Source organism: Sulfurimonas sp., from assembly GCF_026988655.1.
Classification (GTDB): Bacteria; Campylobacterota; Campylobacteria; order Campylobacterales; family Sulfurimonadaceae; genus Sulfurimonas.
Genome location: NZ_JALSKT010000055.1, coordinates 1 through 56,644 on the forward strand (window position 1 = coordinate 1; position 56,644 = coordinate 56,644).

The following is a 56,644-nucleotide window of genomic DNA, read 5'->3' on the forward strand; positions in this document are numbered from 1 at the left end:
TAATTATGGACAATTATTGCATAAATTATATAAATATAGCTATAATTGCACAAAACACCTTACTAATAATTTAATTTAATACTCATATAAGGAGTCAACTATGCAGCACCCAGAACCAACTGAGCATGAAATAAAGCTCAACACCAAAAGATATATAGTCTCCAAAACAAATCCTAAGGGATAATTGAATACGGTAATGACTATTTTGTTGAAATCTCAGGCTACAGCGAAGCTGAACTTATAGGTGAACCACACAGTATTATTCGGCATCCCGATATGCCAAAAATTGCATTTAAAATGATGTGGGACAGAATCAATCAAGCACAAAACTTTATTGCTGTGGTGAAAAATCTTGCCAAAGATGGAAGTTATTACTGGGTTGTAACAGAATTTGAACCAAAAGTTGACCCCATCACAAACGAGATTATTTCGCATACTGCGTTTAGAAAAGCTGCACCACAAAAAGCCATAGATATTATTGAGCCAATTTATAAAAAAATGTTAACGATTGAAGAGCATGGCGGGATGGAAGCTAGTGAAAAATATTTACGTGGTTTTTTAGAAGACAATAACACAACATATGATGAGTTTATCAATAAAACTGTGGGTAATTCTGGGCTTTTTAAGATATTTTTTACAGCTATGAAAAAGCTTTTTTCATAAAATAAGTCAAATTTAGATAAAATACCTTTTTTAAAAGGATATTTTATTGAACTTAAAAGAGACGCTCATTGCTGATGAGTTAGACTTACCAGACGATTTTTTCAAAAACATACAAAAATACAAAGAACATCTTTTTAAATGGAATAAAATCCATAACCTCACAGGTGCAAAAAATGAAGCTATGGTTGATGAGTTCATCCATGATGCTGTTTATCCTGTCTCTTTTTTACCAAAAGTAAACTCTTTGATGGACATAGGAACAGGCGCAGGTTTTCCGGGGATGATTTTAGCTTTGGCACTCCCGGATACTCAGGTGACTCTTGTTGAACCCCTTATGAAAAGAGCCAGTTTTTTACAATTTATCAAAGCAGATTTAGGTCTTGACAATGTTCGAGTTGTAAAAAAAAGAGTTCAAGATATGGAAGATGAAAACTTTGATCTTATCACATCACGGGCAGTTACTGATACTAAAATACTTTTGGATTTAAGCAAAAACTTTCGAGATGAACACTCTAAACTTCTTTTTTATAAAGGTGAAAAAGTTTTTGAAGAGCTTGAAGATGATGTTACTATGAACTATAAAATTATTGAGACACAAAACAGACACTACTTACTTCTAGGAGAAGACTTATGATACTAAAATTTTTACTTATTGCGGCGGTCATTGCTATCGTTTATTTTGTATTTTTTAAAGCAAAACCATCGCTTAACAGTGCAAATAAAAAAAATGATAAAAAACCTGAAGTCAATGATATGGTCGAGTGTGAAGTCTGCGGTGTCTACACAGAAATTCATGAAGCAATTTTGAGCAATGGCAAATATTATTGTTCTAGTGAGTGCTTAAAAAAGGGTAAATAATGCTATTTTTTGGACATAGATTTATCCCAAGTGAGAAGTTTTACCATATTTTTGACATTGATACTATCCTCATAACACCACCAAATTCCACTATGTATCTTGAATATGATGAAGCAAATCTTGACATCATCACCTATCTCAATGATAATCACATCGCCTTTGCACTCAAAGTCTCCAATGTCACAGAAGTAGTCTATGCTTCTGCACTCAACGCGGCGTATATTGTTGTTACTCAAGATTTAGCAAAAACAGCACAAAAGCTCGCAGAGAACTATCTTTTTGATGCAAAAATTTTAGCGCATATCGACAAAGAAGAGGAGATTGAAGAGCTCACTCTTTTAGGGATAGATGGGGTAATATGCCCTAGTGCAGTTGTACGACTAAGCTCATAAAGATGAGAACCTTTTTTGCTCTATCTACTGCGTTTATACTTCTTTTTAGTGGATGTAGCACAAAAAAAACGCATCCAAACGCAGTAAAGTTTACAAGCTACAAAAAACCTGCCAAGAAAAAAACTTCACACTATAAACTCAAACACAAAACACCCATCACTTTAGCACTGATGCAAGAGTATAAAAAATGGTACAACACACCTTATCGATACGGTGGCACAAACAGTTGCGGCATCGACTGTTCTGCACTTGTACAAAACATTTACAAAGATGCCTTTGCACTTAAGATCCCCCGTACAACTAAAAAACAGATAAAGATAGGACGCTGGATAAAAAAAAGCCAACTACGAGCAGGAGATTTACTCTATTTTAAAACCGGTTACAATATTTTACATGCCGGAATATATCTTGAAAATGGAAACTTCATTCATGCTTCAGATAAAAAGGGCGTTATTATCTCAAATCTGCACAATCCATACTTTAAAAGCACCTATTACCAAGCAAGACGAGTTTTACCCTAAAACACTGCGTTTGAGATTTGGCTTTAAAGCTGTAAGCATCTCATAGCTGATAGTCCCTGCAAATTTTGCAGCAACTCTTGCGTCATCAAAGATAAGCAACTCTTCTTTGTCTGATAAAAATGAACTGTTATCCATTGAAATTCTTCCAGCTATATTTACACCCTCTGGTGTGATATAGTTGTTCGAGCAAGAGCGTAAAAAACCATCTCCATAACCAAAGTCATAGTTTGAAAGTGTGCAGTTTTTCTGTGCTTTGTATGTCGCACTGTACCCTACGCACTCTCCTGCTTTTAGATTACGAGTTGAGAGTTTTTTTGCATAAACACTCAGGATAGGTTTAAGCTTTGCTGCGTTTGAATTGTTCTCAAGTTCTAAACAACCATAGGCTGCAATGCCTACACGCGCCATGTCATCTCTAAAGTCATCACCGCGAAAGAGTGCCGCTGAATTAGATGAATGAAAGCGTAAAGGTTCAAAGTTGTATCTTTTTGCCAAAGAAGTGGCACGCTCTTTGAGTCTCTCAAAATTACTGTTTTGCAAATCATAGATACTGTTTTGTTCATCTGCACTACTGTGATGGGTAAAAATACCTTCAAGCTCTAAGCCTTGCTTATCAATACGCTCAAACGCAGCTTCAAGCTCCTCTATCTCAATACCATTACGGTTCATCGCAGTATTTACTTTAAGTTCTACTTTTGTCCCTTTTGGGAACTTTTTTATCTGTTTGAGATCATTTATCGTGTAGCGAATTTTAGAAGCTGTCCCTACTGCGTTTGAACTCTCACGTGGAGTATCTGCCAACACCAAAATATACTCAAAAAAATCTGCTACTTTTTTTGCTTCATCACAAGAACGTACTACCGCTTTTGTAATGCCATACTCTTTTGCCATTTGTGCCACTTCTATAAGTCCGTGACCATAAGCATTATCTTTTAAAACAAGCGCTATTTTATCTTTACCACAAGTTCTTTTCGTGATAATATCAAGGTTATGAAAAAAATGATTTTTATTTAGAGTTATGAAAGCCATAAAGGAATTATACACTATGAAAAGCCAAAAAAGACTAATCGCAGAGTTTCAAATGCAAACTTTTACACAAATTATCTTTCCCCATGAAGCTACGGACTGGGCAGAGTATCTCCAAGAGGCACAAAGCACTTTTGTCAACATCATTAATGCCATCCGAAAATATCAAAAATGCCTCATCATCTGCCATGATGTAAACGCAGTAAAAGAACATTTTTTAGACAAACACAACCTCATCTTTGTTGCTTATACGACAAATGACACTTGGGCTAGAGACTGCTCAGCACTCACAGTAGAAGAAGATGATAAAAGAGTTCTTTTAGACTTTACTTTTAATGCTTGGGGAGGAAAGTTTGACGCACAAAAAGACAATCTTCTGAGCTGCACACTAGCACAAAAATACCCCTACCCTCTGAAAAAAATCGACTTTGTTCTTGAAGGTGGCGCTGTCGAGAGCAATGGTGAAGATATGCTTTTAACAACATCGTCTTGTATGCTCAATGAAAACCGAAATCCCCATTTAAACGCAAGCCAAATCACACAAAAGCTCAAAGATTTTTTTGGCGCAAAACATATCCTCTACCTCAACCATGGCTACCTTGCAGGAGACGATACTGACTCGCATATCGATACACTTGCACGATTTATCTCTAAAGATACTATCATGTATGTGCAATGCAAAGACACAACTGACGAGCATTATCATGAGCTCAAAAGCATGGAAGAAGAGTTGCAGATGATAGCCAAAGAGAAAAATCTCAAGCTAATTGCGCTGCCTATGCCTGATGCTATCTACTACGAAGAGGAGCGTCTCCCTGCAACCTATGCAAACTTTTTGTTTGTTAATGACGCAATTTTGCTCCCTATATATAATGTTCCTCAAGACAAAACAGCTATCACACTTTTTGAACAAACCTTCCCAGAGAGAGAAATCATCCCTCTTGATGCCTCTGTTCTTATCCGTCAACACGGCTCTATTCACTGTATAAGTATGAATTTTTGACTTATTAAGCTTTCACAAAGTCTAACAAATGTAAAATAAATTTATTAGTTAAGGAAAAGATTATGCTTTTAGAAAGTTATGTTTGTTAGAGCAAAGAGTAGGATAGAAATGCATAAATTACTTGAACGTCAACTCCAAGCAAGTGGCATAAGCATTGATGAAAATTTTTTATCTATGGTCAATCAAACTTACAAAGATGCTGATGCCGCAAGAAAACTACTTGAACATTCTTTAGAAGTGAGTTCTCAAGAAATGCGTGAGCTTTATGAGAAACTCAAAGAAACATCCCAAAAAAAACTACAGGCAACACAAGAGAGATTTGAGCGACTACTGCATGAACTAAGAAGCCAATACATTCTGTATAGTTTTGATAAAAATTTCATTTGTACTTATGTCAGCAATTCAGTTACAGATGTTTTGGGCTACACAAAAGAAGAGTTTGTGGGAAATAATTTAAGAGATATTCTTACAAATGATCCTATAAATGAACAAACAATTATTGAACCACAAAAGTTTAAACAAGAAAAGATACCCCAATCAAATATTGCCTCTGTGTATCATAAAGATGGAAGCATTCGCTATCTCGAGCTTGACCGCTATCCCATCGTAAATAGTGATGGAGAATTACTCGAAATTGAGGGTATTGCCAAAGACATCACTGAGCAATATCTCACGCAAGAGAAGATGGACTATCTCTCAACGCATGATATTCTTACTGGACTAACCAACAGATATAATCTTTACAATAAGCTTGAATACCTGATTGAAGATGCTAAACGTAACGGCAAAGAGTTTGCCCTTTTTTATCTTGATTTGGATAACTTCAAACTCATTAATGACACTTTTGGACATGATGCGGGAGATGCTTTTCTCAAAGACACAGCCACTCTTTTACAAAAACAAATCAGACAAAATGACATTTTAGCACGTATCGGTGGTGATGAGTTTGTCATCGTCTACACAAACATACATAAAAATGACATAGCCAAACTTGCACAAGGAATACTAGAAACTTTTACGCAAGACTTAGATACAAAGTATAAACATCTTCAAGTCACTGTAAGCATTGGTATCTCTTTTTATCCAAATGATGGGGAAGATATAGACTCGCTACTACAAAGTGCTGACAAAGCGATGTATGCCATTAAACATCATGGCAAAAATAACTACAGTATTTCATAAAGAGTCAGTTGCGACTAAGCTGTTCCTGTAGTTCTTTATCTTCTCTTGGTTCTACAGAAAAATGAAGATTTTTTGTAACATTGATGACGTATACGTTTTTTTCACTAAGAACACTCTTCCCTTTTACATAAGGAATAGTCCACTCAGTATTATAATACTTGTCAGATACTAAAAATAGTATGTTCTTACTAGGTTTGATTTTTGTTTCTCTTTGCATCTTCCATTCATTGTTTCCATTAGATATTTCAAGAAGTGCTACGCCCATTAGTCTAGCATTGGTGTCAAAAAGAAGTGCAAATTTAGCTGTATCAACATCATACATAATCACACCATACTTTTGCGTTAGTACAACAATCTGTTCTTGTGTTGTCTTTTCAAAGTTAATTGCTGTCTCATTTGTGTCATATCTAAATTGAAACTCATCTTTATACATATCTTCTTGCGTAAGAGGAAGTATCTTTTTTGCAAGTTCTATGTAACTGATGCTAGGGACATTTTGTATTTTTTGCACAAATAACTCTTTTTTATTTAAGATAGCTGTTCCACTCAGGATAAGATAGGTTGCCAGCGCAAAACCTAAAGCTATTAAAACAGTGCGTTTTATCTTTTCTATTGTACTCATAATCTACCTTTTTAAATTAAAAACAGAATTCTAGCGAAACTTAACACTTATGTAACACTTTTTTTATACTATTTCTTTAATAAATTTTTAAAAGAAGGTTATCCATGAAAAAAATCATTCCCTTATCTTTACTTACCCTCTCACTACTCAATGCAGATGTTATTCTAGAACCTCTTGAAGTGCAAGCAACAACGCTCAGTGATGTAGCACAAAATGCTCAAACCTCAGCAGATGTAGCACAAACACTCTCTAGCAATATTCCTAGTGTTGATATGTCACGCCGTAGCGGGATAGCCAATGACGTTCTCATTCGCGGTCAGAAACGTGACAATATCTCTGTAGAAGCAGATGGAACAAAAGTGTATGGTGCTTGTCCAAACAGAATGGATCCTCCAGTTTCTCATATCCTAGCAAGTCAAATAGAGTCTATAGAAGTAACAGAAGGTCCTTATGATGTTACAACTTATGGAAATATGAGCGGTGGTCTCAAAATTACAACCAAACAACCAACAAAAGAGATAAAAGGTCAAATAAACTTAGGCTTTGGCGCATGGAACTACAAAAAATTTGGCGCAACCGTCAGTGGGGGCAATGACCTCATCCGCGTCTTAGTCACAGCGTCCAAAGAGTCTAGTGATCAGTACAAAGATGGCGATGGACACACACTAGCCCAGCAGGTTATCGCAAATGGTGCACCAGTTGCTAACCAATACCAAGCGAAATATGAAGATATGCAAGCCTATACAAAGCAGTCGATGATGGCAAAAGCCTTCGTCACAACGGCAAAAGACCAAGAACTGCGTTTGAGTGTAACAGCAAACAGAAGTGACAATATCATGTATGCAAACTCTCCTATGGATGCTATCTTAGATGATTCTAACATCTACAGTATTGCATATAATATTGACAATATTTCAGATATTTATAAAAATATCAACCTCCAATATTACTATTCAGATGTCGATCACCCTATGAGTACAGAGTATCGAAACGCAGCATTAATCGATGCTCAAAATAAAACAAATCATATGTGGACAACGATGCAAGGCATCAAACTCAAAAATAGTTTTGACATTGATACTTACAAAATTCTTCTTGGAGTTGATGCAAGCAAAAGAACATGGAGGGGCGAATATGTCAACAATGTCTCTGGCGCAGTTCTTGGTAACAGTATAGACCACGCGACTACACAAAACAGTGCACTCTTTACAACACTTGAAAAAACTTATGGTGACTTTGATGTCAAATTTGGTGCGAGATATGACTACTCAACTGTTGATAGTGACCTTGTGGGCTATGATAAAAACACTTATAATGCACTCAATGCAAATGTTTTCACAACCTATGCACTTGCACCAGAACACAAGATCTTTGTAGGAGTTGGTCAAGCGTCTCGTGTTCCAGATGGACGTGAGTTGTACTTTCAAAAAGGTGCAGCAATTATTGGCACACCAGATTTAAAACAAACTACAAACCGTGAAATCGACTTTGGCTATGAAACAAACAATGATGATTTTAAATTGAAAATCAAAGGTTTTTACTCAATGCTACAAGATTACATATATATAAACTCCAATAAAACCGCAAATTTATTTGAAAATATAGATGCGACTATTTACGGTGCAGAGATAAGTGGCTCATACTATGTAAATGATGATATCACTGTTGATATGGGTGCATCTTATAAAGTTGGAAAAAAAGATACAGCACTCACAGGACAAACAGATAAAGACCTTGCAGACATCGCACCACTGCGTGCAAATCTAGCAATCAACTACGAATACGCAAACAACTCTGTAGCTACCATAGAGACACAAGCAAGTGATGCATGGAGTGCCTATGACGCTGACAATGGAGAACAAGCACTCGCAGGCTGGGCTATCTTAAATATGAAAATAAAACACGCAGTCAATAAAAAGTTTAACCTAACTATAGGAGCAAACAACCTCTTTGATGTTACCTACGCACAAAGTAATACCTATGCAGACTTAACACTCATCACTGCTGGAACAACACAAGCAATGCTTTTAAATGAACCAGGTAGATATATCTACACAAACTTAGACTTTAAATTTTAGTCTTCTCTCTCTTTTGAGAGGAAGCACTAACACTCCGCTAACACATTAAATATACAATACGATTATCTAAACAAAACAAAAGGACAAACAATGAAAACTTTATCTATACTTTTATCAACTGCTGTAGCAGGAATTTTACTCAGCGGTTGTGGCTCTAGTAGCACAACAGACACAACAGCACTTGTAACTTCTGGACAACTTGTTGACAATTATGTTGCCAATGCTGACTATACTTGTGCTGATGGAAGCACAGGCGTTACAGATGTTAATGGCTCTTTTAATTGCCAAACTTTACCAGTTAGCTTTAGACTTGGAGGACTCAAACTTGGTGAAATCGCTCAAGTTCCAGATGACAGACAAGTATTTCCTCAAGATTTAGCCGGTGTTAATAGAGGCGATGTAAACAACAGCAGAGTTCTTGCAATGGCACGTTTTTTACAATCATGTGATGATGACAATGACACAAAAAATGGGATAAAAATACGCGAACAAGTAAGAGCTGCGTTTGAAGATGCAAATGCAACATTTAATGCTGATGACTTGGATGCTTATGCTGAGGATGCAAACATTACACTTATAGATTATAATGACTCACTAGAGCATTTAAGCCAAACTACTGCGTTTGTAGAGAGTGTAGATAGCATTGAAAAACTTCCGACAGATGTAAGAGAAGCACTTTTAACTCCAGCATCAACACTCACACAAGAGGTAAAAAATACACTTTCTTTTATGGGTAACGAAGAGCGATTTGCTTATGATGTTTACAACTATCTTTATACTTATCACGCACAAAATGGAGAGGCGATTAATCAACTCACAAACATTGCCACAAAATCTGAATATACACATATCCAAACGGTACAACTTCTTGTAAAAAAATACATCACTTCCCCAGATGAGTTTACAAATGTAGATATGCCAGAACTTGGATACAAAGATACAAACATCAGTGATATGCAAGCTGGTACTTATGACATTCAAGCTATTCAAGACTTATATGATTCATTAACAGCTAAGGGTGAAGAGTCAAAACAAGCTGCCTTAGAGGTAGGCTGTATGGTTGAAGTGACTGATATTAATGACTTACTTGCCGATATCCAATCTGCCAAAGATTCAAATGCGACAGATGTTACTACTGCGTTTGAGTTCTTACGAGATGGAAGCTACTCTCACTACTGGGCATTTGACAAAGGACTTAAAAACATGGGAGTAAGTGATGGTTGTTGTGTTCTCGGAGACGAGTATTGTCACCCAGAATATCCACAAAATGAAAATGGTGGAAATGGTAACGGACAACAAAGAGGTAAAAAATAAGTATATAAAGAGTGCGCTCAAGCACTCTTTAGGGCCCCAGTAAAAACTCACTTCTAACTTTTTCTTCCCCATTTATCAAAATCGAGATGTAATGTTTGCCCGCATAATGTTTTCGTGTAGTCAAGTTTTTAAAACTCTGTTTTTTTGTAAAACTTTTAGAAAATTCTTTCACTTCATTTTGACTTATCATAAAAACTTTTCTCTTATGTGTTTTATTTGCCTTAAGATAGTCAATCGCATATTCAACTCGCACATTTCCTATGATCTCTTTACTTCTAAGTTCAAAAGAAAAAGTCATGGTATCATTTATCTGAAGCACCTTTTCATGGGTAAAATTTCCAACATACACATAACCTGAATGAGCAAAGCCAAAAAGCTTTAAAGCCCTTATATCTCCTTGCTTGAGTAAAGTACGAGAGCCATGTTTACAAATCCAGTCTAGTTCTTTAGAAATGCCAAGGTTCTTTTGCACAAATGCTAACACCAAATCAGGATGATCTTTTGAAATGTCATTCAAATTATTTGCCACTGACTTGCGCACATATTTACTTGTATCATTTTTCAAAAGTTCTATAATTTTAAATACTTCACTAGGGTCTTTTTTAAAACATTGCAAGGCAACAGCCCAAGGAAGTCGTGGACGACAGCCTTCTGAAGCAAGTCTTCTCAAATGTTCATCTTCACTTTTTGTCCAAGCCCGCAGCTGAGACATTGTTCGTTTTTCATCTTGTAAAATAAACTCTCGTATAGCAAACTCACTGCTAGATTCGACGGTAAAGAGGGCTAAACCCTGCATTGACTCTTCAAAATCATTCATCCCAAACAAGGCAACAAAATCTTCAAAAAACATCGCTTCATAGGAGTAAAAATGCTTTGAAACAGGCTTTAAAATAGCCAACTGTTCAGCGTAAGACAAAGGAAGACACTCACCTAAACGCAGTGCAATATGCCGCATACGCCCCTTGAGTTCTAAGTCACCCCAAAGAGTATCAAAAACAGAGGCAACAAAACCAGCATCATCAAAAAGTGCATACTCTTTTTTTATCTCTAAAGCCAAGTTCTCTATGTAAGATTTTGTGTACTTATTTTTTAATAATTCTGCCATTGGATATTCTTTTTTTATTATTTTAGCATAACAATCATCTTAACACTGAGTACGATTGTTTTATAAAACTGTTTAGCAGCTACTCTTCTTAAAGCACACGGTAAATCAAAACTAAGATAACTTCAAAACTAAAGTCACCCTAAACTTGATTCAGGGTCTAGTTTATATGAAATTATAAGCTAGATTCCTAGTCAAGCTGAGAATGACTTGAGTTTTGATTTACCGTACTTAAAGCACTTCTTCATAAAAAAGAAGCTAAAATCACTTTATGATAACAAGATACCCTACTAAAAAAATATTTGTCGGTGATGTAGCAGTTGGTGGTGATGCACCTATTTCAGTTCAGTCTATGACTTACTCAGATACGCATAATGTTGCGGCAACTGTTGAGCAGATAAATAGACTTCATTTTGCAGGTGCAGACATTGTCCGTGTAGCAGTGCCGGATATGGAAGATGCTTTAGCACTCAAAGCCATCAAAGAGCAAACCTCTTTGCCTCTGGTAGCAGACATTCATTTCAACTATAAGCTTGCACTTATTGCTGCTGAGTCTGTAGACTGTATCCGTTTTAATCCTGGAAATATCAGCGATAAAAACAAAATAAAAGAGATAGTAAAAGCCTGTCAAGAGAGAAACTTACCGATACGTATCGGAGTAAATGCAGGAAGCTTAGAAAAAGAGTTCGATGACAAGTATGGACCTACCGCTGAAGCTATGGTGGCATCTGCAGATTATAATATCAAATTTTTAGAAGATTTAGGATTTGATGACATCAAAATCTCACTCAAAGCAAGTGATGTGCAAAGAACGGTAGAAGCCTACAGAATGTTACGTCCAAAAAACAACTACCCTTTTCACCTTGGTGTCACAGAAGCAGGAACTATTTTTCATGCAACTATAAAAAGTGCCATCGGTCTTGGGGCACTCCTACTTGATGGTATCGGAGACACTATGCGTATCTCTATCACAGGGGAACTTGAAGAGGAGATAAAAGTCGGTCATGCTATCTTAAAAGACAGCGGCGTGGCAAAAGAAGGGCTTAATATCATCTCATGTCCAACTTGTGGACGCATCGAAGCTGACCTTGTGACAGCAGTAGCAGAGATAGAAAGAAGAACAGCACACATTAAAACGCCACTTGATGTTAGCGTCATGGGTTGTGTTGTAAACGCAATAGGCGAAGCAAAACACGCTGATGTGGCGATAGCTTACGGAAAAGGCAAAGGTCTTGTGATGGTCAAAGGCGAAGTTGTTGCAAACCTTGATGAAGACGCTCTCGTTGATAGATTTGTGAGTGAGGTTGAAGAGATGGCAGCAAAATCATAATGCAAGATAACTTATACAACCTCGCGTTTGAACGCAGTGTACTTAGTTCCATTGTTTTTGAGCCTTCTCAGTTCGATGAGCTGAGTGTTACACTCAAAAAAGATGACTTTTATCTTCCTGCGCATCAAGATATTTTTGCTGCGATGCTTACACTTTTGCAAAAAGATCAACCTATAGATGAAGAGTTTATCAAAAAAGAACTCATAAAAGCGAAAAAATTTGATGAACAGGTACTACTTGAGATTTTATCTGCCAACCCTATCTCTAACACCAAAGCCTATATAGATGAGATAAAAGACAAGTCACTTAAACGCCATCTTTTAACCCTTACAACAGAAATAAAAAGAGTCACAGTTGAAGAAGAATTACCATCTGCTGAAGTTGTGGACATCGTAGAGAAAAAACTTTATGAGATAACACAAGACAATCAAACAAGCGACTTTAAAGACTCCCCAACAATGACTTTTGACACGATGGAATACATCAAAGAGATGAAAGCACGTGGCAATTCTGTACTTGTCGGAGTAGATACCGGCTTTAAAGAACTCAACAAAATGACAACAGGTTTTGGTAAAGGAGATCTTGTCATCATTGCAGCAAGGCCTGCGATGGGAAAATGCCTAGGTAAAGGTACGAAGGTTCTTATGTTTGATGGAAGACTTAAAAATGTAGAAGATATACAAGTTGGTGATCAACTTATGGGAGATGACTCTACCCCAAGAAATGTACTTTCTTTAGCTCGTGGTAGAGAAAAAATGTACTGGGTTCGTCAAAATAAGGGTATTGACTATCGCGTGAATGAAAGTCATATTCTCTCACTTAAACGCAGTAGGAATGAAGGAAAACACAAACATGGAGATGTATTGAACATCTCTGTAAAAGAGTACAATGAAAAATCAAATAAATTTCACTCTAACTACAAAGGCTATAAAGTAGCGGTTGACTTTAAAAAACAAAAACTTCCAATTGATCCTTATTTCTTAGGAGTTTGGCTTGGGGATGGCACAAGCAGTAATGTTTCCATAGCAACGGAGGATAAAGAAGTTGTAGAATATTTAAAAAACTATGCAAAAAAACTTAACTTACAAGTCACAAAACAGCATAACAATAAAGAAAAATGTCCTATGTATTCTATCACTTCAGGACAACGTGGGATTTCAAAGTCTCAAGATCATTCTCTGCAAAAAAAGTTAAGAGACTTACACGTACTTAATTGTAAACACATTCCTCATATCTATGTGCAAAATTCTCAAAAGAACAGATTGGAACTTTTAGCAGGACTTATTGACAGTGATGGATATTATGATGATAAGTTTCATGTTTTTGAAATAGTACAAAAAGATGAAAAACTGGCAAAACAGATAAAGTTTTTGGCAGACTCTTTAGGGTTTCGCGTCTCCATAAAAACAAAAAAAGCAAGAATTAAAAAAATCAACTATGAATGTGATGTTTATAGAGTTCGCATAGTTGGGCATTTAGATAAAATTCCTACAAAAATTGCTCGCAAAAAGGCACGAAAACTTCTCTCAAAACGTGAGCATTTACATACCGGCATACAAGTAGAATATGACAAAGTTGATGAGTATTATGGATTTACAATAGATGGCAACCATCTTTTTTTACTTGAAGATATGACTGTCACACACAATACTTCTTTCATCCTCAACACAGTAAACTCTCTCATCATGCAAGGTAAAGGTGTTGCCTTCTTTTCTCTTGAAATGCCGGCTGAGCAGTTGATGCTGCGTTTACTTTCCATCCAAACTTCCATACCCCTTCAAAAGCTCCGCGTTGGAGATATGAATGATGATCAGTGGTCAAACCTCAACGGTGCCATTGACAGAATGAACTCTGCGAAACTTTTTGTTGATGACCAAGGAAGTGTCAATATCAATCAGCTCAGAAGTAAACTCAGAAAGTTGAAAAACCAACATCCTGAGATTGAGATAGCCGTTATTGACTACCTACAAATTATGTCAGGAGTCGGCAATCAAGATAGACACTTACAAGTCTCTGAGATCTCTCGTGGACTCAAAATGCTAGCACGTGAGCTTGAGATGCCTATAGTCGCGCTCTCTCAGCTAAACCGTGGACTCGAATCCCGCAATGATAAACGCCCAATGCTAAGCGATATTCGTGAGTCTGGGTCTATTGAGCAAGATGCCGACATTATTCTTTTTGTTTATCGTGATGATGTTTACCTTTATAAAGAAGAAAAAGAGCGTGAAAAAGCTGCTAAAGCCGAAGGAAAAGAGTTTACTTCGACTTATGTTGAAAAAGAAGAAGAAGACGCTGAGATCATCATCGGAAAACAGAGGAATGGACCGACAGGTCATGTGAAGCTTATCTTTCAGAAAAAGCTTACACGCTTTGTTGATGCACCTAGCTTTTCTCAAGGAGTAGAAACCGTGTATGAAAATGTTGATACCTCATCGGCAAACATTGACATGGGTACGCCACAAGTTAATATGCCGCAGATTTAAGATATGAAACTTATAGAAGAAGTGACTCTTTTTCAAACGAAAAAAGACATCTTCTCTTTTCTTTTTACTGCGTTTAGTATTTTCATATTTTCCATCTCTTACCAATATTACAAATACACTGAACTTACAAAATTTGATTCACAACTCGTAAACGCAGTAGTACTCAAACAATACACAAAAACAAAGCTAACAAAAAAAGGGAAAATCAAAACCTACCAAGTTTTAAAGCTTAAAAGTGATGATGGTTTTACATTTTATACCACTGCAAAGAAAAAACTTCAAAACCTACAAAACAAAAATATTCAGCTTGAAATTTGGGCAGGAAAGATTACTTTTTATAAGTATCTACGAAATTTTTTCGCTTTTAGTAAGATTTTACAAATATACGACAAGCCTACGCTTATGAGTGATGCTACTGCGTTTATAAGCAGTCAACATCAAGATGCAAATATGTCAAACCTCTACCAAGCACTTTTTTTAGCAAAACCTCTCAACCCACAGCTCCAAAAAACTTTCTCAAATCTCGGCATATCTCATCTTATTGCCATCAGTGGTTTTCATCTCGGTGTACTCAGTGCCATACTCTTTTTTCTTATCAAATACCCCTACAAGTTTTTACAAAATAGGTATTTTCCATACAGAAGTTACACCAGAGACACCTTTATCATCATCGCTCTTATACTTTTTAGCTATCTTCTTTTTTTAGATTTCCCGCCTTCATTACTCCGTGCTTATGCTATGTTAGTTATAGGCTATATTTTATATGCAAGAGGGATAAAAATCATCTCAATGCAGACGCTTCTCATCACAGTGGTTTTACTCCTTGCTCTTTTTCCTAAACTCATTTTCAGTATAGGTTTTTGGCTAAGTGTCAGCGGTGTTTTTTATATTTTCTTATTTTTGATACATTTTAAACATTACAGTAAAGTCAAGCAGTTTATACTCCTACCTTTTTGGGTTTATTTGATGATGTTGCCCTACTCTTTGAGTATATTTGGAAACTTTAGCCTTTATCATCCGCTTTCCATACTTTGGACAACGCTTTTTACCCTCTTTTATCCGCTTGAAATGTTCTTGCACCTTATCTCTCATGGAAGTTTACTTGATGGATTGGTTCAAAAGCTCGTAGAGGTAAATCTAAACGCAGTAAATCATACTACTGCGTTTAGCTATCTAATTATTGAAGTATTACTCTCTTTTATCGCTATTTTCAGTCGAAGGTTTCTCTATGTTTTGCTTTTGTACACTTTCTTGATTTTTATATATTCTATCTATAATGTAGCATAGTTTTAAGCCATAGATAAAGATAATCCAAGAAACATATATCCATAAAAACAAAAACATCAATATAGCAAATGAACCATACATCGTTGTGTAGGATTTATTTAAAAATACATAATAGATAAAAGCATTTTTACTCACACTAAATACAACTGAAATGATAAGAGAGCTGATTGCAGAGGCTTTGGGATTTATTTTCGTGTTTGCAGCGATTTGGAAGATCAGGAAAAAAAGTCCCCAGATTATTATGTAAGGCACAAGAGGGAGGACATCTAAACCATCTGTTAAAGTATTTGAAGCCATCAGTGTTGCGATGTAGCCTGTGATATAAAACGAAATACCTAAAGCAATAGGCGTAAGTGTGAGCAGTGTCCAGTATGTTGTAATACTCTCCCAAATGGTTCTGGGTTTTGCATGAAAGATTTTGTTGGCAATATACTCAAAGTTTTTAAAAAATAGCATTGAAGAGACCAAAATAGCCCCAAAACCAATCGCTCCCATTTTAGATGAATTTTGTAAAAATCCATTGATTTGAATCATCACAGTATCTGAGTTTACCGGCATAAGGTTAGAGAATATAAAACCTTGAATCTTTTCATAATAGTCTGCAAAAGAGGGTAAAGAGGTAAGAATAGCCATAATGATAAGCAAAAGAGGAATAATGGTAAATATAGTATAAAAGCTTAAACTCGCTGCAAAGAGCGTCAGCTCTTTATCGACAAAAGAGCCGACAAAAAATCTGATCTGAGCGATAGCTTTTGCGGCTCTTGTTCGCATACTTCTAGTTGAGTCCCATTTTTGCAGGATTTAAAATGTTGTTTGGATCAAACGCAGCTTTTATCGACTTGAAGAGATTCATCTCCTCGTCCGTAAACGCCATCTTCATATAGGGTGCTTTTGCCAGTCCTATGCCGTGTTCACCCGAGAGTGTTCCACCCAAATCAACAGTCGCTTGGAATACCTCTTCTATCGCTTTATAAGCGATTTTTACCTGCTGGGGGTCACTACCATCAACCATAACATTTGTATGCACATTTCCATCACCTGTATGACCAAAACATGGAATTTTGACATCGTATTTCTCAGCTATGGCGTAAAATTTTTCTAAAAGTTCTGGTAAAACTGCACGAGGAACTGTTACATCTTCATTGAGTTTTTTACTTCCGTAGATGCTTAATGATGGGGATGCATTACGACGTGCAAACCATAAGTCGGCTGCTTCTTTATCATCTTTTGCGATTCTAAATTCAGAACAACCGTTCTCTTTAAACACTTTCTCTATTTGTGTAAGTTGAAAATCTAAATCATCTTCAAGGTTTCCATCCACATCTGTTACGAGTAAAGCACCAGCATCAACTGGTAAGCCTTTGTTAAAAGTCTGCTCAACTGCACGGATAGTAAGATTGTCCAAAAATTCCATCGCTACGGGTGTGATTCCACTTGCCATGGTTTTATACACAGCTTCCATAGCATCGTTTACTGTAGGAAAAATTCCCATAGCAGTTTTTGTCATCTTTGGTTTTGGAATAAGTTTGAGGATTATTTCAGTTAGCACCGCTAATGTTCCCTCACTCGCTATCAAAATACCACTGATATTATAACCCGCTACATCTTTGATGGTACGTTTTCCCGCTCGTATAACATCACCATTTGGTAAAACAGCACGTGTAGCCATGACATAATCTTTAGTGATACCATACTTTGCAGCACGCATACCACCAGCATTTTCACTCACATTACCACCTATAGTTGAGTAATCTTGTGAGGCTGGATCTGGTGGATAAAAAAGACCCACTTCTTCTACCGCACGTTGCAAGTCCATGTTAATAACACCAGGCTGAACAACCGCAACCATATTTTTCATATCAATTTCTAAAATTTTGTTCATATGTTTTTCCATCGCAAGGACAATACCACCACTACTTGGAAGTGCCCCACCAGTAAAACCTGATCCTGCACCACGAGGAACGATAACTATTTTATGTTCGTTACAATATTTGAGTATCTTACTCACATCCTCTTCATTTCTTGGAAACAAAACAGCATCAGGCTCAAAATGTTCACGAGTTGCATCGTAAGAGTAAGCTATCAAATGTGCTTTGTCACTGTAGATATTTTCTGCACCAACAAGTGATGTAAAGTGTTCTATATGTTTTTTATCTATCATTTTCTTTTCCTATTTTGGATTTTTCGTACAAAGCTTGTAGCTCTTTGTTCTCTTTGTTATTTTGCAAGAGTAAGGCATAGTAGTGCGGGGCGTAACTTGTCAGTCTGCTACTTCCTTTGCCAAACCAATTTGCATCTATGTTCTCCACACGTGTATAAAATGGTAAATGTACCCTTCTTTGTTCAAGCGGTGCATCACTAATACTTAAAATATGAAAACTTTTCATATCCACCGTATATATTTTTTTATCTAAAAATATAAAAAGTAGTCCCGTACTTGTTGCATCTGCCATTGCTTGAAAATCTTCGACTAAAGGCGTTGGATGTCCGCGAAAAGAGAGCACAGTAGCGAACAAGTCAGGGTGTATCCACTGCGTATTGATACTTTTACTTATCTGATGATAAATCTCTTCACTTGGTGCGATGAGTAGTGAACGACTATAACCAAATGCCAATTCTACGCTATCACCTACTTTGACATGCCATTTGCCTTTTGGCACAGAATCATTATCTAACATATGAAAATCTGATGTTTGAATGATAGCTGTTTTATTTGCTTCATTAAAGCTCTTTACAACGGCATTTTTTAAGATACTACTATGCTCAGGAGTAATATTATGGACAACAAAGCCACTCACGCCAACATCAATTTTATCGATTTTTATTTCTACTGTTTCGTTTGCATTATCTACTGAGATTATAGGTGCCTCAACCATGGCAGCCATCAACTTAAAGCTTATAAATAAGAGTGTAAAAATGTATTTCATTTGACTTCTTTTCAATTTAATATATGCGATTATAACAAACAAACCTCAGACTAAGCCAAAATTTGATAAAGTTCACAAATAATTTAGAATAGGTTTAGCTTTATGATACGATTTTTCATATTATTTTTATTCTCGATAGCTACATTTGCTTCGAGCGTTGATAGACACAGATGGGAAAACGGTGAAACATATCTCATCTTTTTAGAACAAAACGACCTTCCTGGAAAAGAACTCTATTACAACCTTGACAAAGATGATCAGCGTCTCACTGAGGAGATGCGAAGTGGTATTCACTACCAAATATTGCGTGATGAGCACAATCAAATAGAGCAAGTTTTACTGCCTCTTAATGATGAACTACAAATTCACATTTATAAAGATAAAAACAGTTATAAATTTGAAGCCATCCCCATTATAAGTACAACAAAAACAGAAGCTTTTCACACAACAATCACAAGCTCTCCAATGTACAATATTTTAAAAGAGACAGGTTCAAAAAAATTGGCACAAATTTTTGTCTCAAGTTTTAAACATTCACTCAACTTTAAAAATGACATTCGTAAAGGTGATGAACTCGTGATGATTTATGATCAAAAATATCGCCTAGGACGTCCTTTTTCAATGCCAACTTTAAAAGTCGCTATGATTGAGATGCGTCATAAAAAACACTATATCTATCTTAATGATGATGGAAGATATTATGATGAAAAAGCGCATGAAGTCGAAGGCTTTTTACTTGCCCGTCCTGTACGTGGCGCACGTATCTCATCCTACTTTACCAAACGCAGATGGCACCCTGTTTTGCATAAATGGAAAGCACATCTGGGTGTTGATTATGCCGCACGCCGTGGAACGCCGGTAGTAGCAGCGGGAAGTGGAAGAGTTATCTGGGCTGCGAGAATGGGCAGCTATGGAAATCTTATAAAAATCCGTCACAATGATGGCTATGAAACACGCTATGCGCATTTAAAGTCATTTCGCCGAGGCATCCATCGTGGTAAATATGTAAAAAAAGGTCAGACTATTGGCTATGTCGGAACAACTGGTCGCTCAACAGGTCCACACTTACACTTTGAGCTTAGAAAAAGAGGTCGTGCCATCAACCCACTCAGAGTTGTCCAAGTAACTACAAAAAAACTCAAAGGCAAAGCAAAAAAAGCATTTCTTAGACTCAAAAAAAATTATGACAAAAGCGTTGAGATACACTTAAACAATCAAACACCATTTAAAAAACTGCCTCCTTTTGAAAATATATCATACATACATATGTTAGATAGGAAAACAAATGGCTAAAATAGACTCCATCCAAGAACTCAGCGACCCTCACTTCATCAAACCAATACAAATCAACTACACGCTCAAAGGTATAAAAAGAAAATGGGAAGCCGTTATCTCTCATGATAGTGTCGCTATTTTACTTTGGCATAGAGAAAAAGACTGCTTTGTTTTTGTCAAACAACTTCGAGCTACAGTCCTTAATAAAAATAAAAAAAATGGATATATGTATGAACTTTGTGCTGGTATCATTGATAAAAATACTACAAATGCACAGATAGCTAAAGAAGAGGTTTTAGAAGAGTGTGGCTATGATGTTCCGGTGCAAAACTTAGAAAAGATCAGCACCTTTTATACAAGCGTCGGTATCTCAGGTACTCATCAAACCCTCTACTATGCGGAGATAGATGAGAGTATGCAAAGAGATGAAGGTGGTGGGCTACAAGAAGAAGATATAGAAGTTATCTACATTCCAACCTCCCAAGCTAAAAAGTTTATGTTTGATGAGAGCTATCAAAAAACAACAGGGGTTATGCTCAGTATCTACTGGTTTTTTGAGAACAAAAAGCTTACTTAACCAAATTCAATAGGGTCCATATCTACCTCAGCCAATCTACTTTTAGTAGATTTTACTGCTCGAATGATATCAGTGCTTTTATCGCTTCGTAGCAATATCTCAAAACGGTACTTATTTGCCACACGCTCTATAGCACACTTCCCTGCTCCAACAATTTCAACCCTGCTAAACGCAGCTAGAGCATCTTGCATCTTACGCATTGCTTCTTGTGCCTTTGCTCCATTTTTATGAGAAAATAAAATACGACAAAGCTTTTTATATGGAGGGTATAACTCTTTTCTAAACTCTTTTTCCGTCTCTAAAAAGTTCTCATACTCTTCTATATAAGTTTTAAAAAACTCTTCATTAAAGGTCTGCACAATAACTTTAGCATCTTTAGCACGTCCACTTCTTCCTGACACCTGTATCAAAGATGAAAGTGCTTTTTCTCTGGCTCTATAATCACTCATATTGAGCATGTTATCCATCCCCAAAACGACCGCCAAAGTAACCCCATGATAGTCATGCCCTTTACTCAGCATTTGCGTTCCAACTAAGATATCACTCTCTTTGTCATTAAAGCGTTTGAGTGCTTTTTTGAGCTTATTTGCAGTGGTGATGACATCTCTGTCAAATTGCTCAATCACTGCGTTTGGAAATGTTTCTCTTAGATTATTCACCGCCTCAGCCGTTCCAAGCCGTGAGCTTGTTAGCTGTGGGCTTTGACACTCAGGACAAACTTGAGGAATAGCGCTTGTAAAGTTACAATAGTGGCACTTCAATGCTCGTGAATGCTGATGTACACTCATGCCTACACTACAAAACTCACACTTTATCGTGTGTCCACAATCTTGGCAAATAAGATACTTAAAATTCGCACGTGTAGGTAAAAAAACTATGGACTGTTCTTTTTTTTCTAAAACCTCATGCAGATTAGCTAAAATAAGAGGAGAAAGCGTTTCTGCGCTACGTTCATATATAAACTCTTTGTTTGAACTGAAATGACCACCTTTGAGTCTGACATGTGGAAACTTCACATACGAGCTAAGCGATGGTGTCGCTGAACCTAAAACAACAGTAATGTCATACAATTTTCCCATATATATTGCTATATCTCGCGCATTGTAACGCGGGCGTGAAGAAGATTTGTAACTATCGTCATGCTCTTCATCTACAACTATCAAACCTAAATCTCTTATGGGTAAAAAAAGAGCCGAACGTGCACCCGCTATGATCTTTGCTTCACCACTGTGAATTTTTTCTAGTGCTTTTTTCTTTTGCAGTGGGGTAAGTTTAGAGTGCCACATAACAAAGTACTCACCAAAATGCTCTTTGAGACGTTTTGCCATTTGTGGAGTAAGAGAGATCTCAGGCATGAGAAATATACTGCGTTTACCCTCAGCTATCATCCGCTGAAAATACTTCATATATATCTCAGTCTTCCCACTTCCTGTATCACCAAAAAGAAGTGAGACCTTATGTTGCTGCAAAAATGCAAAAGCTTCTTCTTGTTTTGCTGAAAGGACAATATTTTGCTCCAAGGAGCTTAAAGATTCTGATATAGATATAGGGGTAAAAGGCATCATCAGTGAAAAAGCATCACCTAAAGAACAGATATAATACGAAGAGATAAATTGTGCTAATTGCATCTGCTTAGTAGAGTAAACACCATTAGTTACCTCTAGTATCTCATTTGTTTGAAAAGATGGTTTTTCACAAAGACCAAGCACCACAGCATCTTTAATGCCTTTGTTAAACTCAAGAGTGACTCTTGTGCCTATTGCGATGATTTTTTGAGAGTGGTAAGAGAACTCGCCAAGTGGTGAGCCTATGATTGAGAGAGTGTAGTAGTTCAAAGATTCTATTAGTTTTCTTTTTACTATTTTTATCAAGCTGTATTTATGTTAGACTTGAGAAAGTTTATTTAAACTAAAAAAAAGAACTACTGTTGTTGCTATCGCAATTAATAATATTGCTATCGTTCCTGCATCCATTATAAATCCTTTATTTCTTTCGTTTTGTTTGAAATTTTTGTAACAATAATCGTTATAAAGATAAGAAGAACAAATGTAAATGCAACACCTATCCAAAAAATCGCATCTATATTTGAAGAATCATAACGTTTAATAATACTTCCTACCAAAACTACTAAAATACCAAATGCAATACTCATTGCTATTCTTAGTGTGTTTAGTATTTCTTTTATCTCATCTATTTTAGCCATAAATTATTATACTAAAGTTTTCATTAATTTTATGTAGTAGTTCAATTATTTCGTTAACTTATCACACTCACTACCTGATGTACAGAGAAATTTTCCATCTGCTGGAGTATACTTAAATGTATTAGCATTACCAGCAACTTTAAATGTATATGTTCCACTTGTGCTACTACTCCAACCATCATTACCTGTTGAAGCACTGATAGGATACATCAAAACACCACCAAAAAGACCACCATAATCAATTTGACCAGCACCAGTACCAAGAGGGATATAATCATGTTCACCTTTAATGAGTCTTGCCTGTCTTTCTGTAATGATTCCAGAACGAATAGAAGCAACATCAGCACGCCCTTTTGCGATGGTCGCATCATCACGCGTTGCAGAAAATTTTGGGACTGCTACTGCAGCTAAAATTCCTAAAATGACAATAACAAAAACCAGTTCTATCATTGTAAATGCGTTTTTATTTTTAATATACGACACCTGATCCCCTTAATTTAATAAAATAATTTTGTGTGCCAATTGCACTTTGTAAGCTCAAGCATTTTTGATTTGTACTACTGATAAAAGAAACCTTCAAATCATCATTTGTTGCATTTTTTACTACATCAATACTTATACAATCCACACCATCAATTGAAATAACACTCTTATTATCACTCAGTACTGCGTTTCCAGAGTTTTTCATCTTTTGCATAGCATTTGACATAAGTAAAAAATTTTTATCTGCTGCACCCTTAGAAATCGTATAAGAAGAGATTTCACCAACAGCCGTTCCGATGTTTTGTGCTAACATAGAAACCTTCGCATCATCACGAGTCGCCGCAAGTTTAGGTATCGCAACAGCTGCCAAAATTCCAAGAATTACAATTACAAATACTAACTCAATCATTGTAAAAGCATTTTTCACATCCAATTCCTTAACTGCCCATACATTTTCTAAGTATTGATTAAATACTTTATTCTCTTAAATATATAATCAATACTTAGAAAATAATAACATTTGATAAATTAAAAAGATTACATAAATGTAGAAGAAAATAGCAGAAAAATATTAATAGTGAGATAGTGAATTATTCACCATCTCAACTATGTAAGAATAACTTTTAGTAAGTTACACCACTTGTACCACCAAATTGGTATGCTGTTTGAAAACTACTGTATCCATCAGCTGGCAGTGTTACAGTTATACCATCATTCGTACCATTTAAAGCCACAGTCACCCCTGTCTCTGCTTTATTTGCATTTAGACATGCTCGATCGTTTGTTAAATCATCTGCTACCAAAGTCCCTGATGCTGTATATTTTGCACCCAAGTCACTGATACATGTAGCTAAATCACTTCGCGCTGCAGATAATTTTGCATCATCACGAGTCGCTGCAAGTTTTGGAATGGCAACTGCTGCCAAAATACCTAAGATAACGATAACAAAGATCAATTCGATCATAGTAAAACCAGCTCTTTTCATAAAGAACTCCTTGTAAATTAAAAAATTTGGATTACACTTGTAACCTTGAGAAGCATTATGAACCTAAAATCTTTAATTTATGCTTAAATGACAACTTTTTACCTTAAGTTAGACAATAAAATGTGTATTTTATTTAATAATATAAAATATTTTTACATTTATACTTTTTGGTACTAAAATTGCTTATTTATTAAAAAATAAATATAGAAGGAATATTTTATGAGTATTGAATCATCTAAAACCAGTCCACTTTTAGCAAAAGCAATGGACTATCGTGCTGCTCGTCAAGATATGATAGCTTCAAATATTGCAAATGCTGACACTCCTTACTATAAGCCAAGAGATATAAGTTTTCAAGATGCTTTGATAGCTCAAAGAAATGCACTTTATCAAAATGACTCTCATAAACTAAAAATGGCACAAACAAATACCAAACATTTAGCGCCACAAAAGGAAACAAGTCAGATAAAACCAACACTCTTTTACAGAGATGGGCATATGGCTCGAAATGATGGTAATAGCGTTGACATAGATGTAGAGACAACTGAGATGAGTAAAAACTCTATCATGTTTAATGCTCTCATTATGGCAGACAAAAAAGATGGTGCAATTTTTAGAAGTGTCATAGACGCTTCCTCAAAAGTATAAGGAATAAATATGAGTAATTTTTTAAGCAGTTTTGACATCAGTGGTTATGGTCTCTCAGCACAGAGAGTTCGTGTCAATACTATTTCAAGTAATATCGCCAATGCACAAACAACAAGAACAGAAGAAGGTGGTCCTTATCGACGCAGGGAAGTTGTCTTTAAAGCTATTAACTTTAACGATGTTTACAATAAATCACTAGCTAACTCTTCTCAAAGTGCAAAATATCAAGACCCATTAAATGAAGGGCAATTAGGACAAAAGGTAAATCCTGCTATAATGAGCGTAGTAGTTGATAAAGTCGTCCGTGACGACTCAAAACCACTTATGAAATATGAGCCGCATCATCCTGATGCTGATACTAATGGTTATGTGGCATATCCAAATATTAATCCGGTTATAGAAATGTCGGATTTAGTTGAAGCTACTCGTGCTTATCAGGCAAATGTAGCTGCGTTTGAAAGCGCAAAAGAGATGGCAAATAGTGCTATTTCACTCTTACAATAAAGGAAGTTGTAGATTATGACTAATATTAATAAACTCTCAGGTACATCAACAGCTGAGTTGTTAAAACAAAAGAGTACGCTAGAGACAAAAAATCCTACAGAAGGCTTTGCCCAGCAGCTTAAATCTGCTCTTAATGAAGTCAATGATATACAAAAAACAAGTGAAGAGGCTATCGCTGATTTAGCGACTGGACAAGTAAAAGACTTACATCAAGCTGCTCTTGCTATTGGGAAAGCTGAAACAAGTATGAAACTTATGCTAGAGATTAGAAACAAAGCCCTCAACGCATACAAAGAGATTGGTAGAACACAGATATAGTTTCTGCCCTCCTCATCTGCTAACAATAACTCTATGGTAAATCACAAAAAAAGTAAAAGCAAAAAAATTCTTCTCTTATATATACTTATTGTCATAGCTTTTCTCGTCTTTTTAAGCGTTATGCTTATCACAGTTCTTAAATCACGAAATATGCCTTCTCTTTATGCAGTAGAGAGTTCTAAAGCTGGAAGAGGCAGTATCATCAGTGCAGATGGTTTTCATCTTGCTACGACGAAAAAACTCTATAAAGCAGTAGTTGATACACGATATATCGACCCGAACAAAAAAGAGCTGTTTGTAGAGCTTTTTAGTATCTACTCGGGAATGAAGCCAAAAGAGATAAATAAACGACTCTCCAAACGTAGAGGTGTTGTTGTACTGAGTTATAACGTTGCAGAAATCCAAGCGCATTACCTGAAAAAACTCGCACGTGAGCTAAGACGCTTTAAAGTCTTTTTAGCACTAAAAAACCCAAAAACAGGACTGCGATCAGTTCATGGGCTAAGCATCATTGAAAGTGGGGAGAGTCGTGAGTACCCATATGGAAAACTTTTAACACCAATACTCGGTTATCCACACAAACTTGAAGATAATGGTTTTACCTATGTAAAAGGAGTAAAAGGTCTTGAAAAACGTTGGGATGATGAACTCTCTGCGAGACAAGATGGCTATAGTCGTGGTAAACGTGATGTTAACAGCTATATTATTCTCAATAAAGAGAGTTTTACAAAACCAAAAATAAATGGTCTTGATATAAAACTTACTATACCTATTTCTTTGGAAATAAAGATAGAACGTATGCTTGATGCTATGAAAAAAGAGCTTAGAGCAAAAGAGGTCATGATATCCATCATGAATTCAACAGATGGAACTGTATATGCCATGGCTAGCTCAAATAGATTTCTTCCAAAGAATATTAAACGCAGTGATTATCCCTCTTTGAACAGTGATATGATTGAATACAGTTTTGAACCAGGAAGTGTTTTAAAACCTATCACTTTTTCTCTTCTTTTAGAAAAAAAGCTTATCAATCCTTATGATTTAGTCAATGGGCACAATGGACGTTTTAGAATGGGAAGAAAAGTCATCACCGATGAGCATAGATTTGACTGGCTTAGTGCTGAAAATGTCATCGTTTACTCTTCAAATATTGGTATCGCACAGTTAGCACAAAAACTCTCCGGCTATGATTTTCATGAAGGTCTTAAACAATTTGGATTTTCAAAAAAGTCTACTCCAGATCTCATTTATGAAAAGACAGGCTCCATTCCAAGTGCACAAAGACTTGAAAACCAAATATACAAAGCAACCTGTGCTTATGGTTACGGCATACGAGCGAACCTGATGCAGCTTATGCGTGCATATAGTGTTTTTAACAATAATGGTCGCATGGTTTATCCCCATATTGTAAAGAGTTTTATAAATGAATATGGGGAAGAAAAAGTACTTGATCCTCTGGAAGAAAATTTCGTAATTTCAAGTGCAACAGCACAAAGAGTCAAAAAAATTCTCATCAAAACTGTCAATAAAGGAACAGGGAAAAAGGCCAGAACAGCAGGCTTACAAATAGGTGGTAAAACTGGAACAGCCCATATCGTTGAAAAAGGGAAATATGTCAATAAATACAACACTGCGTTTATGGGATTTGCCAACGATAAAAAAAATAAATATACCATCGGCGTAATTGTTATTCAACCTAAAAAAAGCCAGTTTGCGGCACAAACTTCTGTGCCTGTCTTCAAACAGGCAGTTGAAATTATGATAGAAGAGGGATACTTAAAGCCAAAGGTTGTCAAGTAAACGTGTTTTTCCTGCTAATGCTTCTACAAGGATAACAGTATTTCCAATCTCTACACTCTTTACAACATTAAAATCACGGTCTAAAATAGCAACATAACCAACCTCTAATGGACTCAAAATTTCTAACATTTTATTTTGAATAGCATCCACATTTAGCACCCCCTTAGATACTAGCTTTGATGCCGCGTAGAGTGCAGCTGGAATTTTTAATGCCTCTTCTCTCTCTTTTTTAGAGAGGTAAACATTACGACTACTTTGTGCTAGTCCATCACTATCTCTCACCGTATCAACAGGAACAATCTCAACATTCATAAAATACTGTTTTACCATAAGCATAATAAGATGCAATTGTTGGGCATCTTTTTTTCCAAAGTATGCTTTAGTTGGCGTGACTATATTTAACAACTTCATTACAACGCGTAATACACCACTAAAATGTCCAGGTCTCGTTGCCCCTTCTAAAACATACCCTCGCACATTAGGCGCGTATACTTGGACTTCATCATCACCATATATATCTTCAACAGAAGGAAAAAATAAAATATCAACACCAGCAAGTGAACATATCTTTTTGTCAGCATCATCTTTACGTGGATATTTATCCAAATCTTCTCCAGCCAAAAACTGTGTAGGATTAACAAAAATAGAAACAACAACGATATCATTTTCTTCTTTTGCTTTTTTAATTAAAGCAAGGTGTCCTTCATGTAAAGCACCCATAGTTGGAACAAAACCAACACTTTTTTGTGAAGACAAGCTTGCTTTTAACTCTAATGGATTGGAAATAATCTTCATTTTAAGTCCTAATATATTATAATCACAATTATAGCAAACAAGATTGAAGCAATGGAAAAACAACTATGGATAATTACGAATACACAGAACTTTTAAAAAATATTACTCTAAAAATGCAAAATATTACTGGTGTGGTTGAACCGGAGAAAATAAAGCAAAGATTAGTAGAGATTGAAAGCTTAGAAAACTTACAAGATTTCTGGAATGACGCTGCAAACGCAGCAAAGATCCAAAAAGAAAAAACACAGCTTCAAAGAAAACTTGATAAATTTAATATAGCAAAAAATGCAGTTGAAGATTCAGTTGAACTCTATGATATGGCTAAAGAAGAAGATGATACAGAATCCCTTGAAGCACTCTATGAAGATGCGCATAATCTTGAAAATCAAATAAGAGATATGGAAATCGAAGTCCTTTTAAGTGGAGAAAGTGATGCAAATAATGCAATAGTTTCAATACATCCTGGTGCTGGTGGAACTGAGAGTCAAGACTGGGCTGCTATGCTCCTTCGTATGTATAAGCGCTGGGCAGAGAGACGTGCTTTTAAAGTTGAAGTGCTTGATTATCAGGTGGGAGAGGAAGCTGGCATAAAAGATGTCTCTATCTTAATAAAAGGTGAAAATGCTTATGGTTATCTCAAAGTCGAAAATGGCATACATAGACTTGTCCGCATTTCACCTTTTGATTCCAATGCAAAACGACATACTTCTTTCGCATCGGTTATGGTTTCTCCAGAAATTGATGATGATATTGACATAGTTGTTGAAGATAAAGATATACGAATAGACACATATCGATCAAGTGGCGCTGGTGGGCAACATGTAAATAAAACTGAATCTGCCATCCGAATTACCCATATCAAAACTGGTGTTGTAGTGCAGTGTCAAAATGATAGAAGTCAACATAAAAACAAAGCAACAGCCATGAAAATGCTTAAATCTCGTCTTTATGAACTAGAACTTGAAGAACAAAAAGCAAAAGAAGCGGGTGTAGCCAAAAGTGAGATTGGTTGGGGGCACCAGATACGTTCTTATGTCATGCAACCTTATCAGCAAGTTAAAGATACACGTTCAAACGAAGCCTATTCAAACGTTTCTGCAATCCTTGATGGTGACATAGACAAAATGATAGAAGGCGTACTCATAGCACAGAACAAATCTTAATATGAACCTTCTCAAAGAATTTTCACTCAATGATACATGCTCATATCTTGAAAATAAAGAGCAAACAACTCACTATAAAATAATAGACAATTGTTCAAAAGAATCTTGTCAAGAACTCATTGAACGTGGATATCGAAGATTTGGCAAAATGTATTTTCGTCCTATTTGCACAGACTGCAATGAATGTCAAAGTATCAAAATTGATGTCAATAACTTTACTTTTTCAAAATCAGCTAAGCGAGTTCTTAAAAAATCCTCTCATATAAAAACATATATTCGCCATCCAAGCGTCTCTCATGAGCATATAGCTTTATTTGAAAAGTATCATCTTTACATGCATCAGCGTAAAGGATGGGAGTACTCTAAAACATCCATAGAACACTATTATAATTCTTTTGTAAATGGTCATGAAGATTTTGGCTATGAAGTACTTTACTATTTTGAAGATAAATTAATTGCTGTAGATTTGATAGACATTCTAGATGAAGGTCTCTCTTCAATCTATTTTTATTATGATCCAGAATTTGCATCCTACTCTTTAGGAAAACTTTCTTTATATAAGCAAATACAGTTTGCACAAAAGTCATCGAAAAAATGGATTTATCTAGGCTATTATGTAGAAGGATGTCCTTCACTCTCTTATAAATCTGAGTACAAACCCTATCTTACACTACAAGGACGACCCACAGAGTACGAAAAGTTTATATGGATTTAATTAACTCTTCTTTTTGTTCTTCTCGTATTTGCATTTTCTTTTTCTTTACTGCTTCATCTAATTGTTTTTCTAGTTTTTGTTGTTCTAGTCTATCTTTTTCACGTATTCTTTTTATCTTTTCTTCTTCTCTGCGCTTTTTATTCATAGCTTTTTTTCTTAGTGCTAGTTCTTTAGCCTTTAGTTTTTTATCTTCATCTAAAAAATGTTTGATAATACCAGTTTCATTTATATCTTTTGAGTGTGCAAAATAATAATCTAAAATCTCTTTTTTATGATCTTCAGGCTTGATTAAATCACTCTCAATTATTTGTATAAATAGTGTTGTATTTTCATCATTTAGTGCATCTTTAAAACTATTTTGAACTGCACGCATATAATAATCATTGTCCTCAGACAACTTGCGTAATTTTTCAAGATATGCCTTGCTTTTCTCTATGGAAGCATTTTGCGATAATGCGAATCCTTCCTGTTTTGTTTGATTAACTTCTTGTATATATCTATCAATATCATTTTTAAAAAGATAATAATCCCCTATACTTTTTAGTTTTTCTATATCTTTTACATTATCATAAATTTTATCACCCAATGCAGCATATGGAGTAGGATTTTGTCCATACAAACAGTAAAATGAAAAAAGTAACATAATTATATGTTTATACATTTATCTACCTAATTGAAATTTTATTTGTTATTATATCAGAATATTGTGAGTTTTAGTGAGAGAGAGGGAAGATACTACGGTAAATCAAAACTCAAGTCATTCTCAGCTTGACTGGGAATCCAACTTATAATTTCATATAAACTAGACCCTGAATCAAGTTCAGGGTGACTTTAGTTTTGAAGTTATCTTAGTTCGGATTAACCGTTACGTTTTTTCTTAATTTCTTCAGCAACATTTTTTGGAACTTCTTCATAGTGATCAAATTCCATTGCATATGTAGCACGACCTTGTGTAGCTGAACGAAGATCAGTTGAGTAACCAAACATTTCAGCAAGTGGAACAAAAGCATCAATGATTTTATTACCAGCACGGTCACCCATGTTGTTAACTTGTCCACGACGACGGTTAAGGTCACCGATAACGTCACCCATGTAATCTTCAGGAACTTCAACTTCAACTTTCATCATTGGCTCAAGGATAGCAGCATCTGCTTTACGACAAGCCTCTTTAAATCCCATAGAAGCAGCAAGTTTAAATGCCATCTCATTTGAATCTACATCATGGTAAGAACCATCATAAAGTGTAACATCAATATCTTCCATTGGATAGCCTGCTAAAACACCGTTAGACATAGCTTCTTCACAACCTTTTTCAACAGCAGGAATGTATTCTCTTGGAACAGTTCCACCTTTGATTTCATTATGGAAAACAAAACCAGTATCAGCTTCACCTGGTTTAACAGTTAAAAATACATGACCAAATTGTCCACGACCACCAGATTGTTTTGCATATTTGTACTCTTGTTGTACTTCTTTTTTAATTGTTTCACGGTAAGAAACTTGTGGAGCACCAACTTCTGCTTCAACTTTAAACTCACGTTTCATACGATCTACAAGAATTTCAAGATGTAACTCACCCATACCAGAAATAATAGTTTGACCAGTCTCATCATCAGTATGAACTCTAAATGAAGGATCTTCAGCAGCTAATTTTCCTAAAGCTACACCCATTTTTTCTTGGTCAGCTTTTGTTTTTGGCTCAACTGCTACAGAGATAACTGGTTCAGGGAAATCCATTCTCTCTAAAACAACTTTTTCTTCAGGATCACATAATGTATCTCCTGTTGTAGTTGATTTAAGACCAACAACTGCACCAATTTCACCAGCATATATCTCTTTAATCTCTTCACGTTTAATTGCATGCATTTTTAAGATACGACCAACACGTTCTTTTTTATCTTTTGTTGTATTATGCACATAAGAACCTGATTCTAAAGAACCACGATATACACGAATAAATGTAAGTACACCAACAAATGGATCGGTCATAATTTTAAATGCCAATGAAGCAAAAGCACCATCATCAGTTGATTCAACTGCAACTTCAACTTCTTCATCATCCATCAAAGTACCTGTAATTGGTGGTGCTTCTACTGGTGAAGGTAGGTAATCTACAACAGCGTCAAGTAGAGTTTGTACACCTTTGTTTTTAAACGCAGTACCTGGTGTCATTGGAACAACAGCCATGCCAATAGTTGCAGATTTGATTGCAGCTTTAATCTCTTCTTGTGAGATTTCTTCACCTTCTAAGAATTTTTCAGCAAAATCATCATTACCTTCAACTTCAGCTAAAGTTTCTAGCATTTTTTCTCTATATTCATCAGAAATTTCTTGAAGTTCTGGACGAATATCCTGTACATGGTAGTTAGATCCCATTGCAGCATCTTCATCCCATACGATTTCTTTCATCTTTACTAAGTCAACAACACCTTCGAATTTGTCTTCAGCACCGATAGGTAGTTGAAAAGGCATAGGATTACCTTTGAGACGGTCACGAATTTGACGCTCAACTTCATAAAAGTCTGCACCAGTTCTATCCATTTTGTTAACAAAAACAATAGATGGAACTTTATAACGGTTACGTTGTCTCCAAACTGTTTCTGATTGTGGTTGCACCCCACCAACAGCACAGAATACTGAAACAGCACCATCAAGTACACGCATAGAACGCTCAACTTCAATAGTAAAGTCAACGTGGCCCGGAGTATCGATAATATTTATCTGTTTACCTTGCCATTCACAAGTAGTTGCAGCAGAAGTAATAGTAATACCACGCTCTTGTTCTTGTTCCATCCAGTCCATAGTAGCAGCACCGTCATGAACCTCACCAATTTTATGTTCAACACCAGTGTAAAATAAAATTCTTTCCGTTGTTGTAGTTTTTCCTGCATCAATGTGAGCAGCAATACCGATATTTCTTACATCTTCTAATTTATGTGATCTAGCCATATTTTCAATGCCTTTTTTTGTAGTTATAGAGTTAAACCTCTTTTGTAACAATACTGATATATTTTTACAAAAGAGGTTGATGAAGAGCACTAACTCTTTAAAGAGTTAGTATAGCTCAGGTTTATTTCCTAAAGATTACCAACGGTAATGAGCAAATGCTTTATTCGCTTCTGCCATTTTATAAGTATCTTCTTTTTTCTTGAATGCAGCACCTTTATCAGATGCAGCATCCATGAACTCATTCGCTAATCTTTCAGCCATAGTTCTTTCATTTCTTTTACGAGCAAAATCTACGATCCATCTAATAGCAAGAGCTTGTTGACGAACTGGGCGTACTTCTACTGGAACTTGATAAGTAGCACCACCAACACGACGACTTTTAACTTCTATAATTGGCTTAACATTTTCAATAGCTTCATTAAATGTATCTATACCACTTTTTTCACCACGTGAACTAATGATATCTAGTGCACTATAGATGATTTTTTCTGCTGTAGATTTTTTACCATCCATCATTATTTTGTTAATAAATTTCGTCAATATTTTGCTTCCATAAACTGGATCTTGCATAACTGGACGAACGGGAGCTTTTCTTCTTCTCATTGTTTTTCCTTCAATTATTTTTCAAATTTACTCAGAGAGTATATATTCTCTGTCATCGCTTCTTAATCCTAAGATTAATACTCAATGTATTTTTCAGCTCTCTCACTTTTCAACGAAACTCATTTCGTGGGCTTTCTGCCGAAGAAAACCAAGCGTTAGTATAGTAAAACGGGCTATGCTCGTTTTTCGTAACTAATAAATATTTAGGTTCTAAAAAAATAATCTCTGATTATTTTTTTGGACGTTTAGTTCCGTATTTAGAACGAGCAACCATACGGTTAGCAACACCAGCAGTATCAAGAGCACCACGTACAATGTGATATTTAACACCAGGTAAATCTTTAATACGACCACCACGAACTAGAACTATAGAGTGTTCTTGAAGGTTATGACCTTCACCACCGATATATGAAATAACTTCAAAACCAGATGTTAATCTAACCTTTGCAACTTTTCTTAAAGCCGAGTTAGGTTTTTTTGGTGTAGTAGTGTAAACACGAGTACATACACCACGACGTTGTGGACATGAGTCTAGAGCAGGTGATTTTGATTTTTTAATCACACGTTTACGCTCTTTACGAATCAATTGGTTGATTGTAGGCATACAATTCCTTTTTTCTTAAATTTTCCAGTAGAATTTAACTTTCTATTATATAGAGAGTTATAGACACGAAATAATACAGAAATTGTATTTAAAGTTTGCTTATTTTAAGGAATAGTTAATACTTAAGGTAGAGGCTGTGAATATTTTTATCTAGTGCACGCATATAAGCATACACTAGGTCGGTTCGCTTTTAGTTCTCTTCCGCTTCTAGAAGAATTTCTTGATCTTTATAAATACCTGTTCCAACTGGAATAGTTCGACCAATAATAACATTTTCTTTCAAGTTTTCTAAATGATCAACTTTTGCTGAGACTGCAGCTTCTGTTAATACCTTCGTAGTATCTTGGAAAGAAGCAGCAGAAATAATACTATCTGCAGTAACTGCAGCACGTGTAATCCCCACTAAGAATGGTTCAGCAATTGCTGGACGACCACCAAGACGCATAATTTTTTCATTTTCTTGTTCAAATTTAGCTTTAGAAATTAAATCACCTTCGATAAATTTGGTATCACCAGATTTTACAATCTTAATTTGTCTTAACATTTGAGTAAAGATAACCTCAATATGTTTATCAGCAATATTAACCCCTTGAGAACGGTACACTTGTTGTACTTCACTTACAAGATAATTATAAAGTGCTTTTACTCCCATGATACGTAATAATTCATGAGATGATAAAATACCCGTAGTTAAACGCTCACCAGCATGTACAAAGTCACCTGGAGCAACAACTGCTTCATGTGATTTATCAACAAAGTACTCTTTAACTATGCCATTGTCTGAATTACTTACGATGATTCTTACTTTCCCACGTAAAGGTTTACCAAAACTTACTACACCATCTATTTCAGAAATAAGTGCTGTAGCTTTAGGACGACGTCCTTCAAAAAGTTCTGATACACGTGGAAGACCACCGGTAATATCTGATGATTTTTGTAGTGCTTTTGGTGTTTTAGCAAGTATATCAGCTATCTTAACTGTTGCTCCATCGGACACATATACAGAAGATTTAGGCTCAATCGCATAACGTAATAATTCACCATCTTCAGTTGCTAAAACTATAGCTGGTTTATATTCGTTTGAAATATGATCATTAATCATTAGACGAGTTTTACCAGTCAACTCATCAAGCTGTTCACTAGCCGTTGTACCAACAATAATATCTTCAAATTGCACAACACCATTTGCTTCAGATATAATAGGATTAGAGTATGGATCCCACTCTGCAATAACAACTGATTCATCAGAAGATGGTTTAGCTATTACTGTATCTCTATCAACTGCTTCATCATCATTTGCAACTATTACAGACCCACGTGCGATATAATGACGTATAGCTTCACGGTTGTTTTTATCAATAACAACAGCAAATAAGCCTTTTTCTTTCGCTTCATATCCAGCAGTTAAGCCTTCAAATCTTTCTAAATAATCACCTTTAAGTAAGAAATACTTAACGGTTCCTTCTTCTTTAGCAAGAATTTTTTTCGTAACTGGAGCTCCATTATCAACTAATAACTCAGATGCATATGGAATACGACTTGGAACATTCCAGCCATCTTTAATTGTTTCAACGATAGAATCTAAAGCTTCAACATGCGTACCATTTTTGTGAGGAAAATAATATTTACCTTCAATTTGACCACTGATACCGGCAAGTTCATTTGGTTTTGCAATTTCAAGCTTACGTAATGAATAACGCACTGTATCATTCTCAGATTTTACACTAATAATAACTTCATCATGTATAGTCTGAATTTCTACAGTACCAGCAAATGGAGCTTTTATTTTAGGTTCAACAAGTAAAACACCAGCATTACGTCTATTTGCAACAATGTTTTTACCCTCTTTGTTTCTATAAGTTTTCAGATTATAGTAACGGATAAATCCTTCTTTTTCAGCTACTACTTGTCTTTCTTGTGCTGTTGAACTTGCTGTTCCCCCAACGTGGAAAGTACGTAGTGTAAGCTGTGTACCAGGTTCACCAATAGACTGTGCAGCAACGATACCAATAGCTTCTCCAGTTCTAACTATATAACCAGTAGCAAGGTTAACACCATAACATAAAGCACAAACACCATCTTTACTTTTACAAGTTGTCGGTGTTCTAATAACTGCCATTTTAATGCCTGCTTCAGAAATTACTTTAGCAGAGACTTCATCAATTAATGTACCCTCAGCATAAAGAATTTCATTTGAAATAGGATCAATCACATCATCAGCTAGTACACGTCCATTCAATCTATCTTCTAAAGACTCGATTAATGTATTTTGGTCTGATATATCAGAAATTTCAATACCTTCATGCGTATGACAATCATGCTCTACAATTTTTACATTTTGCGCAACATCAACAAGTTTACGAGTTAAATATCCTGCATTTGCCGTTTTAAGTGCTGTATCGGCAAGACCTTTACGTGCACCGTGAGTTGAAATAAAGTACTCAATGACATTCAAACCTTCTTTAAAGTTTGAGATAATCGGAGTTTCAATAATCTCACCACTAGGTTTCGCCATAAGACCACGCATACCAGCAAGCTGACGAATCTGCGCAGCAGAACCACGCGCTCCAGAATCAGCCATCATATGAATAGAGTTAAAACCATCTTTATCAGTTTGTACAAGTTGCATCATTTCAGAAGCAAGTGTATTATTTGTATCTGTCCAGACATCAATAATTTTATTGTATCTTTCTTGTTCAGTTAATAAACCTGCTTCAAATTGTTTTTGTATTTCTATTACACGAGCTTTTGACTCAGCAATTTTTGCTGGTTTCATATCTGGAACACGTATGTCATCAGATGAAATCGAAACACCAGCTTCAGTAGCATGTTTAAACCCTAAGTCTTTCAGTTTATCCAAAAAGCTTGCAGTAACGCCCACTCCACCATGTTTTTGCACATAATCAACGATTTCATTGATAGCTTTTTTCTTCATTACTTTGTTCCACAGTTCAGCTGGAACAAATTCTGGAAGAATTGCTTTAATTAAAAGACGTCCCGCTGTAGTGTGAATAATACGTCCATCAACACGTGTTCTAACTTTTGCATGAATATCTAAAGCATTATTTTCTAAAGCAATATTAATTTCATCTACATTAGCAAATAGTTTATTACTTCCCTTCACAGAATTTTTTTCTAGAGATATATAATAAATACCAAGAACCATATCTTGTGATGGTGTTGCAATAGCCTTACCAGATGCAGGAAGCAAGATATTCATTGATGCTAGCATAAGTACTTTACATTCAGCAATAGCTGCAGAAGATAAAGGTACGTGAACAGCCATTTGATCCCCATCAAAATCGGCATTAAACGCAGCACAGACTAGTGGATGTAATTGAATTGCTTTGCCATCAATTAGTTTAGGGTGAAAAGCTTGAATTGAAAGTTTATGTAGTGTTGGCGCACGGTTAAGCATGATAGGATAACCATCAACAATCTCAGCAAGGCACTCCCATACTTCATTTGTTTTCTCTTCAATCATTTTTTTAGCAGCTTTTACTGTTGTTGCATACCCTTTATCTTCAAGTTTAGCAATTAAATGTGGCTTGAATAATTCAAGAGCCATTTTCTTAGGTAATCCACATTCATCCATTCTTAAAGATGGTCCAACGACAATGACAGAACGCCCTGAAAAGTCAACACGCTTTCCAAGTAGATTTTGTCTAAAACGACCTTGTTTCCCTTTAATAATTTCACTTAAAGATTTCAATGGACGCTTGTTAGCCCCTTTTACTGCGTTTGCGCGACGACCATTGTCAAAAAGCGCATCCACAGATTCTTGTAACATACGTTTTTCGTTACGTACAATAATTTCAGGAGCTTCAAGTTCTACTAAACGTTTCAAACGCTGGTTACGGTTAATAACACGACGATATAAATCATTTACATCTGAAACAGCAAATTTACCACCATCAAGCGATACAAGTGGACGTAAATCTGGTGGAAGAACTGGTAAAACAGTCAGCATCATCCATGCAGGGTTATTTCCACTATTTAAAAATGACTCTATTACTTTAAGACGCTTATTTATAGTCTTTTTCTTAGCTTCAGATTTCGTTTCACCGATAGCCTCTTTAAGATTAGTAAATAGATCAACTAAATCAATTGAATCTAGTAAATCACGGATAACTTCACCACCCATACGTGCTTTAAAGCCAAGTTCACCAAATCTTTGAACTAAAGTACGGTATTGTTCCTCATTTAAAACATCATATTGTAAAACTGGTGTTTTTGCTTCTGCATCATAATATGCTTCTCCACCTGATTCTACTATGTAAGCTTCATAATAAAGTACACGTTCAAGATCTTTCATTTTAATACCAAGGAGTGTACCAATACGAGATGGTAATGAAGAAACATACCAAATATGTGCAACTGGAGTTACAAGTTCAATGTGACCCATACGAGTACGACGAACTTTTGTAGATGTAACTTCAACACCACATTTTTCACATACAACACCTTTATAACGCATCTTTTTATATTTACCACAAAGACACTCATAATCTCTTACTGGTCCAAAGATTTTTGCACAAAAAAGACCATCACGTTCTGGCTTTAGTGTACGATAATTAATAGTTTCTGGTTTTTTTACTTCACCATGACTCCAAGACATAACTTTTTCAGGAGATGCAAGGCGAAACTGCAACTCTTTAATGTCTGTTGGTCTACTCTCTTCTGTTACTTCTACAGGTACTAATTTACTCATCGTCTTCCACCTCGTCTAAAATCTCTACATCAAGAGCAAGAGCTTGTAGCTCTTTCGTTAATACAAATAATGTTTCAGGAATACCAGATGCTGGTACTAATTCACCTCGTGTTAATGCTTTATATGCACGTACACGACCATCAACATCATCAGATTTAATTGTAAGCATTTCTTTAAGAACTGCTGACGCACCATACGCTTCAAGAGCCCAAACTTCCATCTCACCAAATCTTTGTCCACCAAATAATGCTTTACCACCAACTGGTTGTTGTGTAACAAGAGAGTATGGTCCAGTTGAACGAGCATGTATTTTCTCATCAACAAGGTGATGCAATTTAAGAATATACATATAACCAACATTTACACGCTCTTTCATTTTGGCACCAGTTTTTCCATCATATAAAGTCACTTTACCATCTTCGTCCATATTAGCAAGTTTATAGAGCTTTTCAAACTCACCCGCATCTACACCTTCAAAAATAGGCGTTGCAAAACGCACCCCACCTTTTGCCCAGTCACGTGCATATGTTAACAACTCATCATCACTCATATTACCTAGTGCTTTTCCTGCATCCATCAATCCTGCGACATCAGAAATAGCAATCATTTTAGAACGTAATTTATCGATATAATCTTTTTGTTTACTATCAAACTCCGCTTGAAGTTGATTACCCAGTTCACGACCAGCCATACCAAGATGCATCTCTAGAATTTGTCCAATGTTCATACGTGAAGGTACACCTAGAGGATTTAAACATACATCAACACTTCGTCCATCTTCCATATATGGCATATCTACTTCAGGAACAATATTTGAAACAATACCTTTATTTCCATGACGACCAGCCATTTTATCACCAACTTTAAGGTGACGTTTTGTTGCAATATAAACTTTTACATATTTAACAACACCATTTGGCAAAATGTCGTCTTTTTCTAAGATAGTCAGTTTCTCTTCATGCTCATATCTAAAAATACGTTTTTGTTTTTGAAAATGATTTTTTGTCTTACTGTATTCATCTTGAATCTCTTGAGAAAATGATTTAACTATAGCATTCATTGCAAAACGGTTTACTTCTTTCAAGTCTTCGCCATTGATAATATCACCAGCTTTATACTCAGTTTCCCCGATTTTAATATCAGCTTTTAAAGGCTCACGAGTTAACAGTTTTGTAACACGTAACATCTCTTCTTTATCAATCATTATGAGTCTATCATAATGCTCACGTTCAAGATAATCTCTTTCTTCTTTTTCAAGTTCAAGAGCACGAGGATCTTTGTCGTAACCTTTTTTTGTAAAAACTTTAATATCTACAACAACACCTTCCATAGATGGTGGACAGTATAATGATTTGTTGACCACATGACCTGCTTTTTCACCAAAAATAGCACGTAATAATCTTTCTTCCGGAGTTGGTTTAACTTCACCCTTAGGAGAAACTTTACCTACTAAAATCATTCCACCTTTTACATGTGTTCCAAGTTTAACTATCCCGCTTTCGTCAAGATGAGAAAGCTCATCATCACGAACATTTGGTATATCACGAGTAATCTCTTCTACCCCATGTTTTAACTCACGTGCTTCTACTTCTTTTTCGTAAATATGTACAGATGTAAAAGAGTCTTGACGAATTAAACGCTCAGAGATGACAATAGCATCCTCAAAGTTATAACCATTCCAAGGCATAAATGCGACCATAGCATTAACACCAAGAGCTAATTCACCTTGATCCATATTTGGACCATCAGCAATAATTTGACCAGCTTCTACTTTTTGACCAATTTTAACAATAGGCTTTTGCGTAAAAGAAGTATTTTGATTGGTTCTTAAGTTCTTTTGTAATGGATAGTAATCTATAAAGATTTCACCATCTTTTTCACCCATTACGTAAATATGTTTGCCATCAACTTTTTCAATTTTACCTGAACGTTTTGCTTTAACACATTCCCATGAATCACGTGCAACAAGTTTTTCCACACCTGTACCAACCATAGGAGCATTCACTTTAATAAGTGGTACTGCTTGACGTTGCATATTTGATCCCATAAGTGCACGATTGGCATCATCATGTTCTAAGAATGGAATAAGTGAAGCGGCTACACCAATAACCATTTGAGATGATAAATCAGCATAATCACAGACTTTAGGATCTCTTAATAAAATTTCTCCATCTTGTCTAACAGCAATCAAGTCTTCTACAAACTGTCCATTTTCATCTAGTTTATTTGAAGCAGCGGCAATTTTTTTACCCTCTTCTTGTGTTGCAGTTAAGTATACAATTTCATGTGTAACTTGGCCATCTTTCATTACTTTGTATGGAGCTTCAATGAAACCATGCTCATTTACTTTTGCATACATTGCAAGTGTATTGATAAGACCAATATTTTGACCCTCTGGAGTTTCAACAGGACATATTCTACCATAGTGAGTCGGATGAACATCACGTACTTCAAATCCAGCACGTTCTTTAACAAGACCACCCTCACCTAGAGCTGAAAGACGACGTTTGTGTGTAACTTCTGAGAGTGGATTTGTTTGATCCATAAATTGAGAAAGTTGCCCGCCAGAGAAAAATTCCATAATTGTTGAAGTAATCATTTTTGAATTAATCAAGTCATGTGGCATTAACTCATTCATAGGTCCACTCATTGTAGAGAGTTTGTCACGAATCGCTTTTTGCATTTTTACAAGACCATTGTGTAACTCATTCCCTAATAATTCACCAATTGAACGGATACGTCTATTACCTAAGTGATCTCTATCATCTAAGTGACCTTGACCATTTTTTACTTTAATAACGTATTTTACAGACTTGATAATATCCTCATGTGTTAGCACTGTAACATATTCAGGAATATTCATACCAAGTTTATGATTCATCTTCATACGACCAACTTGCGTTAGATCATATCGCTCAGGGTCAAAGAAAAGTTGATTAACAAAGATTTTCGCTGCTTCTTTTGTTACTGGCTCACCTGGACGCATAACTTTATAAATACGAATTGCAGATAAATCATTTTCATCTTCAATATCTTCAGTTTGCTTCAACAGTTTCAATGAATCTGCGTCTGCATTAAAGGCATTAATAACAGAATTGTCAACACCTTCAGCTAAATCATTGGCAATTTTAAATTCAGTGATTCCAATTTCAGCCATTTTCTTTAGTTTTGTTTCATCAATATGAGTCATTGTATCAAATAAAACTTCACCAGTTTCTGGATCAATAATAGGCTCTGCAAGATATCTGTCTAAAAGTACTTCCAAAGGATACTGTACTTCTTTAATTCCATCATCAATGAGTTTTTGAGCTTTTTTTGCAGAAAGTCTTTTTCCTGCTCCAATAAGCACATTATCATTCATATCTATCAAATCATATTCTAAACGTGATGCATAATCTTTTGGATTAAAATCCATGTAAAATTTGTTATCACCAAGTTTAATTGTCTGTAGTGGATAAAATAATTTTAATATATCTTGTTTAGAGTATCCTAAAGCACGAAACATAATTGTTACAGGAACTTTACGGCGTTTATTAATTCTCATATAAAGAATATCTTTAGGATCATACTCAAAATATAACCATGAACCACGATCAGGTATAATTTGACCTGTATATATTAACTTATTTCCTGCAGTTGTTGATTCTTCTTCTTTAAATATAACACCTGGTGATCTATGAAGTTGGTTAACAACAACACGTTCAACACCGTTAATGATAAATGAAGTTCTGTCAGTCATTAAAGGTATATCTCGAACAAATATACTTTGTTCTTTTATATCTTTAACGCCAAGTTTCTCTTTTGTATTTTCATCTCTTTCCCATAAAACAAGACGAGTTTTCATTCTAAGGCTTACAGCATAAGTAAGTCCTCTTTCCATACATTCGCGTACAGTATATTTAGGGTTAGTTACTTCACTGCCAATATATTCAATGGTCAATCTGTTTTGTGAGTCATGAATAGGGAACACTGATTGAAATACTTTTTCAATTCCACTTGTATCTCTATCTTTGGCATTTAACATTAAAAATTTGTCATATGAACTTTGTTGTAGTTGGAGTAAATTTGGTACTTCAATTTCTTGAGGAGTTTTAGAGAAGTCTACACGAAGACGGTTTCCGGAATATAAAGTGTTTAACATAGGCTACCTCGATAAGTTGTTAATTAGGGCTAAATTTGAGTATTTAGCAGATCGTATCTAAGCGTCCTTAGATAGATTGTGTACTCTTTTTAAGAGATTTTTGTACAGTGCTTATAAACGACATAAGGGCACTTTAGCGAAAAGAACAATTTCTCTTCACTAAAGCGCCCAAAATATTGTAAAGGAAATGTAGAAAAAGTTATAAAACTTTTTCTACATTAGACCTTTCAGGGTAGAAATTATTTAACTTCTACTGTAGCACCAGCTTCTTCTAAAGCAGCTTTAGCTTCTTCAGCAGCTTCTTTATCTACACCTTCTTTGATTGTAGATGGTAATGCTTCACAAGCTTCTTTTGCTTCTTTAAGTCCAAGACCAGTAAGAGCACGAACAGCTTTAATTACAGCAATTTTCTTCGCACCAGCACCAGTAAGGATAACATTAAATTCAGTTTGTTCAGCAGCGCTTGCACCAGCATCGCCAGCAGCACCAGCAACAGCAACAGGTTGTGCAGAAACACCAAATTTTTCTTCAAATTCTTTTACAAGTTCAGATAATTCTAAAACAGAAAGTCCTGAAATAAACTCTAATACATCTTCTTTAGTAACAGCCATTTTAAGCTCCTATATTTTTATTTTATTTTGAGTGCAATAAAGCACTCATTTAAGAAGAGAAGACTATGCTTCCTCTTCTTCTTTCTTTTTACGTAAAGCATCGATTCCAACTGCAAGGTTAGTAACCGGAGCCATCCAAGTAGCAGCAAGCATACCAAGAAGCTCATCACGACCAGGAAGTTTAGCAAATGCTTCAATTTTAGCTACGTCTGCAGGTTCTTTATCTAAATAACCAGCTTTGATCACAAATTTATCGTGATCTTTAGCGAAATCAGCAGCAATTTTTGCAGCATTGATAACATCATCAGACCAAATAAAAATATTTGTATCTTTGATTTCAACACCACTCATTTCAGCATTATTCAGTGCAATTGTTGCTAAAGTATTTTTAACAACCTGAACACTTGTGTCTTTTGCACGAGCAGATTTACGTAATTCTTCTAGTTCACTTACAGTTAAACCTTTGTAATCACATATAACAACTGCCGTAGTATTAGCAAATGAAGTAGTTAATTGCTCAATTACTTCAGCTTTTTTTGACTTAAGCATATATATTCTCCTTTCCAGACATAACTTCAAGAGGGGCGAAAGGTAACGATTAAGCTAACTACCTACGCGGTAGATACCCCCAACTATCTTTAGTCCAAGTAATTCAGATTTCCAAAATTGAAAATCTTTACTTTAAGATAGACTATCTCAAAATAAAGATTTTACTCTTTAACATAGGAATATAGATTCCCATGCTATATAAAGTTTTACGCTTCTTGTTTGATATCTGCTAATTGAACTACATCTAATTTTACAGCAGGACTCATAGTTAAACTAAGAGCAGCATTTTTAATGTAGCGACCTTTTGCAGAAGCTGGTTTTTGTTTGTTGATTGCAGCAACAAAAGTAGATAAATTTTCTTCTATTTGTTTTGCCTCAAAACTAGCTTTACCAATACCAGCATGAATATTACCTTTTTTATCAACTCTAAAGTTAACTTGACCGCCTTTTACATTTTTAATAGCAGTAGCAACATCTGGAGTAACTGTACCTGTTTTAGGATTAGGCATTAAACCTTTTGGCCCAAGAATACGACCAATTTGTCCTACAAGTCCCATACAATCTGGTGCAGCAACAACAACATCAAAATTGAAAACGCCTTCTTTGATTTGTGCAACTAAATCGTCTGTTCCAACTATATCAGCACCAGCAGCTTTTGCTTCATCAGCTTTAGCCCCTTTAGCAAATACTGCAACACGAACAACCTTACCTGTACCGTGAGGTAATACAATCGCACCACGAACCATTTGATCAGCATGACGTGGATCTACATTTAAATTCATTGCTATTTCAACAGTTTCGTCAAATTTCGCACTTGCTAAATCTTTAACAGTTGATGCAGCTTCAGCAACACCATAAGATTTTGTACTATCAATTTTTTCTGATAATTGTTTATATCTTTTACTCATTTTTCAAATTCTCCATATTCTGTAATTCTTCCACATTTTCTTAATCATTGTGGTCGATGATTTGTTTAAAAATTATTCTACTATCTCAATACCCATTGAACGTGCTGTTCCAGCTAGCGTATTCATTGCCATATCTTTATCATCTGTATTTAAATCAACAATTTTACGCTCAACAACTTCCATTAACTGTGCTTTAGTTAATTGTCCAACTTTATTCTTAAGAGGATTATCTGTACCTTTTTTAAGATTAGCAGCTTTCATTAAAAGTGCAGCTGCAGTTGGCTGCTTAGTAACAAAAGTAAAACTTCTATCTGTATATACTGTAATTACTGTTGGTACTTTAAAGCCCATTAAATCTTTTGTTTTTTCATTAAAAGCTTTAGTGAATTCCATAATATTAACACCACGTTGTCCTAGTGCTGGTCCTACTGGTGGAGCAGGGTTTGCTTTACCAGCATCAATTTGTAGCTTAATGTAACCACTTATTTTCTTTGCCATTGTTCTTCCTTGTATTAAATTAAATTATTTTTTCAACTTGTGTATATGAGATATCCACAGGAGTTGCTCTACCAAAAATTGAAACATTCAGTTTTAATGTTCCATGTTCTAAGTCATATTCATCAACTGTTCCTGTAAAGTTAGCAAATGGACCGTCAATTATACGAACTGTTTCACCATTATCAAAAAAGACTTTTGGTTTTGGCGCCGCACGATTATTAACACGATCTAAAATAACGTTTATGTCATGCTCACTAAGTGGAGTTGGAACATTAGCCTCACCGATAAAACCAGATACTTTAGGCACTGATTGAATAAGATGTTGTATTTCTGTGTTTAAATCTATTCTAGCAAATACATATCCAGAATATAATGATCTTTCACTTACTTTCTTTTTTCCATCTTTAACTTCTATAACGTCTTCTGTAGGAACTATTACATCTGTAATATGATCTTGAAGACCAAACTCTTCAATCATATTAAAGATTGCATCTCTTACTGCTCTATCACTTCCGTAGGTTTGAATAGAGTACCATTGATGTGCCATAATTATTCCTTAGCCTAAAATTGTTGACATAATAGATGACATAAGTAAATCTACTAATGCTAAAAATGCAGCTATTACAGAAACAACAATTACAACTGCAATATACGCCTGCTTTACTTGCCCTTTTGTTGGAAAAATTACCTTACTGAGCTCTAGTTTTGCATTACGAATGTGTTTACTTAAATCCATCTACTGTTATCCATATATTAATGTCTTATTTATTATAAATAAAGCTTATCTTAGCTCCACTTATAATAAATCTGTGGCAGGCGTGGAGGGACTCGAACCCCCAACACCCGGATTTGGAATCCGGTGCTCTACCATTGGAGCTACACGCCTAGAACTAAAGAGAGAAACTTCTACAGTTTCATCTCTTTGTGATTAGTATGCTCTTTACACCATTTACAATATTTTCTTACAGAAAATTTTTCAGTGTGAGTCTTTTTATTTTTTGTTGTGTGATAATTACGTCTTGTACATTTCTCACAACCTAAGTGAATTGCTTCTCTCATGTATATTTACCTTTAAAGAATTAAATAAATCGCAAAAGCGACTTATTTAATGATCTCAGCAACAACACCAGCACCAACAGTTCTACCACCCTCACGGATAGCGAAGTTAGTACCTTGTTCCATTGCAATTGGGTGAATTAACTCAGCAGTAATACTTACGTTATCACCTGGCATAACCATCTCTGTACCTTCTGGTAAAGTGATTGCACCTGTAACATCAGTAGTACGTACGTAGAACTGAGGACGGTAACCGTTAAAGAATGGAGTATGACGACCACCCTCATCTTTACTTAGTACATAGATTTCAGCTGTAAAAGTTGTATGAGGAGTAATTGTACCTGGCTTACAAAGTACTTGACCACGCTCAACATCATCTTTACCAATACCACGGATTAGAATACCACAGTTATCACCTGCAACACCTTGCTCCATTTCTTTACGGAACATTTCAACACCAGTAACAGTAGTTTTTTGAGTATCTTTGATACCTACGATTTCAACTTCTTCACCAACTTTGATAGTACCACGTTCAATACGACCTGTTACAACAGTACCACGTCCAGAGATTGAGAAAACATCTTCAACAGGCATCAAGAAATCTTTATCAGTTTCACGAGCTGGCTCTGGGATATACTCATCTACAGTTTTCATAAGTTCAATAATCTTATCTGACCATTCACCAAGAGTACCAGTTTTTGCTTCTTCAAGAGCTTTAAGAGCTGAACCAGCTGTGATTGGAGTATCGTCACCTGGGAAATCATACATATCTAAAAGTTCACGAATTTCCATTTCAACTAGTTCTAATAACTCTTCATCATCAACCATATCTTCTTTGTTCATGAAAACAACGATATATGGAACACCAACTTGTTTAGAAAGAAGAATGTGCTCACGAGTTTGTGGCATTGGGCCATCCGCTGCAGAAACAACAAGAATAGCGCCATCCATTTGAGCAGCACCAGTAATCATATTCTTAACATAATCCGCGTGACCTGGACAGTCAACGTGTGCATAGTGACGATTGTCAGTTTCATACTCTACATGTGAAGTAGCGATAGTAATACCACGCTCTCTCTCTTCTGGTGCATTATCAATTGCATCATAATCCATGAATTTTGCATCATTTTTAACTGCTAATACTGCAGTGATAGCTGCTGTTAGTGTTGTTTTACCGTGGTCAACGTGACCAATTGTACCGATGTTAACATGGGGTTTATTACGTTCAAACTTTTCTTTTGCCATAGTGTCCTCCGACTTTTATTGTGAATTGAAATGGAATTATACCCAAAAATCATTCAATTATTTCTTAAATTTATCAAATGTAGCTATGATGGAGCTTATGATGGGAATCGGACCCACGACCTCTTCCTTACCAAGGAAGTGCTCTACCACTGAGCCACATAAGCGTAGCTGTGATTTAAATTAAGAAATCATTGCATGATTTTATCTATTTTTTTATAATTATAATATTAGTTTGTGATTAGATTCACTATATGTCTATTTACTTATTAAAATAATTATATAGTAGTATGAAGTAAGTAGAAATTATACTTCAGCTTCCAGAATCTCAATGGAGCGGGTGAAGGGATTCGAACCCTCGACAGCCTGCTTGGAAGGCAGGAACTCTAGCCACTGAGTTACACCCGCATGTGAGTGGTGGTGGGAAGAGGAGTCGAACCTCTGAACCCATAGGGAGCAGATTTACAGTCTGCCGTCGTTGGCCACTTGACTATCCCACCATTTTACATAAATTATGTTTTTCTGGTCTAACACTGTTTCTAATATTCAAAATTCAATGGTGCCGACACGAGGATTTGAACCCCGGGCCTGCTGATTACAAATCAGCTGCTCTAGCCAACTGAGCTATGTCGGCATCGAATTTGAGCCAGAATTATAGTGCAAAAGATTTTTAATGTCAAGCATTTTACTAAGAAATGTCAAATTTTCTTACAATTTCGTATTTTTACACCTATTTTAGGGATTTTTGGCAGCTTTAACACCTCTATATATTTTATATAGCTATAATGTTTACATCAATTTTACAAAGGTTTTATCTATGTTAAAGATATTATTTTCTCCATCTGAAGGAAAAAACAGTGGTGGTAATGAAACGCAGCAAGAACTTTTTGGTGCTTTATCTGCAAGAGAAGAAATTCTCAACGAATACAATTCTATTGTTTTAAGTCAGGATGAGGATAAAATCAAAAAACTTTTTGGTTTTAAAAAGTTTAGTGAATGCGAAGCTTACATCTGTGATATTTTCAATTCTCCACTTATTCATGCTATCCAAAGATATCAAGGTGTTGCCTATGACTATCTAAAATATAATACATTAGATAGTCAAATGCAAAGTTATTTAAAAGAACATACAATTATCTTCTCGAATCTTTATGGTCCAATACTTGGTGGTGATACAATTGCTAACTATAAAGTGAAGCAAGGCAATAGTGTTGGAGATACTAGTCCCGAAAATTTTTATAAAGAACGCTTTTCTTATCAACTTGATTTGTATTTGGCTCAACATGATATTTTAGATTTACGTGCTGGTTATTATGATAAATTTTATAAGACTACCCAGGAGTATACAACTTTAAAGTTTTTAAAAAATGGAAAAACAGTAAGTCATTGGGCAAAAGCTTATAGAGGTATTGTTTTAGGTGAAGTTGCAAAACACAATGTAGCATCTATAGAAGAGTTTATGAAACTTGAGATTGAAAACTTGCAAGTTCATGACATCAACAAAATAAAAAATAAAACTCAAATCATTTACAATATAGTGGAGTAACTATGAAACAAGATTCACAAGAATACAAAAATAAAAAAGCATTTTTTGAAAAAATCATTACTTTATATGGTAGAAATGTCGTTGTAGAAGTTTTACAAGATAAAAACGTTCAAATACATAAACTACATATGGCAGAGTCTAACAAACCTGATGGGACAATCAAAAAAATTTTATTACTCGCTAAAGAACGAGGCATAGAAATCATGCATCATGATAAAACGGCACTCTCACGCATCAGTAGAAACGCGAAACAAGATCAAGGTGTTGCAGTGGATATTCTCTCTACGAGTTATTTAAACGCAGTAGAGCTTACTAAACGCAGTAGTTTTAGGCTGATAGCTCTTGATGGGATACAAAACCCACAAAACCTTGGCATGATTATCCGTTCTTGTGCAGCGGGCAATGTTGATGGTATCATATTGCCTAAAAAAAGTTCGGCTAAAATTTCACCTCTTGTTATGAAAGCAAGTGCTGGAACATTATTTAAACTTCCTATTTACTTTTGTAACTCACTTGAAGAAATTTTACAAAAACTTGAAGATACAACTATCTATGCTTTATCTTCACATGCTAAAAATAGCATTTATACTCTCAATGAAAAAAAGAAAACTGTGTATGTTTTGGGGAACGAAAGTGATGGTGTGTCGCCAGAAGTAGCAAAACTTTGTAATGATTCCATCTCTATTCCTATGAAAAGAGAGGTAGAATCTTTAAATGTAGCAGTAACTGCTTCACTTATCGCATTTATGAAGTCATAATGTCATACGGTCTTTTTATCTCTTTTATGACCTCATCAACAGACATATGACGAGATTTTCTCAAGAACTCTTTTGCATCTAAAAATATAAGCACCGTAGGAATAGCATAAACATTATAATGTACTGCTATTTCCGCATCAGTGGATATATCCACACTTACTACCTCAAACTCTTTAAAATTTGTCTCTAATGCTTCTAAGAGTTTTGGTTTGAGAGCATGACATACATTACAAGTTGGTGCAGAAAAATACACCATAACCGCCAAATTTTCTTGTATCGTTTTTTCTATTGTATCTATATTCAAATTTCTACCTTATTTACAGCTTGACTTTCTATTTTTGAATCATATCATAATCGATTTATCTTTTTCATAAATATATTGCCATCCTAGAGTAAACTAGCGAATACCAGTAACACATAAAGAGGTGAGATGTAAAGTAGCTATTGCGAAGGCTCTACTAGTAGAGTTGAGTGATAGATACTTTGCAGATTGCCTTTTTATGTGCTATCCGAAGGACGATTAGAAAAACATACATTTACTTCGTTAGAAACCCTTGAAGCTACTAGTAGCTCCTACGGATTTCTGCCTTGCAACTGCATATTTTTCTATTCGCTGGTAATCACTAGTTTACTTTAGGATGGCAATCATGCTACAATTCTCTCGTGAAATCAATAATCTTTTCAATACTCAGCATATATGTATTTATTCTTATGGGCTACATTGCTAAACGCAGCTTTAAAGAACAGATCGACGATAAAACTATAACTTTACTAAATGTCTACTTTTTACAGGTTTTTTTAACTTTTTGGGGACTTTTATTACATCCTATTGATATAACACTTTTTTACGCACCTGCTATCTATCTTGTTATCGTACTTCTCGTACTGCTACTCAGCGCACTTTTTGCTTCAAAACTTTTTAACAAGAAAAAAGAGTACTCTATCGCTATCGTTGCTGCTCTTATTGGCAATACAGGGAATCTCGGCATTCCACTTAATATTGCCATCTTTGGCGAGGCATCTATTCCCTACACAACTATTATCAATCTGATGAACGTTTTTGTCGTTTATACTATCGGTGTTTATTTTTACTCTCGTGGGAATTTTGATGTAAAAACATCACTCAAAAACATTGTAAAACTTCCAATTCTTTGGGCTGCAATGCTTGCTATATTTTTAAGTCTATGGGGATATAGACCATCGAAAAATATTATGAATATGCTGATGATGGGTGCATATGCGTCTATGACGATGCAACTCTTTTTATTTGGTATCTATCTCTATGGCACAAAGATAAGAGAAATAAATAAAAAGCTCATCACCTGGGTAATAACATTTAAGTTCATAATCTTGCCCTTAGCTGCGTTTAGCCTACTCTACTTTATAGAACTTGACCCTATGATAAAAGGCGTGCTCTTTATAGAACTACTTATGCCACTTGCCGTTGCAAATGTTAACTTAGCTTCACTCTATGAATGTGAGCCTAAAATCGTTACAGCTTTAGTATTTATATCTTCGGTGCTTTTTTTGGGAGTGATCTTTTTTGCGGTTGATTTGTTAGAGGTTTTACATTAGCGAAGAGAAAGAGCAAAATCTTTCTCCTCTAAAAAAGACTACAATGCTTTTTTTGTAACTTTTTTTGCTACTTTTTTCGCAGCTTTTTTTGTTGCTGGTTTTTTTGCAACTACTTTTTTTGCAACTACTTTTGCTACTTTTTTAGATCCGTTTGCTTTTTTAACAACTTTTTTAGCAATTTTTTTTGCTACTTTTTTCTTAAGAACTTTTGCCATTTTTGGCTCCTTGTTTTATATTTTACTACCTTTTAGTAATAAATTATAGTGATTATATACTTTTTATCATAACTATGTCAAGTCTTTTTCTGGATTTTAGTAATATTTTATGGTGTTTTTGTTACAATCCTTCTAATTTAAGAGAAAAAGAGCATAAAATGACATTTATAGAATTCAAAAAAACACTGCTTGATGCAGAGATTAGTCTGCCAAAATTTAGCAACCTTATCAAAGTCAGTGAAAAAAATATTCAGGCTTACAAAAAAAAGGGCGAAGTCCCTAATGCCATTGCTGCATTAGTTACTTGTTTTGCAACAATGCATAGAGCTGGAATGGATTATAGAAATATCATCGAAACGCTAGAATTACAGCCAAAAAGAAAAAAGGGGGCTGGATTTAAAAAAGCTTCTAAAAGTTCTAATACCTGAGCTAGAATTTCTATCTTTTATGACGAGCAGCTCAATTTTATATTTTTAAACTGCAGTGGTGTTTGTTGCGCAAGGTACTCTAATTCTGGATGTTCATCAAATGGTGCAAGTGCAACATGGAGTAAATCCTTTATCATTGAAAAATCTTCCTTTTGCGCTTTTTCAATAGCTTCTTGCAAAATATGATTTTTCAATATATATTTTGGATTTACTTCTAACATGCTTGTATGTCTCTGCTCATCTGTGTGATTCTCTTTTTCTAATCTTGCATCATATGTGTCTAGCCACCTGTCAAGATACTCATAATGTAGTGCAAGATCTAAAATCTCATTTCTCTTCCCGCTATATACAGAGAGTTTTCTAAAAAATGCATTATAGTCTATGACAGACTGCTCTAAACTCCGTAACATGAGTTTAAGTAAAGACAAATCTTTTTCTTCTTTGGTTTGTAGTCCCATCCGTTTATACATTAAGTGTGTATACTCCGATTCATAAACGTCGCCAAACGTATCTTCAAGGAGTTCTAATGCTGCTTCATGATTAAGGATAGGAGACAGAGCTAAAGCGAGTTGAGACAAGTTCCAGTGTGCAATTCCTGGCTGACCTCTAAAACTATAACGCCCTTGGGTATCAGAACGATTACAAATATAATTTGGATCATAAGTATCTAAAAAAGCAAAAGGACCATAGTCTATAGTTCTACCATCAATTGCCATATTATCTGTATTCATTACTCCATGGTTAAATCCATACACTTGCCATTTTGCAATAGTTTTAGCAGTATTTTGCACTACTTTTGCATACATTTTAAGATACTTCTCTTGCGTATTTTTAAGTTCAGGATAGGATTCATCTATAACATAATCAGCAAGCTGCTGTAATTTTTCTGGCTCTCCTGCAGCATTAAAATACTCAAAGGTACCAAAACGCACCCATGTCGGAGAAAGACGCAAAACAATGGCAGCTTTTTCCCATCCTTGCCGTGTTACATCTGTATCACTCCCTATAAGTGCCAAAGCTCTAGATGTTGCAATACCCAGACCGTACATTGCTTCAGAAATCAAAAACTCGCGTAGACTCGAACGTAGTACTGCTCTTCCATCGCCCTGACGAGAATAGAGCGTAAGCCCAGCACCTTTTATCTGTAGGTTTTGTCCATTTACTTTGCCAAGGTTAATAGCCCTTCCATCACCTAAACGTGGAACGAAATAACCAAACTGATGACCTGCATAACACATAGCAAAGGGCTGTGAGCCCTTTAGTCTTCTCTCTCCGTTGAGTATTTTTACAAGCTCTTCATCTAAACTAATATCTTCATTAATACCCAAAAGTTTTGCAGCATCTTGTGAAGTTGCAATAACAAAAGGCTTTTCAAGAGGTGTTGGCTCTACTCTATCATAAAAGAGAGGAGCCAAAGAGAGATATGGTGTTGTGAGTTTTAAATCCGAAAATTTCATAAGAGAAGTTTTATCAGCTCTTTGGTTAAAAAAAGCTACATATTCTAACTAATACAAAACTTTCTAGAAACTTTTAAGTAAATAAGATTACACTCGCTTTATGAATAAAGAACTCCAAACGGTATTTCACTACCATGAATCAACAAAACACTCTCAACAGCGATATGCAAAATCCTTAGGCTATATGGATTGGGCTACACAACCTGATCCTTTTAGAAGTTACAAAGGTACGCAAAAAACTATGCTTCCACTAAGTTTGCAAAATCCTACACCCCCCTACTCCCTGCTCGATGAAGAACTACCAGCAGCACCCTTACTACTAGAATCCATTTCTCAACTTCTGCAATTTTCTTTAGGCATTGCTGCTTGGAAAATTTCTGGTGAGAATTCCTGGGCTGTACGCTGCAATGCCTCTAGTGGAAATCTCCAACCTACTGAGTCCTACCTAGTACTGCCACCTATGGCAGATGAATCTTTATGCACAATCTCACACTATGCACCTAAAGATCATTCTCTCGAACGTTTAACTGCGTTTAAAAGTGGTTTTTTTGATACTTTGCCAAAAGAGAGTTTTCTTATAGGACTCTCAAGTATTGCATGGCGTGAAGCATGGAAATATGGAGAAAGAGCATTTCGCTACGTGCAACTCGATGCAGGTCATGCCTGGCAAGCACTTGTAGTTTCTGCTAAAATGCTTGGCTGGAAAATCACACGCCTTGACAATATATCTGACACCTCAATAGTACGCTTATTAGGACTAAATCAAACAAGCCGTTTTTTTGAAGATGAAGCACCTGATATGCTTCTTGTAGTCTCCAAAAAAAATCTATCTCCTTCTTTAGATATTTCAGCACTTTTAAAAAGCTTACCTGAGCAGTACGAAGGCATCGCCAATAAACTCAGCCCATCCATGTACGACTGGCAAGTCATAACTGAAGTAGAAAAAGCGACTGCAGTAATGCAAATACCACACAAACGTACTTCTGAGTGCAAGGTTCATAGAGAGCCAACACGAGAATCTAAAGAAGTCGTACTTAAACGTAGAAGTATTCATGTTATGGATAAAGAAGAGTCTCTAATCACTAAAGAGCAGTTTCATACAATCTTAAACGCAGTAAACTGTTCTCTTGATGGAAAAATAAACGCAGCACACTTGGCGATCTTTGTTCATAGAGTACAAGAGTATTCTCAAGGTTTGTATATACTTGTTCGTGATGAAAATGACTTAGAAAATCTTAAAAAAGAGTGTAATGCAAGTTTTTTATGGGAAAAAACAGACCTAAACAATCTTTACATACTAGATATGCTAGATTATAGAGCTGCCTCAAAAACTATCAGTTGCAATCAAGACATTGCAAGTGATGGTGCTTTTTCACTCGGTATGATATGCAAATATTCAGATGAACTGCTGCAATATAATGCACATAGATATAAGGAGCTTTACTGGGAGTGTGGAAGAGTAGGACAACAACTCTATCTAGAAGCAACTTCTTTAGGACTCTCAGGTACTGGAATAGGTTGTTTTTTAGATGACTTAATGAACAATAATGTATTAGGCTTAAAAAATAACACCTACCAAAGCTTCTACCATTTCACTGTAGGTGTTGGTTATGTTGATAGTAGAATTCAAACGAAGTCAGCTTATCAAAATAGAGTATAATAAACTTTTAAAGAGACTCAAATAAAAGAAGGAGTTGTAAAATGGTAACTTTTATCAAAACAATGATGGACTAGCTTTTAAAAAAAGAGCAAGAAGCTGCAGCTAACTGCTATATAGATGTTCAAGAGGTGAAAAAACAAATTGATATTCTTGAAACAAAAAGAGCTGAGCTTAAAAAAAAGTATGAAGAAGAAGATGCAGAGTTCGCATATATTTTAAGCAGACTAAGATTGATAGAAGCTAATGCTGCTAAATGTGAGAGAAAGTAAGATGCAAAATATCATAGAGTCTATAATATTTGCTTTTAGTCATACCTACTTGGTTTTTATTTTATTTATAATGCTATTACAGTTTCTCTACTGTTTACATCAAGCTTTTTTAGTGAAAAACTTCTTACAGACATTCAAGAGAAAGAGTTTCCTTATGAACCACTTTTAGAAGAAGATGAAATAAAAACCAGTGAACATAGAATAAAAGATTTTTTCATTTATATTGTTGCTTCTATTGTTGTATTTCCTCTTCTTTTCATTCCTGTGTTAAATTTTATTATTCAAATGTCATTATGGGTTTGGTTAATTAAAGATACATTTGTTAATGATGCTGCAGTTTTAGTTATCAAGAAAGAAAAAAGGGAAGCACTCTCTCAATATAAAGCAGGATTTATAACTATCAGTGGCATTACTGCACTGTTTAACTTTTTACCTGTATTAAATATTTTTGGACCGTTCTTTGGTGAGATTGCTATGTTTAATTATTAGACTTCTTGCATAACCCATTAATCCACCTGAAAACCTCTATCAAAATTGATTAAAGCGCAAATGAGATTAAACCTCAAACCAAATCGTTTTCTACGGTTACGATATTTATGAGCAACTATT

General features: G+C 35.4%; 55 protein-coding genes, 5 tRNA genes and 2 pseudogenes. 27 read left to right on the forward strand and 35 right to left on the reverse strand.

What is annotated here, in order from left to right; all coding sequences use genetic code 11:
* Window positions 1-213: 213 nt before the first annotated feature.
* Genes MV052_RS05770 through MV052_RS05790 form a run of 5 tightly spaced genes read left to right on the forward strand, consistent with a single transcriptional unit; the run spans window position 214 to window position 2,434 of the window.
* Window positions 214-663 carry a PAS domain-containing protein gene (locus MV052_RS05770; RefSeq protein ID WP_366089201.1) on the forward strand — a complete coding sequence of 150 codons (450 nt, stop codon included), beginning with the start codon at window positions 214-216 and terminating at the stop codon, window positions 661-663.
* A 46-nt stretch (window positions 664-709) separates the two neighbouring features.
* Window positions 710-1,297 carry a 16S rRNA (guanine(527)-N(7))-methyltransferase RsmG gene (gene rsmG, locus MV052_RS05775; protein ID WP_297441843.1) on the forward strand — a complete coding sequence of 196 codons (588 nt, stop codon included), beginning with the start codon at window positions 710-712 and terminating at the stop codon, window positions 1,295-1,297.
* Entirely contained in the window at window positions 1,294-1,521 is a 228-nt protein-coding gene (locus MV052_RS05780) for a PP0621 family protein (protein WP_297441845.1), read from the forward strand. The genes rsmG and MV052_RS05780 overlap by 4 nt, the downstream gene beginning before the upstream one ends.
* Window positions 1,521-1,913 (forward strand): hypothetical protein, encoded by a 393-nt coding sequence (locus MV052_RS05785; protein WP_297441847.1) that lies wholly within the window; start codon window positions 1,521-1,523, stop codon window positions 1,911-1,913. The genes MV052_RS05780 and MV052_RS05785 overlap by 1 nt, the downstream gene beginning before the upstream one ends.
* 2 nt (window positions 1,914-1,915) lie before the next feature.
* Complete coding sequence (locus MV052_RS05790) at window positions 1,916-2,434, forward strand: NlpC/P60 family protein (protein WP_297441849.1); 519 nt, start codon at window positions 1,916-1,918, stop codon at window positions 2,432-2,434.
* On the opposite strand, the gene MV052_RS05795 is transcribed toward MV052_RS05790, so the two are convergent.
* Window positions 2,426-3,463 carry an alanine racemase gene (locus MV052_RS05795; protein WP_297441851.1) on the reverse strand — a complete coding sequence of 346 codons (1,038 nt, stop codon included), beginning with the start codon at window positions 3,461-3,463 and terminating at the stop codon, window positions 2,426-2,428. The two genes, MV052_RS05790 and MV052_RS05795, sit on opposite strands and share 9 nt — an antisense overlap.
* A gap of 16 nt (window positions 3,464-3,479) precedes the next feature.
* On the opposite strand from MV052_RS05795, the gene MV052_RS05800 reads away from it, so the two are divergent.
* Both MV052_RS05800 and MV052_RS05805 read left to right on the forward strand, forming a co-directional pair.
* Window positions 3,480-4,463, forward strand: a complete 984-nt coding sequence (locus MV052_RS05800) for an agmatine deiminase family protein (RefSeq protein WP_297441853.1) — start codon at window positions 3,480-3,482, stop codon at window positions 4,461-4,463.
* Between the two features lie 108 nt (window positions 4,464-4,571).
* Window positions 4,572-5,645 carry a sensor domain-containing diguanylate cyclase gene (locus tag MV052_RS05805; protein ID WP_297441855.1) on the forward strand — a complete coding sequence of 358 codons (1,074 nt, stop codon included), beginning with the start codon at window positions 4,572-4,574 and terminating at the stop codon, window positions 5,643-5,645.
* Between the two features lie 4 nt (window positions 5,646-5,649).
* Here the strand turns inward: MV052_RS05805 and MV052_RS05810 are convergent, their stop codons facing one another.
* Complete coding sequence (locus MV052_RS05810) at window positions 5,650-6,267, reverse strand: hypothetical protein (protein ID WP_297441857.1); 618 nt, start codon at window positions 6,265-6,267, stop codon at window positions 5,650-5,652.
* Between the two features lie 104 nt (window positions 6,268-6,371).
* Between MV052_RS05810 and MV052_RS05815 the strand changes: the two genes are divergently transcribed.
* Together MV052_RS05815 and MV052_RS05820 are read left to right on the forward strand one after the other, a co-directional pair.
* Window positions 6,372-8,345, forward strand: a complete 1,974-nt coding sequence (locus MV052_RS05815) for a TonB-dependent receptor (protein WP_297441880.1) — start codon at window positions 6,372-6,374, stop codon at window positions 8,343-8,345.
* 90 nt (window positions 8,346-8,435) lie between these two features.
* Window positions 8,436-9,659, forward strand: a complete 1,224-nt coding sequence (locus MV052_RS05820; protein ID WP_297441882.1) for a DUF2202 domain-containing protein — start codon at window positions 8,436-8,438, stop codon at window positions 9,657-9,659.
* Window positions 9,660-9,687: 28 nt separating this feature from the next.
* On the opposite strand, the gene MV052_RS05825 is transcribed toward MV052_RS05820, so the two are convergent.
* Window positions 9,688-10,764, reverse strand: a complete 1,077-nt coding sequence (locus MV052_RS05825; RefSeq protein ID WP_297441883.1) for a DNA alkylation repair protein — start codon at window positions 10,762-10,764, stop codon at window positions 9,688-9,690.
* Window positions 10,765-11,032: 268 nt separating this feature from the next.
* On the opposite strand from MV052_RS05825, the gene ispG reads away from it, so the two are divergent.
* From ispG to MV052_RS05840, 3 genes are read left to right on the forward strand one after another with little or no spacing between them, the layout of a single operon-like run.
* The gene (gene ispG / locus MV052_RS05830) at window positions 11,033-12,091 is read left to right on the forward strand and encodes a flavodoxin-dependent (E)-4-hydroxy-3-methylbut-2-enyl-diphosphate synthase (protein ID WP_297441885.1); all 1,059 of its coding nucleotides are present in this window, start codon (window positions 11,033-11,035) and stop codon (window positions 12,089-12,091) included.
* On the forward strand, window positions 12,091-14,574 hold the full coding sequence (dnaB, locus tag MV052_RS05835; RefSeq protein WP_297441887.1) for a replicative DNA helicase: 2,484 nt from the start codon (window positions 12,091-12,093) through the stop codon (window positions 14,572-14,574). The genes ispG and dnaB overlap by 1 nt, the downstream gene beginning before the upstream one ends.
* Window positions 14,575-14,577: 3 nt before the next feature.
* Window positions 14,578-15,861, forward strand: a complete 1,284-nt coding sequence (locus MV052_RS05840; protein ID WP_297441889.1) for a ComEC/Rec2 family competence protein — start codon at window positions 14,578-14,580, stop codon at window positions 15,859-15,861.
* Here the strand turns inward: MV052_RS05840 and MV052_RS05845 are convergent.
* The 3 genes from MV052_RS05845 to MV052_RS05855 are packed head-to-tail and all read right to left on the reverse strand — an operon-like array spanning window position 15,763 to window position 18,788.
* Window positions 15,763-16,632 carry a YihY family inner membrane protein gene (locus MV052_RS05845; protein WP_297441891.1) on the reverse strand — a complete coding sequence of 290 codons (870 nt, stop codon included), beginning with the start codon at window positions 16,630-16,632 and terminating at the stop codon, window positions 15,763-15,765. The two genes, MV052_RS05840 and MV052_RS05845, sit on opposite strands and share 99 nt — an antisense overlap.
* Before the next feature lie 4 nt (window positions 16,633-16,636).
* Window positions 16,637-18,022 (reverse strand): FAD-linked oxidase C-terminal domain-containing protein, encoded by a 1,386-nt coding sequence (locus MV052_RS05850; RefSeq protein WP_297441893.1) that lies wholly within the window; start codon window positions 18,020-18,022, stop codon window positions 16,637-16,639.
* Window positions 18,012-18,788: a plasminogen-binding N-terminal domain-containing protein gene (locus tag MV052_RS05855; RefSeq protein WP_297441895.1), complete on the reverse strand. Its 777-nt coding sequence runs from the start codon at window positions 18,786-18,788 to the stop codon at window positions 18,012-18,014. The genes MV052_RS05850 and MV052_RS05855 overlap by 11 nt, the downstream gene beginning before the upstream one ends.
* A gap of 102 nt (window positions 18,789-18,890) precedes the next feature.
* Between MV052_RS05855 and MV052_RS05860 the strand changes: the two genes are divergently transcribed.
* Both MV052_RS05860 and MV052_RS05865 read left to right on the forward strand, forming a co-directional pair.
* Window positions 18,891-20,081 carry a peptidoglycan DD-metalloendopeptidase family protein gene (locus tag MV052_RS05860; RefSeq protein WP_297441897.1) on the forward strand — a complete coding sequence of 397 codons (1,191 nt, stop codon included), beginning with the start codon at window positions 18,891-18,893 and terminating at the stop codon, window positions 20,079-20,081.
* On the forward strand, window positions 20,074-20,640 hold the full coding sequence (locus tag MV052_RS05865; protein ID WP_297441899.1) for an NUDIX domain-containing protein: 567 nt from the start codon (window positions 20,074-20,076) through the stop codon (window positions 20,638-20,640). Before MV052_RS05860 ends, MV052_RS05865 begins: the two co-directional genes overlap by 8 nt.
* On the opposite strand, the gene MV052_RS05870 is transcribed toward MV052_RS05865, so the two are convergent.
* The 5 genes from MV052_RS05870 to MV052_RS05890 all read right to left on the reverse strand — a co-directional run bounded on the left by MV052_RS05870 (window position 20,637) and on the right by MV052_RS05890 (window position 24,312).
* Window positions 20,637-22,475, reverse strand: coding sequence for a primosomal protein N' (locus MV052_RS05870; protein ID WP_297441901.1), 1,839 nt, complete (start codon window positions 22,473-22,475; stop codon window positions 20,637-20,639). The genes MV052_RS05865 and MV052_RS05870 overlap by 4 nt on opposite strands.
* 137 nt (window positions 22,476-22,612) lie before the next feature.
* Complete coding sequence (locus tag MV052_RS05875) at window positions 22,613-22,843, reverse strand: hypothetical protein (RefSeq protein WP_297441903.1); 231 nt, start codon at window positions 22,841-22,843, stop codon at window positions 22,613-22,615.
* A gap of 45 nt (window positions 22,844-22,888) precedes the next feature.
* Window positions 22,889-23,326, reverse strand: coding sequence for a type II secretion system protein (locus MV052_RS05880; RefSeq protein WP_366089191.1), 438 nt, complete (start codon window positions 23,324-23,326; stop codon window positions 22,889-22,891).
* The gene (locus tag MV052_RS05885) at window positions 23,313-23,753 is read right to left on the reverse strand and encodes a type II secretion system protein (RefSeq protein WP_297441905.1); all 441 of its coding nucleotides are present in this window, start codon (window positions 23,751-23,753) and stop codon (window positions 23,313-23,315) included. Before MV052_RS05885 ends, MV052_RS05880 begins: the two co-directional genes overlap by 14 nt.
* A gap of 196 nt (window positions 23,754-23,949) precedes the next feature.
* Entirely contained in the window at window positions 23,950-24,312 is a 363-nt protein-coding gene (locus tag MV052_RS05890; RefSeq protein ID WP_297441907.1) for a prepilin-type N-terminal cleavage/methylation domain-containing protein, read from the reverse strand.
* 219 nt (window positions 24,313-24,531) lie between these two features.
* Here MV052_RS05890 and flgB point away from each other — a divergent pair, with 219 nt between their 5' ends.
* The 4 genes from flgB to MV052_RS05910 are packed head-to-tail and all read left to right on the forward strand — an operon-like array spanning window position 24,532 to window position 27,582.
* A complete protein-coding gene (gene flgB, locus MV052_RS05895) occupies window positions 24,532-24,960 on the forward strand; it encodes a flagellar basal body rod protein FlgB (protein WP_297441909.1) in 429 nt (142 codons plus the stop codon).
* Window positions 24,961-24,969: 9 nt separating this feature from the next.
* Entirely contained in the window at window positions 24,970-25,464 is a 495-nt protein-coding gene (gene flgC, locus MV052_RS05900; protein WP_297441911.1) for a flagellar basal body rod protein FlgC, read from the forward strand.
* A 15-nt stretch (window positions 25,465-25,479) separates the two neighbouring features.
* On the forward strand, window positions 25,480-25,782 hold the full coding sequence (gene fliE / locus MV052_RS05905; protein ID WP_297441913.1) for a flagellar hook-basal body complex protein FliE: 303 nt from the start codon (window positions 25,480-25,482) through the stop codon (window positions 25,780-25,782).
* 33 nt (window positions 25,783-25,815) lie between these two features.
* Window positions 25,816-27,582, forward strand: a complete 1,767-nt coding sequence (locus tag MV052_RS05910; protein WP_297441915.1) for a penicillin-binding protein 2 — start codon at window positions 25,816-25,818, stop codon at window positions 27,580-27,582.
* Here MV052_RS05910 and panC read toward each other — a convergent pair.
* Window positions 27,559-28,377, reverse strand: a complete 819-nt coding sequence (gene panC / locus MV052_RS05915; protein ID WP_297441917.1) for a pantoate--beta-alanine ligase — start codon at window positions 28,375-28,377, stop codon at window positions 27,559-27,561. The two genes, MV052_RS05910 and panC, sit on opposite strands and share 24 nt — an antisense overlap.
* Window positions 28,378-28,442: 65 nt before the next feature.
* Here panC and prfB point away from each other — a divergent pair, with 65 nt between their 5' ends.
* Entirely contained in the window at window positions 28,443-29,540 is a 1,098-nt protein-coding gene (prfB, locus tag MV052_RS05920) for a peptide chain release factor 2 (RefSeq protein WP_297441919.1), read from the forward strand.
* Window position 29,541: 1 nt separating this feature from the next.
* Window positions 29,542-30,255: an arginyltransferase gene (locus tag MV052_RS05925; protein WP_297441921.1), complete on the forward strand. Its 714-nt coding sequence runs from the start codon at window positions 29,542-29,544 to the stop codon at window positions 30,253-30,255.
* Here MV052_RS05925 and MV052_RS05930 read toward each other — a convergent pair.
* The 19 genes from MV052_RS05930 to MV052_RS06020 form a co-directional block, all read right to left on the reverse strand.
* Window positions 30,242-30,916 carry a hypothetical protein gene (locus tag MV052_RS05930; protein WP_297441922.1) on the reverse strand — a complete coding sequence of 225 codons (675 nt, stop codon included), beginning with the start codon at window positions 30,914-30,916 and terminating at the stop codon, window positions 30,242-30,244. The genes MV052_RS05925 and MV052_RS05930 overlap by 14 nt on opposite strands.
* A gap of 197 nt (window positions 30,917-31,113) precedes the next feature.
* The gene (fusA, locus tag MV052_RS05935) at window positions 31,114-33,204 is read right to left on the reverse strand and encodes an elongation factor G (protein WP_297441924.1); all 2,091 of its coding nucleotides are present in this window, start codon (window positions 33,202-33,204) and stop codon (window positions 31,114-31,116) included.
* 135 nt (window positions 33,205-33,339) lie between these two features.
* The gene (gene rpsG / locus MV052_RS05940) at window positions 33,340-33,807 is read right to left on the reverse strand and encodes a 30S ribosomal protein S7 (protein WP_297441925.1); all 468 of its coding nucleotides are present in this window, start codon (window positions 33,805-33,807) and stop codon (window positions 33,340-33,342) included.
* Window positions 33,808-34,036: 229 nt separating this feature from the next.
* Entirely contained in the window at window positions 34,037-34,411 is a 375-nt protein-coding gene (gene rpsL, locus MV052_RS05945) for a 30S ribosomal protein S12 (protein ID WP_297441927.1), read from the reverse strand.
* A 190-nt stretch (window positions 34,412-34,601) separates the two neighbouring features.
* Window positions 34,602-39,122 (reverse strand): DNA-directed RNA polymerase subunit beta', encoded by a 4,521-nt coding sequence (gene rpoC / locus MV052_RS05950; protein WP_297441929.1) that lies wholly within the window; start codon window positions 39,120-39,122, stop codon window positions 34,602-34,604.
* Window positions 39,115-43,263 (reverse strand): DNA-directed RNA polymerase subunit beta, encoded by a 4,149-nt coding sequence (rpoB, locus tag MV052_RS05955; protein ID WP_297441931.1) that lies wholly within the window; start codon window positions 43,261-43,263, stop codon window positions 39,115-39,117. Before rpoB ends, rpoC begins: the two co-directional genes overlap by 8 nt.
* A gap of 239 nt (window positions 43,264-43,502) precedes the next feature.
* The gene (gene rplL / locus MV052_RS05960; protein WP_297441933.1) at window positions 43,503-43,874 is read right to left on the reverse strand and encodes a 50S ribosomal protein L7/L12; all 372 of its coding nucleotides are present in this window, start codon (window positions 43,872-43,874) and stop codon (window positions 43,503-43,505) included.
* Between the two features lie 63 nt (window positions 43,875-43,937).
* Window positions 43,938-44,423 carry a 50S ribosomal protein L10 gene (gene rplJ, locus MV052_RS05965; protein ID WP_297441936.1) on the reverse strand — a complete coding sequence of 162 codons (486 nt, stop codon included), beginning with the start codon at window positions 44,421-44,423 and terminating at the stop codon, window positions 43,938-43,940.
* A 206-nt stretch (window positions 44,424-44,629) separates the two neighbouring features.
* Window positions 44,630-45,331, reverse strand: a complete 702-nt coding sequence (gene rplA / locus MV052_RS05970; RefSeq protein ID WP_297441938.1) for a 50S ribosomal protein L1 — start codon at window positions 45,329-45,331, stop codon at window positions 44,630-44,632.
* A gap of 72 nt (window positions 45,332-45,403) precedes the next feature.
* Window positions 45,404-45,829 carry a 50S ribosomal protein L11 gene (gene rplK, locus MV052_RS05975; protein ID WP_297441940.1) on the reverse strand — a complete coding sequence of 142 codons (426 nt, stop codon included), beginning with the start codon at window positions 45,827-45,829 and terminating at the stop codon, window positions 45,404-45,406.
* A gap of 19 nt (window positions 45,830-45,848) precedes the next feature.
* Entirely contained in the window at window positions 45,849-46,376 is a 528-nt protein-coding gene (nusG, locus tag MV052_RS05980) for a transcription termination/antitermination protein NusG (protein ID WP_297441943.1), read from the reverse strand.
* 9 nt (window positions 46,377-46,385) lie between these two features.
* On the reverse strand, window positions 46,386-46,565 hold the full coding sequence (secE, locus tag MV052_RS05985) for a preprotein translocase subunit SecE (RefSeq protein ID WP_297441945.1): 180 nt from the start codon (window positions 46,563-46,565) through the stop codon (window positions 46,386-46,388).
* 74 nt (window positions 46,566-46,639) lie between these two features.
* Window positions 46,640-46,715 (reverse strand) — tRNA-Trp (locus tag MV052_RS05990).
* Window positions 46,716-46,735: 20 nt separating this feature from the next.
* Window positions 46,736-46,888 (reverse strand): 50S ribosomal protein L33, encoded by a 153-nt coding sequence (rpmG, locus tag MV052_RS05995; protein WP_083778292.1) that lies wholly within the window; start codon window positions 46,886-46,888, stop codon window positions 46,736-46,738.
* Between the two features lie 42 nt (window positions 46,889-46,930).
* Window positions 46,931-48,130, reverse strand: coding sequence for an elongation factor Tu (gene tuf / locus MV052_RS06000; RefSeq protein WP_297441947.1), 1,200 nt, complete (start codon window positions 48,128-48,130; stop codon window positions 46,931-46,933).
* 89 nt (window positions 48,131-48,219) lie between these two features.
* Window positions 48,220-48,294: transfer RNA gene (locus MV052_RS06005), tRNA-Thr, on the reverse strand.
* 165 nt (window positions 48,295-48,459) lie between these two features.
* Window positions 48,460-48,535: transfer RNA gene (locus MV052_RS06010), tRNA-Gly, on the reverse strand.
* A 7-nt stretch (window positions 48,536-48,542) separates the two neighbouring features.
* Window positions 48,543-48,627 (reverse strand) — tRNA-Tyr (locus tag MV052_RS06015).
* 57 nt (window positions 48,628-48,684) lie between these two features.
* A tRNA-Thr gene (locus MV052_RS06020) sits at window positions 48,685-48,761 on the reverse strand.
* 183 nt (window positions 48,762-48,944) lie between these two features.
* Here MV052_RS06020 and MV052_RS06025 point away from each other — a divergent pair.
* Window positions 48,945-49,673, forward strand: a complete 729-nt coding sequence (locus MV052_RS06025) for a YaaA family protein (RefSeq protein WP_297441949.1) — start codon at window positions 48,945-48,947, stop codon at window positions 49,671-49,673.
* A 2-nt stretch (window positions 49,674-49,675) separates the two neighbouring features.
* Window positions 49,676-50,431: an RNA methyltransferase gene (locus MV052_RS06030; protein ID WP_297441951.1), complete on the forward strand. Its 756-nt coding sequence runs from the start codon at window positions 49,676-49,678 to the stop codon at window positions 50,429-50,431.
* Here the strand turns inward: MV052_RS06030 and MV052_RS06035 are convergent.
* Window positions 50,418-50,735 (reverse strand): thioredoxin family protein, encoded by a 318-nt coding sequence (locus MV052_RS06035; protein WP_297441952.1) that lies wholly within the window; start codon window positions 50,733-50,735, stop codon window positions 50,418-50,420. The genes MV052_RS06030 and MV052_RS06035 overlap by 14 nt on opposite strands.
* A gap of 359 nt (window positions 50,736-51,094) precedes the next feature.
* On the opposite strand from MV052_RS06035, the gene MV052_RS06040 reads away from it, so the two are divergent.
* A complete protein-coding gene (locus tag MV052_RS06040; protein WP_297441954.1) occupies window positions 51,095-52,006 on the forward strand; it encodes an AEC family transporter in 912 nt (303 codons plus the stop codon).
* 38 nt (window positions 52,007-52,044) lie between these two features.
* On the opposite strand, the gene MV052_RS06045 is transcribed toward MV052_RS06040, so the two are convergent.
* Complete coding sequence (locus MV052_RS06045; protein ID WP_297441956.1) at window positions 52,045-52,221, reverse strand: hypothetical protein; 177 nt, start codon at window positions 52,219-52,221, stop codon at window positions 52,045-52,047.
* 158 nt (window positions 52,222-52,379) lie between these two features.
* On the opposite strand from MV052_RS06045, the gene MV052_RS06050 reads away from it, so the two are divergent.
* Window positions 52,380-52,649 carry a hypothetical protein gene (locus MV052_RS06050; RefSeq protein ID WP_297441958.1) on the forward strand — a complete coding sequence of 90 codons (270 nt, stop codon included), beginning with the start codon at window positions 52,380-52,382 and terminating at the stop codon, window positions 52,647-52,649.
* 17 nt (window positions 52,650-52,666) lie between these two features.
* Here the strand turns inward: MV052_RS06050 and MV052_RS06055 are convergent, their stop codons facing one another.
* Window positions 52,667-54,106 (reverse strand): protein adenylyltransferase SelO, encoded by a 1,440-nt coding sequence (locus tag MV052_RS06055; protein ID WP_297441960.1) that lies wholly within the window; start codon window positions 54,104-54,106, stop codon window positions 52,667-52,669.
* Window positions 54,107-54,206: 100 nt separating this feature from the next.
* Here MV052_RS06055 and MV052_RS06060 point away from each other — a divergent pair, with 100 nt between their 5' ends.
* The 3 genes and pseudogenes from MV052_RS06060 to MV052_RS06070 form a co-directional block, all read left to right on the forward strand.
* Window positions 54,207-55,766 (forward strand): nitroreductase family protein, encoded by a 1,560-nt coding sequence (locus MV052_RS06060; RefSeq protein ID WP_297441961.1) that lies wholly within the window; start codon window positions 54,207-54,209, stop codon window positions 55,764-55,766.
* Window positions 55,767-55,894: 128 nt separating this feature from the next.
* Window positions 55,895-56,035, forward strand: coding sequence for a hypothetical protein (locus MV052_RS06065; RefSeq protein WP_297441962.1), 141 nt, complete (start codon window positions 55,895-55,897; stop codon window positions 56,033-56,035).
* A 57-nt stretch (window positions 56,036-56,092) separates the two neighbouring features.
* A pseudogene (locus tag MV052_RS06070) lies at window positions 56,093-56,524 on the forward strand (EI24 domain-containing protein); the annotation flags it as partial.
* A 17-nt stretch (window positions 56,525-56,541) separates the two neighbouring features.
* Here MV052_RS06070 and MV052_RS06075 read toward each other — a convergent pair.
* Window positions 56,542-56,644, reverse strand: a pseudogene (locus MV052_RS06075) (IS5/IS1182 family transposase); the annotation flags it as partial.

Excerpts from the sequence above, each read along its gene's own strand:
- MV052_RS06050 (WP_297441958.1), top strand. The coding sequence starts at position 52,380 with ATGACATTTATAGAATTCAAAAAAACACTGCTTGATGCAGAGATTAGT.
- MV052_RS05805 (WP_297441855.1), top strand. The coding sequence starts at position 4,572 with ATGCATAAATTACTTGAACGTCAACTCCAAGCAAGTGGCATAAGCATT.
- rplA (WP_297441938.1), bottom strand. The coding sequence starts at position 45,331 with ATGAGTAAAAGATATAAACAATTATCAGAAAAAATTGATAGTACAAAA.
- flgB (WP_297441909.1), top strand. The coding sequence starts at position 24,532 with ATGAGTATTGAATCATCTAAAACCAGTCCACTTTTAGCAAAAGCAATG.
- MV052_RS05910 (WP_297441915.1), top strand. The coding sequence starts at position 25,816 with ATGGTAAATCACAAAAAAAGTAAAAGCAAAAAAATTCTTCTCTTATAT.
- secE (WP_297441945.1), bottom strand. The coding sequence starts at position 46,565 with ATGGATTTAAGTAAACACATTCGTAATGCAAAACTAGAGCTCAGTAAG.
- MV052_RS06030 (WP_297441951.1), top strand. The coding sequence starts at position 49,676 with ATGAAACAAGATTCACAAGAATACAAAAATAAAAAAGCATTTTTTGAA.
- rpsG (WP_297441925.1), bottom strand. The coding sequence starts at position 33,807 with ATGAGAAGAAGAAAAGCTCCCGTTCGTCCAGTTATGCAAGATCCAGTT.
- MV052_RS05865 (WP_297441899.1), top strand. The coding sequence starts at position 20,074 with ATGGCTAAAATAGACTCCATCCAAGAACTCAGCGACCCTCACTTCATC.
- nusG (WP_297441943.1), bottom strand. The coding sequence starts at position 46,376 with ATGGCACATCAATGGTACTCTATTCAAACCTACGGAAGTGATAGAGCA.
- rplJ (WP_297441936.1), bottom strand. The coding sequence starts at position 44,423 with ATGCTTAAGTCAAAAAAAGCTGAAGTAATTGAGCAATTAACTACTTCA.
- rpsL (WP_297441927.1), bottom strand. The coding sequence starts at position 34,411 with ATGCCTACAATCAACCAATTGATTCGTAAAGAGCGTAAACGTGTGATT.
- fusA (WP_297441924.1), bottom strand. The coding sequence starts at position 33,204 with ATGGCTAGATCACATAAATTAGAAGATGTAAGAAATATCGGTATTGCT.
- MV052_RS06060 (WP_297441961.1), top strand. The coding sequence starts at position 54,207 with ATGAATAAAGAACTCCAAACGGTATTTCACTACCATGAATCAACAAAA.
- panC (WP_297441917.1), bottom strand. The coding sequence starts at position 28,377 with ATGAAGATTATTTCCAATCCATTAGAGTTAAAAGCAAGCTTGTCTTCA.
- rplK (WP_297441940.1), bottom strand. The coding sequence starts at position 45,829 with ATGGCAAAGAAAATAAGTGGTTACATTAAGCTACAAATTGATGCTGGT.
- MV052_RS05855 (WP_297441895.1), bottom strand. The coding sequence starts at position 18,788 with ATGAAATACATTTTTACACTCTTATTTATAAGCTTTAAGTTGATGGCT.
- fliE (WP_297441913.1), top strand. The coding sequence starts at position 25,480 with ATGACTAATATTAATAAACTCTCAGGTACATCAACAGCTGAGTTGTTA.
- MV052_RS06025 (WP_297441949.1), top strand. The coding sequence starts at position 48,945 with ATGTTAAAGATATTATTTTCTCCATCTGAAGGAAAAAACAGTGGTGGT.
- MV052_RS05800 (WP_297441853.1), top strand. The coding sequence starts at position 3,480 with ATGAAAAGCCAAAAAAGACTAATCGCAGAGTTTCAAATGCAAACTTTT.
- MV052_RS05795 (WP_297441851.1), bottom strand. The coding sequence starts at position 3,463 with ATGGCTTTCATAACTCTAAATAAAAATCATTTTTTTCATAACCTTGAT.
- ispG (WP_297441885.1), top strand. The coding sequence starts at position 11,033 with ATGATAACAAGATACCCTACTAAAAAAATATTTGTCGGTGATGTAGCA.
- MV052_RS06055 (WP_297441960.1), bottom strand. The coding sequence starts at position 54,106 with ATGAAATTTTCGGATTTAAAACTCACAACACCATATCTCTCTTTGGCT.
- MV052_RS05840 (WP_297441889.1), top strand. The coding sequence starts at position 14,578 with ATGAAACTTATAGAAGAAGTGACTCTTTTTCAAACGAAAAAAGACATC.
- MV052_RS05810 (WP_297441857.1), bottom strand. The coding sequence starts at position 6,267 with ATGAGTACAATAGAAAAGATAAAACGCACTGTTTTAATAGCTTTAGGT.
- MV052_RS05820 (WP_297441882.1), top strand. The coding sequence starts at position 8,436 with ATGAAAACTTTATCTATACTTTTATCAACTGCTGTAGCAGGAATTTTA.
- MV052_RS05890 (WP_297441907.1), bottom strand. The coding sequence starts at position 24,312 with ATGAAAAGAGCTGGTTTTACTATGATCGAATTGATCTTTGTTATCGTT.
- MV052_RS05850 (WP_297441893.1), bottom strand. The coding sequence starts at position 18,022 with ATGATAGATAAAAAACATATAGAACACTTTACATCACTTGTTGGTGCA.
- MV052_RS05875 (WP_297441903.1), bottom strand. The coding sequence starts at position 22,843 with ATGGCTAAAATAGATGAGATAAAAGAAATACTAAACACACTAAGAATA.
- MV052_RS05780 (WP_297441845.1), top strand. The coding sequence starts at position 1,294 with ATGATACTAAAATTTTTACTTATTGCGGCGGTCATTGCTATCGTTTAT.
- rpoB (WP_297441931.1), bottom strand. The coding sequence starts at position 43,263 with ATGTTAAACACTTTATATTCCGGAAACCGTCTTCGTGTAGACTTCTCT.
- rplL (WP_297441933.1), bottom strand. The coding sequence starts at position 43,874 with ATGGCTGTTACTAAAGAAGATGTATTAGAGTTTATTTCAGGACTTTCT.
- MV052_RS05825 (WP_297441883.1), bottom strand. The coding sequence starts at position 10,764 with ATGGCAGAATTATTAAAAAATAAGTACACAAAATCTTACATAGAGAAC.
- rpoC (WP_297441929.1), bottom strand. The coding sequence starts at position 39,122 with ATGAGTAAATTAGTACCTGTAGAAGTAACAGAAGAGAGTAGACCAACA.
- MV052_RS05925 (WP_297441921.1), top strand. The coding sequence starts at position 29,542 with ATGAACCTTCTCAAAGAATTTTCACTCAATGATACATGCTCATATCTT.
- MV052_RS05790 (WP_297441849.1), top strand. The coding sequence starts at position 1,916 with ATGAGAACCTTTTTTGCTCTATCTACTGCGTTTATACTTCTTTTTAGT.
- MV052_RS05845 (WP_297441891.1), bottom strand. The coding sequence starts at position 16,632 with ATGCGAACAAGAGCCGCAAAAGCTATCGCTCAGATCAGATTTTTTGTC.
- MV052_RS05860 (WP_297441897.1), top strand. The coding sequence starts at position 18,891 with ATGATACGATTTTTCATATTATTTTTATTCTCGATAGCTACATTTGCT.
- MV052_RS05785 (WP_297441847.1), top strand. The coding sequence starts at position 1,521 with ATGCTATTTTTTGGACATAGATTTATCCCAAGTGAGAAGTTTTACCAT.
- dnaB (WP_297441887.1), top strand. The coding sequence starts at position 12,091 with ATGCAAGATAACTTATACAACCTCGCGTTTGAACGCAGTGTACTTAGT.
- flgC (WP_297441911.1), top strand. The coding sequence starts at position 24,970 with ATGAGTAATTTTTTAAGCAGTTTTGACATCAGTGGTTATGGTCTCTCA.
- tuf (WP_297441947.1), bottom strand. The coding sequence starts at position 48,130 with ATGGCAAAAGAAAAGTTTGAACGTAATAAACCCCATGTTAACATCGGT.
- MV052_RS05930 (WP_297441922.1), bottom strand. The coding sequence starts at position 30,916 with ATGTATAAACATATAATTATGTTACTTTTTTCATTTTACTGTTTGTAT.
- rpmG (WP_083778292.1), bottom strand. The coding sequence starts at position 46,888 with ATGAGAGAAGCAATTCACTTAGGTTGTGAGAAATGTACAAGACGTAAT.
- prfB (WP_297441919.1), top strand. The coding sequence starts at position 28,443 with ATGGATAATTACGAATACACAGAACTTTTAAAAAATATTACTCTAAAA.
- MV052_RS06045 (WP_297441956.1), bottom strand. The coding sequence starts at position 52,221 with ATGGCAAAAGTTCTTAAGAAAAAAGTAGCAAAAAAAATTGCTAAAAAA.
- MV052_RS05815 (WP_297441880.1), top strand. The coding sequence starts at position 6,372 with ATGAAAAAAATCATTCCCTTATCTTTACTTACCCTCTCACTACTCAAT.